We start from the raw sequence: 57,165 nt of genomic DNA, 5'->3' as shown, positions 1-57,165 counted from the left end.
CGAGCAACTGCAGCGGGATGGTGAGCAGGATCGGGTCGAGTTCCGGCTCGTTCTTCGGTACCGTGATCACCGCGGCGGCGCCCGGCGGGATCTCCACGCCCGGGTGGGTGACGACGTACAGCGGGCCCGAGCGGGCCGCGATCTCGTGCAGCGCGCCGATGTTGCGGTCCTGCAGTTCGTCCTGCGGGACGATCGCGACGCTCGGCACGTCCGGCGAGATCAGCGCGAGCGGGCCGTGCTTCAGCTCGGAGGTCTGGTAGGCCTCGGCGTGCCGGTAGGAGATCTCCTTCAGCTTCTGCGCACCCTCGCGGGCGACCGGGTAGCCGCGGGTGCGGCCGACGAAGAAGATGCTCTCGTGCTGGGCGAGCCGGCCGGCGATCTCGGCCAGTTCCTGCTCGGTGTCGACGATCGCCTGGATCTGCTCCGGGATCTTCTTCAGACCGTCGATCAGGCGGCGGCCGTCGGCGGGGGAGACGTCGCGGATCCGGCCCAGGTGGATGCCGAGCATCGCGAACGCGACGGCCATGTTGGTGAGCGCCTTGGTGGACGCCACCGAGACCTCCGGACCGGCGTGCAGGTAGACACCGCCGTCGACCTCGCGGGCGATGCTGGAGCCGACCGCGTTGACCAGGCCGATCACCCTGCCGCCCTTGCGCTTGAGCTCCTGGACAGCCACCAGCGTGTCCAGGGTCTCGCCGGACTGGCTGACCGCGATGTACAGGGTGTCGCGCTCGACCACCGGGTTGCGGTAGCGGAACTCCGACGCGGGCTCGGCGTCGGCGGGGATCCGGGCCACCTCCTCGATGAACTGGGCGCCCATCTGGCCGGCGTAGTACGCCGAACCGCAGCCGAGGATCTTCACCCGCTTGATCTCGCGGGCCTCCCGGGCGTCCATGTTCAGACCACCGAGGTGGACGGTGTGGAAGCGCTCGTCGAGGCGGCCGCGGAGCGCCCGCAGTACGGACTCGGGCTGCTCGTGGATCTCCTTGACCATGAAGTGCTCGTGCGCGCCGCGCTCGTACTCGTCGGCGGTCCACTCGACCGTCTTGGCGGTCTTGGTGGTGGCCCGGGCGTCCTGGGTGAAGGTGCGGTAGCCGTCGGCGCGGACGGTGGCGAGCTCGCCGTCGTCCAGGTAGACGACCTGGCGGGTGTAGCGGATCAGCGCGGCCGCGTCGGAGGCGACGTGCATCTCGCCGTCGCCGATGCCGAGGATCAGCGGGCTGCCGTTGCGGGCGACCACGATCCGGTCCGGGAAGTCCAGGTCGATCACGGCGATGCCGTAGGTGCCCTCGATCCGGCGCAGGCTGGCCAGCACCTTCTCCTCGAGGGTGTCGCCCTCGGCCTGCTCGATCAGGTGGGCGAGCACCTCGGTGTCGGTCTCGGAGCGCAGCTTGACACCGGCCTCCTCCAGCTGGGCCCGCAGCGCGCCGGCGTTGTCGAAGATGCCGTTGTGCACGACCGCGATCCGCTCGTTGCCGCTGGCGTGCGGGTGCGCGTTGTCCTTGCTCGGGCCACCGTGGGTGGCCCACCGGGTGTGCCCGATGCCGAGCTTGCCGCCGAACCGCTTCGGCAGCGACGCCTCCAGGTCGCGGACCCGGCCGGCGTCCTTGTGCACCTTCAGCTCACTGGACCCGACCACGGCGACACCGGCCGAGTCGTATCCCCGGTACTCCAGCCTGGCCAGGCCGTCGACCAGGATGGGCGCGGCCGGCTTGAGGCCGACGTACCCGACGATTCCGCACATGGAGGTTCCTTTCGTGGAGGGTGGTCCGCGTCAGCCGTAGACGATCCGTCGGAGCTGGCGGGCAGACAGTTCGGGGGAGCGGACCGGCCAGTGCTTCAGCTCGGCGCCGACCCGTTCGAAGATCTCGTCGTTGCGGGCGCCGAAGGTCTGCAGTTCGCGGTGCCGGCGCCGGACGTATTCCTCGGTGGTCTCGGTGAAGTAGGCCAGCACGTCGGCGACCACCCGGCGGGCGTCGTCCGGCGTCAGGCCGGTGGTGCGGCTGACCTGCTCGACGAGTTCGTCGCTGGGGTCCGCCGCCTCCGTCATCACCCGACCACTCTGCAGTGGAAGCGGGGTCAATGCCAACATTCTGCCCGAATTCGGGCAAGCTGGTCAGAACAGCCGGAGTACGTCGGATTCCATTCCGCGGAGGGCGTCGTAGTCGACGGTGACGCACTCGAGGCCGCGGTCGGTGGCGAGGAAGTGGGCCTGGGGCTTGATCAACTGGGCGGCGAAGATGCCGCGGACCGGGGCCAGCAGCGGGTCGCGGTTCAGCAGTTCGACGTACCGGGTCAGTTGCTCGACGCCGTCGATCTCGCCGCGGCGCTTGATCTCGACGGCGACGTGCCTGCCGTCGGCGTCGCGGCAGAGCAGGTCGACCGGGCCGATCGCGGTCGGGTACTCGCGCCGGACCAGGGTGAACCCCTCGCCGAACGTGTGCACGTGCTCGGCCAGCAACTCCTGCAGGTGCGCCTCGACGCCGTCCTTGATCAGGCCGGGGTCCAGGCCGAGCTCGTACGACGAGTCGCTGAGCACCTCCTCGAAGGTGATCCGCAGCTCCTCGCCGGCCTTGTTCGTGACGCTCCAGACGTCCTCGCCCTCGGTCAGCTTGCACGGCGGCGACATCCAGTTGAGCGGCTTGTACGACCCGCCGTCGGCGTGGATCAGCACCGACCCGTCCGCCTTCACCATCAACAACCGCGGCGCCATCGGAAGATGGGCAGTCAGCCGTCCGGAGTAGTCCACTGAACAACGAGCAATCACCAGGCGCACGACTAAGCACCGTAGTGCACCGGGGGTCCGGGCATGATGGCGCCCGGCGGCGTGGCGGTGAGAGGCTGGGTGGATGAAGCCGAAGATCAGCCTGCAGGCGCGGACGGAGTACCAGGCGGTGGCCGACGGGCTGGCCGGGGCCGGGGTGGTCGAGGGCAGCATGTTCGGGATGCCGTGCCTGAAGATCGAGAAGAAGATGCTTGCCGGGCTCTATGGCGACGCGATGACGTTCAAGCTGCCGCCGGAGCCGCGCGAGCAGGCGCTGGCGCTCAGCGGCGCGGAGCACTTCGACCCGGGCATGGGTCGGCCGATGAAGGAGTGGGTGGTGATCCCGCTCGAGCACGCCGAGACCTGGCCGGGGTATGCGGAGCAGGCGCTGGAGTACGTCCGGCCATGAACCTGATGTGCCCGGCCCGTCTGGTCCTGCTGCCGCCTGGCTCGCGGGAGCGTTTGGCGGGTGAGCGGGTCGCGCAGGTCTACGCGACCCCGGGCGCTGAAGAGCCGGCCGCGGGGCTGGCGGAGGAGCTCGGGGTCCGGCTGACCGTCGTACCGGAGCTGAGCCACGCCGAGGCGGAGTCGGTCGTGCGCGAGATCGCCGACCAGCATCGTGGCGAGACTGTCGTGGTGGTCGCGCCGGAGCTGGACCTCGGGATCACCCTCCCAGCCGTGATCGAACACGAAGGCGACGGTTGGAGCCTCGAGCCCAGTCCCAACGAGGTGACTCTGGCGTCCTATGAGCAGGCGGCCGAGCGGTTCCGCGACTCACTGCGGCGCACTCCGAACGCCTACATGATCGAGTTGTTCGACCTGATCGACGCCCACCTGCGCGACGGAGGCTCGGTGCTCGAACTGGGCAGCGGGACCGGCGAGGACGCGGTGGAGTTGGAGCGCCGCGGCCACCGCGTACGCCGTACCGACGCCGCCGGATCCTTCGTCGAGATGATCCGCGCCGACGGCCACGACGCCGACCGGCTGAACGCGTTGACCGACGACTTCGGCGGCCCCTACGACCTGGTCTTCGCCGACGCCGTGTTCGTCCACTTCACCCCCGCCCAACTGGCGACCGTACTGCGGAAGTCCCACCAGGCCGCTCAGCTCCTCGCCTTCACCACCCGCGAGGGCGAGGGCGACGAATGGTCGAACCGCCACCTCGACCTCCCACGCCACTTCACCCTCTGGGAGGAGCAGTCCCTCCGCGAACTTCTCGCCGCCTGCGGCTGGACCGTCCTCGCCTGGCAACGCGGCCAGACCCCCATCGGCGGCTGGTTCTACGTCCTGGCCCGCCGCACGTGATCCGTGCCGGCATTGTGCTGCACACCGCACGGGGCCTCGCCGCGATCCAGCGGGTCCGAGACGGCGCGGGAGCTCGGAGTACGGGATGTTCGGCCGAGGGCTGTTGCGCTGGGGCTAGCTGGCGCGGTGGTGGTTGACCGGGTGGTGGAGGCGTGGGAAGCGACGCCGCTGGTGGTGGATGAGGTGTGAGGTTGTTCTCGGTGGTGACACAGCTCATGTGCGGACCAGTGGTGCGACTGGCACACTTCGAGCCATGGCGCGCGAACTGAAGACGGTCGGAGTGGTCGGTCTCGGCACGATGGGTGCCGGTATCGCGGAGGTGTTCGCCCGGCACGGGCTGAGCGTCGTCGGCGTGGAGCGCGACGAGGAGGCGGTCGCGCGCGGCCGCGGGCACATCCAGCACTCGACCGACCGCGCGGTGAAGCGGGGCAAGCTGTCGGTCGAGGACCAGCAGGCCCTGTTCGACCGGGTCACCTTCGCCACCGAGATCGAGTCGCTGGCCGACTGCGACCTGGTGATCGAGGCCGTGATCGAGCGGCTGGAGTTGAAGCGGGAGATCTTCTCCGCGCTGGACAAGGTGGTCCGCGACGACGCGATCCTGGCCACCAACACCTCTTCGCTCTCGGTCACCGAGATCTCCGTCGCCACCCAGCGCCCCCGCCGCGTGGTCGGCATGCACTTCTTCAACCCGGCGCCGGTGCAGGAGTTCGTCGAGGTGATCAAGACCGTCGTCACCGAGCCGGACGTGGTCGAGGACGTGCTCGCGCTGGCCCGCCGGCTGGACAAGGTGCCGGTGGTCGCGGCCGACCGGGCCGGCTTCATCGCCAACGCGCTGCTGTTCGGCTACCTGAACCACGCCGTCTCGATGGTCGAGTCGCACTACGCCACCCGCGAGGACGTGGACGCGGCGATGCGGCTGGGCTGCGGCTACCCGATGGGCCCGCTGGCGCTGCTGGACCTGATCGGCCTCGACACGGCGTACGAGATCCTCGACACGATGTACAAGCAGGGCCGCAACCGGCTGCACGCGCCGTCGCCGATCCTGAAGCAGATGGTCACCGCCGGACTGCTCGGCCGCAAGACCGGCCGCGGCTTCTACACCTACGAGGCGCCGGACTCACCGGTCGTGGTCGACGACGACCTGACGCCCTCGACCTCCGGCGCCGCGGCGGCGATCCGCCCGATCAGCCGCGTCGGCGTCGTCGGCTCGGGAACGATGGCCGTCGGCATCATCGAGGTCTGCGCCAAGGCCGGGTACGACGTGCTGTACGTGGCGCGCGGCACCGAGAAGGTCGACCGGGTCCGGGCGGCGCTCGAACGCTCGCTGGAGAAGGGTGTCCAGCGCGGCAAGCTCTCCTCGGAGGAGCGTGACTCGGCGCTGACCCGGATCACCGGCACCGCCAAGCTCGACGACCTCGCGTCGGCCGACCTGGTGATCGAGGCCGTGGTCGAGGAACTGAGCGTCAAGCAGGCCCTGTTCGAGACGTTCGACGAGATCTGCAAGGCGGGCGCGATCCTGGCGACCACCACCTCCAGTCTGCCGGTGATCGACCTGGCGATGGCGACCAAGCGGCCGGCGGACGTGGTCGGCCTGCACTTCTTCAACCCCGCGCCGGTGATGAAGCTGGTCGAGGTGGTCAGCACGGTCAGCACCTCACCGGAGGTCGCGGACAGCGTCGCAGCGCTGGCAGTTGCCGCTGGCAAGCACCCGGTACGGTGCGGCGACCGGGCCGGATTCATCGTCAACGCGCTGCTCTTCCCCTACCTGAACGACGCGGTCCGGATGCTCGAGGCGCACTACGCCGGGGTGGACGACATCGACGCCGCGATGAAGCTCGGCTGCCGCCTGCCGATGGGCCCGTTCGAGCTCCTCGACGTGGTCGGTCTGGACGTGTCGCTGGCCATCCAGCGCACCCTGTACCTGGAGTTCCGCGAGCCTGGGTTCGCGCCGGCGCCGCTGCTGGAGCACCTGGTCACGGCCGGGTACCTCGGTCGTAAGACCTCCCGGGGCTTCCGCGACTACACCAGCTGAGACCTCGGGTCGCGGTAGCGTTCGCCGAGTAGCGTCATCGCACTCGGAGGGAGCCGTCGATGCCTGACGACGAGGTACGGGACGGTGGAATGCCGGCCGGTGAGGCGCCGAACGCTGGTGAGCCGGGCAAGCACATCACGGAGGCGCTTGGCGGCCGTGCGGGTGGGGCGCTGAGTGATGAGGAGCGGACCGAGCGGGAGCGGGTCCGGAACCTGATCCAGAGCGTGGCGTCCTGCTACAACTCCCTCGTCTCCGCCGAGACAGATCCGGAACGCCGGGCCGAGTTGGCGGCGAAGCTGGCCTTCTACGACGGGCAGTTCCGGCGGCGTGGCACGCTGTCGGCCGAGGAGCGGGACGAAGTGATTCGCACCTACCCGGAGACGCTGCGGCGGTTGCGGGCCGAGATCGGCGAATGACGTCGGCTGATCCGGCGCTGTCGCCGGCCGAGGCCGACGCGGTCGTCGCGCGGCGGCTGGCTCAGATCACTCCGCCCGAACTGCCCGAGCGGGCGGCCGGAGTACGGCCGGTCGTGGTGCTTATCGGTGGGCAACCGGCTGCCGGCAAGACGACCATCCAGGAGCTTGTCCAGGCTGCGCTCGATGCGGATCGCACGGCGTCATATGACTTCGACGACGATCCTCCGGCGCATCCGCGGTACGACGCGATCATGCGCGCCAATGGCATCCGGGGCAACGAGATCGTCGATGAGAGTCTTCCGCCGGATCTGCGCCGCCGCTGCCTGGATCATCTGCGGACGGGAGATACGCGGTACGACGTTGTGGCCAGTGCGCCGATGCAGTCGGAGGACGCGGCGAGGCAGTGGGCCGATGGTTTCCGTGATGCGGGTTATCGGGTCACGGTCGTCTATGTCGCCACGGATGACGCCAACAGTCTGCTCGGGGTGGCGAATCGCTACCAGCAGGCGCGGGATGACACCGGTATCGGCCGATGGGTGAAGCCCGCGCATCACGACCATGCCTATCGCGGCGTACCGGATGCGGCTCATGCGCTGGAGTCCCAGGGGTATGTCGACGACATCTATGTCGTGGACCGGGACGGCCAAGTGCTGTTCGAGAACCACCGCAACGCGGACGGCAGCCTGCAGTACCCGCCGGGTGCGCGGGAGGCGATCGTTGCTGAGCGCAACCGTCCGCCGACGCCTGTCGAACGTGATCGCTTCCTCGCGACAGCCTTGCCCCTACGGCAACGCGACCCGGCACTGCCGCCGCTGGAGGAACCTGTAGACGACGCGATCCGCGACGCGATGCGTCGAGAGGCCCAACGCGGCGGCCCACAGCCCAGCCCCCGCGAGCCTTCCGCGGAGGCAGGACTCGACCAGCGCCTGCTCGACCTCCAACGAATCACCGGCGCCGGCCTCGCCCCCGCCCGCACGATCACCCCGCCGCCCACTGGCTCGTCCCGCCCCGATCCAGCCCGCGGATCCACCGGCCGCTCCCCAGAAACCGGCCCCCGAGACCGCTGAGCAGCCCGGGCGCGCCGGCTGATCGAGCCAGACTTTGCGGATGGTGGCGCTGGGGGGCAGACGAGGCCGCGATTGGCTCAGGGCTCGGCGTTGGCGTAGTCGCCGCAGGGGCCGCCGCCGATGGCTTCGGTGATGACGGTGGTCCGCCGGTCCGGGCGGACCAGTGGGTTGTAGAAGGAGGCGATCTCTGTGCTCTCCTCTGGGATGTAGTGGAAGATCAGCGAGCGGCGGAACCGGTCGGTGCTGGTGTTCGGGCGGGAGCCGTGTACGACGCTGCCGTGGAAGAACAGGACATCACCCGCGCGCATCCTGGTCTGGACCTTGCTCATCCCGTCCGGCACCGGAACCTCGACGTTGGTGAACGACTCGGTCAGGTCGGCAGGCTCGGGGCACACGAGTTCGACCCGGTGGGAGCCGGGGACGACCGCCAGACCGCCATTCTCCGCGTCCACGTCGTCGATCGCGATCCAGGCGGCCAGGCAGGTCTCCGGGTGGGAGCGCAAGAACGTGTTGTCCTGGTGCAGCGCCTGACCGCGCGCACCCGGCGGCTTGAAATAGAACATCGACTGAGCGCCCAGCGCCGGCCCGATCAGGGTGGTGACGACATCGAGGATCCGGCTGTCGAGCATCAACTCCAGAGCCAGCCGCCCGGCCTCCACGTCAGTCCGCCGATGCGGATGGACGAACCGCGGGTACTGCGCCAGCGGGTCCTCGGCCGGTACTCCGTCATCGATCGCCAGGGAGTGATCGGCGGCCACCTGCGCCATGTAGGCGGCCTTGATCTGGTCCACCTCAGCCTGACTGAGCAGCTCCGGCACCTGGACGATCCCGTCCCGCTCGTAAACCTCTGCAACTGTGCTGGTCATGCTTCAAGGATCTGTCGAGCGGCGCTGAGTGTGGATAGTCTATCGAGCTGTGAACCTTCGAGATCCTGCTGCCCCGGACTCCTTCACCCCGACTGTACGGCGGCTGCTGGCCGGCGAGTTCGACGAAGGCCCGGGCTACGCCACCTACCGCCGCCGCGGTACGACCGACTGGCTCCTCTTCCACACCCTCGACGGCGAAGGTCGCCTCGGCACGCAGAACGAGGACCTGATCGCCGAGCCGGGCAGTACGGTCCTGATCCGGCCGGGCACCCGCCAGGACTACGGCACCGCGGCCGAGCGCTGGCACTTCCTGTTCGCGCACTTCCACCCCAGGACGGACTGGTTGCCGCTCCTCGACTGGCCGCCGGTTGCCGAAGGCATCCTCCGGCTGCACCCCAGCCCGACCGCGGCGGACCGGATCGCGCGGGCCCTGTCGGACGCGGTCCGGCACCAGGACAGCGTCCTGCCGCAAGGCGAACTCCTCAGCTTCAACGCCCTCGAAGCGGCCCTGCTGTGGTGCGACACCCAGAACTCCAAAGCCGCCCAGATCGACGACCGCCTGCTCCGCGCCATCGAGCACATCGACCGCAACCTGCGCGGGGACCTTTCCATCGCCACCCTGGCCCGAGTCAGCACCCTCTCGGTCTCCCGCTTCGCGCATCTCTTCCGCACCCAGTTGGGTGTCAGCCCGCAGCAGTTCGTCGAACGCCGCCGCCTCGACGCCGCGTGCCGGCTCCTGGAGCTCACCACCCGACCGATCGCCTCGATAGCCAGCGAGGTCGGATACCCCAACCCGCTCTACTTCTCGACTCGCTTCCGCGCCCACACAAGCCACAGCCCGACGCAGTACCGGTTTAGGCTTCTGTCATGACTGCTCGTTCAGCGTTGGCTTTGATGGCTGTGGTTGCTGTTGTCGGGGTTGTCGGGTGCGCGCCCGAGGACGAGAGCGCCGGTACTGCGGCGTCGCCGTCCTCGGCCGATGCCTGTAGCAAGGACAAACTGGCGTTGAAGACGGCCGGCAAGTTCTCGGTCGGCACCGACAAGCCGGCGTACGAGCCGTGGTTCTCCGGGAACGACCCGACCAACGGCAAGGGATACGAGTCGGCCGTCACCTACGCGGTCGCCGAGAAGCTCGGGTTCGGCAAGGACGAGGTGGCGTGGCAGACGGTGCAGTTCAACACCGCCTTCGCGCCCGGGCCGAAGAAGTTCGACCTGGACGTGAACCAGGTGTCGATCTCGGAGGACCGGCGCAAGGCCGTCGACTTCTCCACCGGGTACTACGACGTCCGGCAGACGGTGATCACCACCGCCGGGAGCAAGATCGCCGCGGTCACGTCCGTCGCCGATCTCGCCGACGCCAAGCTGGGCGCGCAGGTCGGGACGACGAGCTACACCGCGCTGCGGGACGTGATCAAGCCGAAGCAGACGCCGGCGGTGTTCGACACCAACGACCTGGCCGTGCAGGCGCTGAAGAACAAGCAGATCGACGGGATCGTGGTGGATCTGCCGACCGGGTTCTACATGACCGCTGCGCAACTCGACGGCGGGAAGATCGTCGGTCAGTTGCCCGCGACCGGGTCGGCCGAGCAGTTCGGGTTCGTGCTGGAGAAGGGCTCGAAGCTGACGCCGTGCGTGTCGCAGGCGGTCGACGCCCTCCGCGCCGACGGCACGCTGGCCAACCTCCAGAAGCAATACCTCACCGCCGAAGGCGCCCCGGAACTCTCGTGAGCAACGCAGGATCGGGCGGCTCGGCGCCGGACGGCGGGCCGGCGCGGGGTGCGGGGTCGCGCGGTGCTGGGCCGGGCGGCGCGGCGCCGGACCGCGGGCCGACGGAAGGCGCGGGGGCTTGGGTGCCCTCGGGGTTGCAGGTTGAGCGGTTGGCTTACCGGCGGCGGCGGGCTGTCCGCTCAGGTGTGATCGCGGCGATCAGCACCGTCGTGCTGCTTGTCCTGGTCGTCGTCGGCGTCGGGTCGACGCCGGGCTGGCCGCGGGTGCGGGAGACGTTCTTCGACGTGGAACGCGGCTGGGAGGCGCTGCCGGTCGTTGCCCAAGGCCTCTGGCTGAACATCCGGGTGATGCTGATCTGCGCCGTGCTGATCGTCCTCTTCGGCCTCACCCTCGCGATCCTCCGCACCCTCCGCGGCCCGATCTTCTTCCCGCTCCGCGTCTTCGCCGCCGCCTACACCGACATCTTCCGCGGTCTCCCGCTGCTGCTGGTGATCTTCCTCCTCGGCTTCGGCGTACCGGCGCTGCAACTGCGCGGCCTGCCGAACCAGGCGGTGATCTGGGGAGGCGCCGCGCTGGTGCTCACCTACTCGTCGTACGTCGCCGAGGTCTTCCGCGCCGGGATCGAGTCGGTCCACCCGTCCCAGCGAGCCGCCGCCCGCTCCCTCGGCCTGTCGCACCAGCAGACGCTGCGCTTCGTCGTACTGCCTCAGGCCGTCCGGCGCGTGCTCCCGCCGCTGCTGAACGACTTCGTCTCGCTGCAGAAGGACTCGGGGTTGATCGCAGTACTCGGTGTCATCGACGCGATCCGTGCCGCGCAACTGGAGACGGCGGAGGACTTCAACTTCACCCCGTACGTCGTCGCCGGGTTGCTGTTCGTCGCACTGACCATCCCGCTGACGCGCTTGACCGACTGGGTCGCGCGCCGGCAGGGCTGGTACGGCGCTGGGGGAGGTGTGGTGTGAGCCTGCTGTCAATCCGCGACGTACGGAAGTCGTTCGGCGACAACCTCGTCCTCGACGGCTTCAGCCTGGAGGTGGAGCCGGGGGAGTGCGTCGTACTGATCGGTGCCTCCGGCTCCGGCAAGTCCACCCTGCTGCGCTGCGTCAATCTGCTGGAGACGGTCGACGACGGCGTGATCGAACTCGACGGCACCGACATCACCGACCCCCGAATCAACACCGACCAGGTCCGCTCCGGCATCGGCATCGTCTTCCAGGCTTACAACCTCTTCCCGCACCTCTCGGTCCTGGACAACGTCACCCTCGCCCCGATCCGCGTCCATGGCGTACGCCGGGACGTCGCGCGCGCCCGAGCCCTGGAGATGCTGGACCGGGTCGGTTTGGCGGCGAAGGCAACCGCCAAACCAGACGAACTCTCCGGCGGCCAGCAACAACGCGCCGCGATCGCCCGAGCCCTGGTCAACTCACCAAAGCTGATGCTCCTGGACGAGGTCACCTCCGCCCTCGACCCCGAACTGGTCGGCGAGGTCCTGGACCTCCTCACCGACCTCAAGTCCGACGGCATGACCATGCTCATCTGCACCCACGAAATGTCCTTCGCCCGCTCAGTGGCAGACAAGGTGTGCTTCCTGGACCAGGGCCGCCCTCTCGAGATCGGCCCACCGGCCCAGGTCCTGGAGAACCCGGCAGAACCCCGCACCCGCGAGTTCCTCCGCCGAATCCGCCTGTGACGGCCAGCCCGCTCTACAGTGCGTGCGCCAACCAGGGTGTGATCGGATTCAGCAGTTCCCGGTTCTCGCTGATCGAAGGGTCGGGGTTGCCTCAGGCGGGAACGCCGCCCTCGCGGGAGGCGAGGTACTCGGCGACCCTGGCCTGGATCTCCTCCGGGGTGAACTCCCGCTCGGCGAGTTCGTCCATCCAGCCGAGCATCGTCTCGTTCGAGATCGTGAACTCCAGTGGGATGTTGTCCGGGTCCCGGAAGTTCAGGTGATGGCCGAACTCCATCTCCCGGATCGGGGTGTAGACGACTCCCAGCGCCTCGAACCGCTGTTCCCAGGCGATCAGTTCGTCCAGATCCGCGGCCACCAGCCCGACATGGTCCAGCCCGGTGGCCAGTTCGGTGAACGGTGTCCCGTTGCCGCCCTCGTGCCGGACCAGCGCCAGGAAGAACCTGGTACGTCGATGGAACAGTGACCGGGCGGACCCGAAATCCAGCACCGGGATGAAGTCGAGCACGTCGGTGTAGAAGCGCTGACTGCGATCGAGGTCGGTCACCGACAGACTCAGATGGTCGATTCCGGCAAAGGTCGGCATGGTTCCCCCCGTTTCTGGACCCTGATCGGAATGTAGCCCCAGAACCATGCCGGCGACAGAGCAGAAATTCACCCGAGCGGGTTGAACTCCTCGAAATCGGCGTCGCCCATGACCCGCCGTACGCCGATCGGCTGCTCGAGCGGTACTCCACCCGGCCCCGGCACCTGCGAGATCTTGCCCGCGATCTCGATCGCCCGCGCCTCGGACTCCACATCCACCAACTGATATCCGGCCAGCATCTCCTTGGACTCAAGGAACGGCCCGTCGGTCACCACCGGAGCGTTCACCCCGTTCGACGTCACCACCTTGGCTTGCTCCGGCCAGGTGAGCGACTGCTGGTCGACCAGTTCGCCGCTGGCCAGCAGTTCCTCCCGCAGCGCGCCGTAGTAGTCCATGTGCGCCTTGATGTCCTCAGGCGCCCACTCGGTCATCGGTGTGGCGATCACGCCCTCGCTGTAGTCGACGATCAGCAGGAACTTCGTCATCGTTGCCTCTCCTATCCATCGGCTGCGCCCAGCTTGGCGCATTCACTGATGGACGAAGCCGGGCACCCGATCTCTACATCACCCGGAGGAGCCGCTCGTCAGAACGTGACGAGCGGGTCTCCGACGAAGTCGGCGATGAAGTTGACGAAGAAGAACCCGAAGAAGATGAAGTTCAGGACCAGGATGACGTAGTGCCACCAGTGGGGGCGCGCCGGTCTGGGCAGCTTGCTGTTCAGGTACATCAGCAGGAACGGGTAGATCAGTGCGCCCAGGTTGGACATGTTCGCCGACCACTGGACCAGCCCGACCGGCAAGGCCAGGTGGATGATGACCGAGATCGCCACCAGCAGCACGAGCATGAACGGGTAGTAGAACTTCCGTGGATCGCCTTCGATCCGCTGCCGCAGTTTGGAACTGTTCGCGTGCGAGGCGTCCGTGGTGACCCGGACCATCGCCTCGAAGATGCCGAGCTGGGTGCTGAAGAGGATCAGGACCCCCATCAACAAGACGACATAGAACACGAAGCTGCCGTACTCGCCCTTCAGCACGTCGGCGACGAACGTCGGCACGTTGGCCTGGGTGGGGCCTTCGCCACGGATCTCGACGGCTCGCGTCATCAGGATCGTCGGCAGCAGCATGCCGAGCATCGCGCCGACGAAGAAGACGCCCCACATGTCGGTCAGCAGGAGCCGGTACCAGCGCTTCCACAGCCCGCGGTTCTTCTCGTCATCGGGGAAGGTGACGCCACTGGCGAGCACCTGCTTGCGCTCGCCCCGCATGCCGGACAGGTAGCCGGCCCGGTGGCCCATGCCGTAGCCCTTGTCCCGGTAGTGGCCGAGGACGTACCAGTTCAGTCCCGAGGCGAGTGCGGTGAAGCCCGCGAGCGCACCCAGTTGGGTCGCCGAGATCCCGTCCGGTGGTGCGGCCGGGGTGAAGAACCCGCTGATCCCGTCCCACCAGATCCGGCCGGGGACGATGGCGAGGTCGAGTACCAGCAGCAAGAGGAGGATCCCGCTGACCATCATCCAGTTCGCGAGCTCCAGCGCACGGCTGATCCGCCGCGCCGCCGCGGTGATCGCGAACACCACCACCAGCAGCAGGATCGCGTAGATCCTGGCCTCCTCGGCGTTGGCGCTGCCGGCGACCTCGCCGTGGACCAGGGCGTAGACCCCCTGTCCGGCCGAGGCCGCCCAGCCGCCGGCGATGAACGCGAAGATGACGAGGAAGACCGAGGCCGGTACCCAGAAGAACCAGCCCGGCGGGACGCGACCCCACCCGACCACGGGGACCTCGCCGGTGGCCACGACGTACCGCGCGCACTCGACGTTGTAGAACGTCTGCAGCAGCGCGGACACGGTGATGATCCAGCCGACGCCGACGAACCCGTACTGACCCACGCTGAGCGGGCCGAGCAGCCATTCGCCACTGCCGATGGAGATCCCGAGGGCGATCAGGCTCGGACCGATCGCGAACTGGATCAGCTCGCGCGGACCGAGCCGCCTGACCTTGAAGACTTCCTCCGGCGTCGGCAGGTCCTGGACCACCAGGTCGGGACGGCTGACGCCGAGCGGGTAATTGTTCTCCGACTGCACGATATCGGCCATCTGACTCACTCCTCTGGCCGTTTCACTCCTCTGGCCTGCGGACGGGTGTCAACCGCCGTGCACCTGACCTGATGGTCACGCGCAGCGACCGGCTTGGCAAGCCCTCGGGTCAGCGGGACAGAGGCGCGTCAGCGGGAGGAGAGGTAGGTCAGCACCGCCATCACCCGGCGGTTGTCGTCCTCCGACGGTGGCAGGTCGAGCTTGGAGAAGATGTTGTTGGTGTGCTTGCTGACCGCCTTCTCGGTGACGAACAGCGCGCCGGCGATGGCGGCGTTCGAGCGGCCCTCAGCCATCAGACCCAGTACTTCGGACTCGCGCGGCGTCAGCCGGCCGATCGGTTCGTCCCGCGTGTTGCGGGCCAGCAGTTGGCCGATCACGTCCGGGTCCATCGCGGTGCCGCCGGCGGCGACCCGGCGGATCGAGTCGAGAAAGTCGGCGACGTTCGACACCCGGTCCTTGAGCAGGTAGCCGACGGCTCCACCGCCGCCGGTGAGGAGTTCGCGGGCGTAGAGCTGTTCGACGTACTGCGACAGCACCAGGATCGGCAGTCCGGGGACCTGGCGGCGGGCCTCGATCGCCGCCTTCAGGCCCTCGTCGGTGAAGGTGGGAGGCAGCCGGACGTCGACGACGGCCACGTCCGGCCGGTGTTCGACGAGCGCCGGGACCAGCCGGGGACCGTTGTCGACGGCTTCCACGACGTCGAAGTCGTGGGCTTCCAGCAACCGGATCAGGCCGTCCCGGAGGAGGGCGTGATCTTCAGCGATGACGACTCGCAAGGCAACTCCATGATCACGGTGGTCGGTCCGCCGGTCGGGCTGGCCACGGTCAACGTACCGTCGAAGGCGGCCAGCCGCCGTTCGATACCGTACAGACCGCCACCGGGTCGCACCGTCGCCCCACCGACTCCGTCGTCGCCGACGAGGATGTGCAGCCGCTCCTGTTCATGGGTGAGCTGGACCCAGGCCGTGGTCGCCGCCGCGTGCTTGAGCACGTTCGCCAGCGCCTCGGCCACCGCGAAGTACGCCGCCGACTCCACCGGCGCGGGCGGTCGCCCAGGCAGGTCGATCGACACGTCCACCTTGAACGGCAGGCTCATCGCGAGCGCCTTGACCGCACCTTCCAGCCCGCGGTCGGCCAGCACCGGCGGGTGGATCCCGCGGACCAGGTCGCGCAGTTCCGACAGCGCGGTGCTGGCGGACTCGCGAGCCTCGGTGAGCAGCGCCGCGGCCTGGGCCGGGTCGCGGTTGACCATCTCCTCGGCCATCCCGAGGTTCATGCTCAGCGCGGCCAGCCGGGCCTGGGCGCCGTCGTGCAGGTCGCGCTCGATCCGGCGCAGTTCGGCCGCCTGGGTGTCGACGGTCTCGGCGCGGGACTCGGCCAGTTCGCGGACCCGGATCGCCAGCTTGGCGCTCTCGGTCGGGCCGAGCAGCGACTTGGCCAGGTAGGCGTCCGCCCGGAGCAGGCGCTCGCCGGCGCCGTACCAGATCAGCAGCGCGAGCAGCCCGAACGGCATCATCAGGAAGCTCTGCCAGAAGCTCAGTGTGACCAGCCCGCCGAACGGCCGGTCGAACACCCCGGCCGGCGTGACGCCGACCAGCAGCGGGTAGACCAGGTAGAACGCACAGGCCAGGAACAGCACGGCCGACAGCAGCGTCAGGGTGAAGCCGATCACCGCGTTGACGATCAGCCAGACGATGTCCCGCCAGGTGGCCGGATCGGTCAGTGTCGTCCGCAGCCACATCAGGATGCCCGGCATCGGCGGCTTCTTGTACGGCCGCTGGATCGGCTCGCCGATGAAGCGGGACAGGATCGTCCGGTGACAGTTCGCGAACCAGCGGGTGCAGGGGACGAAGACGAGCAGCATCGGGATGCCGACCCAGACCGCGATCAGCGGCACGGACACCACGTTGAGCACGAAGAAGGCGATGCCGAGCTCGGCCAGGATCGCCAGCCCCAGCGCGATGAAGGGCTGGGCAATCCGCGGGAAGCGCAGCGGCGCCCTCACCCCCGGTTGCGTGATCGTCATCCTGTGTCTCCCGTTCGAAGCTGTGGCTGCCAGGCCGGCGACCGGTGCCGGTCCGGCAATCTCCATCATGACGGAGAGTCAGGCCGGGCTCAGTGGTGCTAGGTCCACTGTCCCCGGGGACCCCGCACCCCGCCCTGATCGGGTAGTAGCTCTCATGTTTTTCGGGGCTGTGGGCACGAGGCTGGGATGCACTACGCTGGCCGCGGCTGAACGCCTTGGCCTCCCCACCGCTGATGAGATGAGGACACCGATGGCGTAGCCCATTGCCCTTGCCCCTACCCAGAAACGCCCAGTCGGGAAGGGCAGCGACTTCGCCCCGTTGCTTCGCGAGGTCAAGGAAGCAGGGCTGCTGGAGCGCCGTACTGCGTCCTATGTGATCGCCATCACCCTCAACGTGGTGCTGCTGGCGGCGACCTGGGCCGGCGTGATCCTGCTCGGCAACTCGTGGCTCCAACTGCTGCTGACCATCCCGCTCGCGATCCTCACCACCCGCGCCGCGTTCTTCGGCCACGACGCCGGCCACCAGCAGGTCGGCAGCTCCCGCAAACTCCATGACGTGCTCGGCATGCTGCACGGCAACCTGGTCTGCGGGATGAGCTACGGCTGGTGGAACGACAAGCACAACCGCCACCACGCGAACCCGAACCACACCGACAAGGACCCCGACGTCGGCGAGGGCGTACTCGTCTGGACGCTGGAGCAGGCGGAGGGCCGCACCGGCCTGTACGGCTGGCTCACCCGGCACCAGGCCAAGATCTTCTTCCCGCTGCTCACCCTCGAAGGCCTGAACCTGAAGGTCTCCAGCGTCCTGTTCCTGTCCGGCCGCCGGAGCCGCCGCGAGGCCCGGATCGAGCTCGGCCTGATCGCCGCCCACCTCGTCCTGTACTTCAGCGCCCTGTTCCTGATCATGTCGCCCGGTAAGGCGATCGCCTTCGCCGCGTTGCACCACGCGCTGTTCGGGCTGCACCTCGGCAGCGTCTTCGCTCCCAACCACAAGGGCATGGAGATGCCCGACAACGACACCAACTGGGGACACCTGGAGAAGCAGGTGCTGACGTCCCGCAACGTGAAGGGCGGGCTCGTCACCGACTGGATGATGGGCGGTCTGAACTACCAGATCGAGCACCACCTGTTCCCGAGCATGCCCCGCGCCAATCTCCGCTTCGCGCAGCCGATGGTCCAGGCGTACTGCGAACGGATCGGGATGCCGTACGTGAACACCGGCGTGATCGAGTCGTACCGGATGGGCCTGGGCCACATGCACGAGGTCGGCAGCGAACTCCGCGACCAGCAGAACACAGCCCGGAGTACGGCCTCCAGTTGAGTACGGCCAGCTGACCTCGGCTCTGGCCGAGTGGGGCGACCTGGTGCCGGAGTGGCCTTCGGGGCCCGGATAGGCTGGGTCCGCCATGTCGCCCCGGAAGAGACCTTCGAAGCACACACGGCCGGTCAGCGACCGGCCGTTGCTCGGTGGTCACCAGTCCCGGGAGTCCCGCTCGGACGGCGACTGGATCGTGCGCCAGGTGAGCGGGTCCGCGGCGGGCAAGTCCTACCGCTGTCCCGGCTGCGACCAGCAGATCCTCCCGGCGACGCCGCACCTGGTCGTCTGGCCGGAGAACCCGAGCCTGCTCGCGGCGATCGGTGGCGGCCAGTCCCTGGACGAACGGCGCCACTGGCACACCGCCTGCTGGCAGCGCCGCCGCTGAGTCCACTGTGCTGAATCTCTAGGGGTTGTCGATGAAGCTTCCGGTCACGTCGTACGGCGAGAGTGGTACGCCGGTGGTGGTGATGCACGGGTTGTTCGGCTCCAGCCGGAACTGGATGACCGCGGCCCGCCGGCTCGCCTCGGACCACCGGGTCTTCGCGTTCGACCTGCGCAACCACGGCACCTCGCCGCACACCGAGACGATGAGCTACCCCGAGATGGCGGACGACGTCGCCGAGACGATCACCGCCCTCGGTGTCGGGCCGGTCGCGCTCGTCGGTCACTCGATGGGCGGCAAGACGGCCATGCTGACCGCGCTCCGGCACCCCGAGGTGGTCGAGCGGCTGATCGTCGTCGATGCGGCACCGGTCGGCTACCCGCCCGCCTTCGTCGAGTACGCCCAGGCGATGCGCACTGCCGATCTGTCCGCGGTGCAGCGGCGTGCTGACGTCGACGCCCAGTTGGTCAAAGCCGTGCCGACTCCCGGAACCCGCGCGTTCCTACTGCAGAACCTGATCCTCGACGACCAGGGCGCCCGCTGGCGGCCCAACCTCCCGGTCATCGAGGCCGCGCTGCCCGCCATCTCGGGCTGGCCGGACGACGCGACCGGCTCGTACGCCGGCCCGACGCTCTTCGTCTACGGCGGCAAGTCCGACTATGTCCAGCAGGACCACCGGGCCACCATCGAGGGCTACTTCCCGCAGGCGCGGTACGCCGAGATTCCCGAGGCCGGCCACTGGGTTCATGCCGAACGCCTCGACGACTTCCTCGCCGCCCTCACGCCCTTCCTGGCCTAGGCGGCACTGTCAGTTGGCGCGCCGGCCCCGGGTCTTCTTGTACTTCCGGCCCGACCACCACAGCCGGAGTGCGCCGGGCTCGTCCCGCGCGTCCGGCGGCACGATGAACTTCGGCCGGTTGAACAGCGTGACGCTGAGGTCGACGAGCAACATCAGCACGAACGCCGTCCCGAAGTACACGGTGAGCCGGCTGGCGAACCGGCTCCCGTCCCCGGTCAGGTACTGCTCGAAGAATCCGGCGATCAGTCCCAGTTCGAGCATCAGGCAGGCCAGCACCGCGGCCGGGATGGAGCGCACGAAGCCCGCCCGGAAGGCCTCGCCGAACGGCCACCACTTAGCGGTCGCCTCGTCCTTCTGGATGTCGGCCTTGGAACGCCACAGCTTGGGCATCAGGTAGAGCGCACCCAGGACCAGGAGGCCGAGCAGGACGATCACGACGAGCAGTCCGACGTCGACGGTGCCGTTGTCCATCCCCAGCCTCCTGGTCCGGTGTTCAGCTGCCACTACCTTGGGTGATCGGTCTCAGTCGAACAACCCTCCGATCGCATCTCCCGCGCCCTCGAGCAGGTCGCCGCCGACATCCTGCACCGTGTCGGACACCGATTCGACGGCATCACCGAACCCTGTGTCGAGCAACTTGCCGGCGCCGAACGCCCCGATCCCGGCACCGACCACGCCGCCGATGAACGCTCCTGCCGCCGTACCCGCACCGGGGATGATCGAACCGATGCCGGCTCCGACCAGGGCCCCGGCCTTCGCGCCGGCCAACGCACCGCCGACCTCGATCCCGGTCTTCACCCCGGCGGACACGGCCCGGTCGCCCTCGGCCAGGTGCTTGCCGAAGCTCAGAGCCGCTCCGGCCACGCCGAGCGCCCGGCCGGCCCAGGCGGCCTTCGGCGTCCGGGCCCACCGGCCCAGATCGCGCATCATGTCGTTGTGGCTGAGGGAGGAGTTGTACTTTCCGCCCAGCGAGCGCATCCACGACCACTTGTGGTTCATCCAGCGCCCGGCCCGGCTGCCCCAGCCGCCGACCTCGTCCGGCCCGGCCATCGCCGGCCCGAGCACGTAGTCGGACAGGTTCGTGTACTTCTCCCACTCACCCGCGGGGTACTCGGGCCGCTGCTTCTCCGTCGGCACATCGCTGTCGGCCGGGCTGATGGTCGGCGTGTCGCTCGTCGGGGTGGGCGTGGTCGAGCCGCCTCCGCCGCCGTCGGCCATCAGCATGTGTCCGTCGACCTCGACGAAGCTGACCGGGTTGCCTGCCGCCAGGCCGTATCGGTTGCCGCTCAGCGGGTCGAGGGTCAGCTTCAGATCGCCCAGGGCGTTGGCGAACATGTCGGTCTGCAGGAAGCGGCCGGTGTCCACGCCGTACCGGCGGGCGCCCATGTCGAGGCTGGTGGCCGCCTTGGTGGCTGTCGCCGAGCCGGAGTCCAGCCGTTTGCCCGTGTACCGGTACGGGTTGAGCGGCGCCTTGTCGTTCAGGTCTCCGGTGGTCAGCCCCTGCGCGTCGTCGTCGGTCGAGTCCTGGCCGCCGTAGGCGTCGTAGCCGTACGACGCCTTGACCTGCCCGGCGTCGCCGATCAGCTGGCTGACCGAGCCGTGGACGTCGTGGGAGTAGGTGAACGTGTCTGTCTGGGTGGAGCCGTTCACCGTGTCGGTCATCGAGATCCGGTGGCCGAAGGCGTCGTAGGAGAACGTCTTCGTCTTCGGATTCGTGCCGCCGGTCTGCTTCTCCTCGGTGACGTTGTTGGTCAGGCCCTCGAAGGAGAAGTCCGTGGTCCGGGAGTTGGCGGCGTCGCCGGTGTGGGCTTCCTTCTCCCGGGTGATCCGGTCGAGGGCGTCGTAGGTGTACTCGGCCGAGTCGGTCACCGAGCCGCCGCCGTACTGGCGCTGGCTGCTCAGCCGGTTCAGCGGGTCGTAGCTGTAATCGGTGATCATCGACGCGCCGCCGTTGGGGCAACTCGCCTGGGGGCCGAGGGTGACGCAGTCCATGTTCCCGTAGTCGTCGTAGCGGTAGTCCGCCGTCTGCGGGCTGCCGCCGACCTGCAACTTCTTGATCTGGTTGGATTCGTAGTACTTGCTGACCGTGTCGCCGTCGTCGGACTCGGTCGTCACGTTGCCACCGCGAATGGTGGTGTCGGTGACGAGCATGGCCGGCTGGTCGAGCGTGTACCGCGCGACGTTGCCTTCCTTCTTCTGGTGCTTGACCACCTTGCCGCGGGGGTCGTAGTCCCAGTCCTGCAGGCACGGGGTGGTGCCGACGCAGGTGGTGACGCCGGTCTTGCCCTCGGCCCGTTCCAGGATGAAGCGGTCGGTGGTGCGGTTGCCGTTCTCGTACCGGGTGCCTTCGAAGTATCCGACGTCGTGCGACTCGGTCACCCGGCTCGAACCGTCGTCCTGGTAGGCCCGGGTCTGGAGATCGGCCAGCTTGCCGTTGTCGAAGTGCTTCCAGGTGGTGCGCTGCCGCTGCTTCCAGGTGGACACGTCGGCGGTGCAGCCGGTCTTGGCGCGGAAGATGTCGCGCTGCTTCTCCCAGCCGGTGAACCAGTAGTCGTTGACGATGCGCTGGTCGTCCTTGCAGTTGTCGTCGGTGCCGAGATCACGCTGGTCGGTGAGCCAGTCGGCGCCGTCGTAGCTCAGCACGTGCCGGCGGGGCCGCTTGGTCTCGGCTCCGGTGGAGGTGGACTCCTCACCGTTCTCCAGCCGCTCGGACACGTTGCCGTTCAGGTCGTAGCTGTACTGGCTGAACTTCCAGCTGGTCGCGTTTTCCTTGCGGTGCTTGACCTTCTCCGGCTGGTCGAACCCGGTCCAGGTCGCCACCGTCTCGATCGGCAGGTCGTTGGCGTCCGTCACGCCGGAGGCGTCGACCGCCCGCAGGACGTTGTTGCCGGCGTCGTAGCTGTAGGTGCTGTCGTTGCCGTCACGGTCCGTCCGGGTCTTCAGCGTGCCGTCGAGGAAGTAGTCCCAGCGCATCTCCCGCTCGGGATCGGGAGTGCCCGGCTGGCTCTTCTTCTCCGGTGTCTTGAGCTGCTGCCAGCCCTGGGCGAAGTAGTCGAAGACCTCCAGCGGGTCGGTCGGCTTCTTGGTCGATCGGATCCAGCCCGGGTCGAAGTACGTCATCTTGGTCTTCGCCGTGTCGCCGACGGATGCGGGATCGGCGGCGGTGACCGGGAACGACGTCCAGGCCAGGTTGCCGTTGGCGTCGTAGGACCGGTGTAGGTACTGCTTCTCCGGTTCCGCGGTGCTGACCGGCTGGGTGGTCCGGATCAGCCGGTCCACCGGGTCGTAGTTGTTGACCGTCACGTACTCGGTGAAGGTGGCCTCCGTGTACGTCGCCGGCCGTCCGGCCGCGTCGAAGGCCCGCGGCGGCACGGTCTTGGTCTTGTTCCGGTTGGCGTCGTAGAAGATCAGCGAGGTGACCGTCTTGCCGTTGGCGGCGTCCAGGTTCTGGTCCGCCCGCACCGGCAGGTCCCGGACGTCGTAGCCGGTGACCGTCTTGTTCACTCGGCCGCTCTCGATGTCGGCCTCGCGCACGGTGACGTTGCCGTGCAGGTCGTACGCCGTGAGGTTCGCGTGACCCAGCGGATCGGTCTGGGAGGTGGGCCGGTGGGCGGCGTCATAGGCGTAGCGGGTGGTGAACGCCTGGGTGGCGGCTGCCGGGCAGGTCAGGCTGGTCAGGTTCGCCCGCGGCGAGGTGACCGAGCGCAGGTCGCCGGCCAGGTCGTAACACAGCCAGGTCGCCCGTGGCGCGTCCGCCGTCTTGCCGGTCTCCGTCTGCTTGATCACCCGATCCAGCACGTCATAGGCGTACTGCGTGCTGTGGTCGAGCGGGTCGGTTGCCTCCGCGGTCAGCACTCCCTTGGGCTTGGTCTGCTCGATCAGCCGGCCCGCGTCGTCGTACCGGTACTCCGAGCGCTCGCCCAGCGGGTCGACGCTCTTGTCCGGGTTCGCCTGCGTCAGCAGCCGGTCCATCGCGTCGTACGAGCCGGTCCGGGATTCCGCGTTCTCGTCGTCGTCGGTGAAGCCGCCGAAGTGCGGTTCGACCTGGCGGGTGATGTTGTCGTTCGGGTCGAAGGTGGCCGAGGACCAGATCAACCGGCCGCGGTCCAGCGTGGTGGACTTCGGCGCGCTCTGCCGGCCCATCCGGTGGAAGGCGTCGTAGTCGAAGTACGTCCGGTAGGCCCGGTCGTCGGTGCCGGTCGCGCTTTGGTGGTTCGGGTCCTGGACCCACCGCAACTGCCCATCGGCGTCATAGCCGAGGGTGGTGATCCGCAGGCCTGCCTCGTCGATCCTGGTTGGCTGGCCGGACGGGTCGTAGCCGTAATTGACCGGTCCACCGCGCGGCCGGTCTACCCGCGCCACCGTGCCGGGCGCGGACGAGCCGGCCAGGTTCCAGGTGTAGCGCGTCTCGAAGCCCGCCGGGTCACGCATCACGGCCGGGTTGCCGGCGGCGTCGTTCGTCCAGGTGGTCTGGTGGGTGCTGCCCTTGGCCGGCAGGTGCTTGGTCAGCAGACCCCAGTGCCCGGCCGCGTCTCTCGTGTCGAGCTTTCGGTACTCGTACTCGAGCGTGGTCACCGCGCCGACCTGGTCGCGCTTGGTCCGCAGGTAGCCGTTCGCGTCGTAGGTGAAGGCCTCGTAGGCGCCGGTCGGTTCGGTCACCTGCGCGACCTTGTGGTCCGTCGTCCAACTGAGCGAGGTGGCCTCCTCGTTCGGGTTGGTGATCTTGGTCGGCCGCCCCAGCGTGTCGTAGGTGTAGTCGGTGTCCCGGGCCAGCGGTGCGTTCACCGTGGTCACCCGGCTGGTGAGGTTGTAGGCGAAGGTCGTGGTCTTGCCTGACCGGTTCGTCCGGCTCTTGAGCTTCCACCGCAGCAGCGCGCCTTCCGACGGGCCGTAGTACGCGAAGGTCGTCTCCGCGCCCCGCGGGTCGCGGATGCTGAACAGCCGGGTGGACTGGCTGGGCGTGTGCGGATCCGGGTTCACCCGGGCGGCCGGGTCGGCGATGGCCGGGCCGGTGCCGTTGGGCACGGTGTAGGTGAACACCACCGACCGGTCGGCCAGCGGGGCCCCGTTGGCCTGGGTGCCACCGCGCTGCACGATCCGCAGCAGGTTGCCGTCGTCGTAGTACTCGAAGTCCAGCGCGGACCGGGAGTGGTCGTAGATCCGCTGGATCTTGCCGCGGACGTGCGCCTTCTTGGCCTCGGCCTTGCTGAAGTAGTCGATCTCGAAGAAACGGCCGGCCGCGTCGTGCACCTTCACGATCCGGCGCTTCGGGCCGCCCGGGTCCTCACCCGGTGCGGTGTCCTGCAACTCGAACCGCAACTGGTTGCCGTTCCGGTCGGTGACGTAGGTCGGATAGCCGTCGGTGTCGAACCAGAAGGTGACGTTGTCCGGCCGGGTCAGCGCCCAGTGCTTGACCGGGTCGGTGGTGGACCGCAGGTACAGGTTGACCCCCGCGGGTTCGGTCCAGGTCGTCGTGCCGTCGGGGTTGGTGGTGCCGGTGAACTGGTGCGTGGTGCCGTCCCCGTCGGTCAGTACGACGTACTTGCGGGACTTGCCGGTCACCTCGTCGGCCTTGTTCGGGTGGATGTCCAGGCCGTAGCCCCAGCGGGTCAGGCCGGAGATGGACAACGAGACGTTGTTGCCGGCGGGCGACTCGGAGTGGTCCTCCAGCGAGTTGTAGGTCAGGTCCAGCATGGTGGCCAGCCCTCGGCCCGGCGCGTAGAACGGGGACCACCGCCAGAGCATGTTGCCGTTGGCCACATTCGTCATCACGTTGAGGCCGGCGCCGCCCGGTTCACCCTCGTACTGCCAGTACTTCTCCAGCCCGAGCGCGCCTTCGAGCCGCTTCTCCACGATCACCGGGTTGTCGACCGGCTTGTTGCCGCGGCCGGCGTACCACTTGTTCAGCGTGGTGGCGTTGCGGTCGTAGATGTCGAACCGCAGCCGGACCTGGGTCAGGTCGATGCCGAGCGGTACCGCCGGTGGCTCCACCGTCACCGGGATGCGCTTGCTCTGTCCGGGTTGCACGGTCTGCGGGAAGTAGTCGGTGCCCGGCCCTTCGAACAGGACCACACCGTCGTTGGTGTACCAGCGGTACCAGAGCGCGAGGTCCGTGGTGCCGGTGTTCCGCCACGTCACGGTGCTGTTGTTGGTGACGGTGACATCGGCTTGGAACGCGTTGGCCGACACCATGTCCGGCGGCGGCGGGACCTCGTCGATGATGTCCGCGCCGTTGGCCGACTCGGTCTGCACGGTGCCCTGGTAAGCCAGGGTGCTGTCCACCGGAGCGCTGGCGAGGTCCTTGGTGCCGCTGGTCCCGGTGCCCGGATCCACCGACGCGGCCAACTCGTTGGACAGCAGCGTCGGCGGAATGGCGAACGCGTCGTCGCCGTTGCCCAGCACGTTCAGGTCGTACGCCGCCTGGTACGCCGTACCGGCGGTGTTCGCCACGGTGACGCCGACCGCGGTCGACTCCCGCACCCGGCCGCCCGCGTCGTACGCACGGATCTTGAGGGAGTGCGAGCCGTCGTACGCCGGGGTCAGCGTGTCCAGCGTGTTCCAACTCGCCGACCAGGGGGCGACGGTGTCGGTGGAGAAGACCTGGTCGTCGAACAGGAACTCCACCTTCGTCACGCCGACGTCATCGGTGGCCGAAGCGCCCACGGTGACCGTGCCGCTGACCGTGGCGCCGGTTCCGGGGGAGGTCACCGTCGCAGCCGATGGCGACGCCGAGTTGTCGACCAGGATGCTGCTGCCGGCCGAGGTGGTCACGTTGCCGGCGTCGTCGGTCGCCCGGACGCTGACGGTGTGGTTGCCGGCCGCTGCCGTGGTCGAGTTCCAGGTGACCGTCCAGGGGGCGGCCGTGTCGGTCGCGACCACGGCACCGTCGACGAGGAACTCCACCTTGTCGACCCTGCGGTCGTCTCCGGCCGCGGCGCTGAGGACCGCCGCGGTGCCCGCGACCAGTTGGCCGGCAGCCGGCTCGGACACCACCGCACGCGGGGCCCGGGCGGTGGTGCCGTCGGTGTAGCTCACCAGCAGCCTGGGCCGCTCGGCCGCGACGGAGTGGTCCTCGCTGCGGTAGTCGAAGTACGCCTGGACTGTGGGGAGGGTCTCGGAGGCGGTCTTCAGCATGAGCCCGTGGTTCGGCGTACCGGAGACCCACTTCTGCACCAGCGACGTGACCGCGATGTTGTCCGCGCCGGTGGCCGAGCGGGACTTGGCCGCCACGGATCCGCCGATGGCGGTGTCGTAGGCGCTGCCGCCGGCGGCCCACTTCACGCCGCTCTGCGTCTCGTTCCAGGTCACGCCGGTGCCGTTGCACTGGCCCGTGCCGGTGCCTTCGGTCCAGGGCTGCTTGAGCCGATGGACGTTCACCTGGCCGACGGTGGAGGTGGTGGCGGCGTACGTGAGCGCCAGCGTCGCGCTGCTGACGGTCGCTGTCGGCGGGATGTCGCGGAGGTCGAAGCGGAGTACCGGCCGGTGAACCACGCCGTTGGTGGCAGGGCCCGTCCGCAGCCAGGTCGCGCTGCCGTAGTTGTAGTCGTTGTAGCAGGCCGCCGGTGTGGTGGTGTCCTGCGCGACGTACGAGGCTTCCCCCGACAGGGTCTTGTCGGTACGGCCGGCGACGGGCAGGGTCACGCGCTGCTCGCCGGACGCCAGCGAGCCCACCACGACCTTGTACGAGAAGGCTGTGGCGGGTTTGGCGGTGGTGTCGCGGTACCGGGTGGTGCCGAGGTCGCCGATCGTCGTGAGCAGGGTCGCCGCCGACGGGGCGAAACCTGCCGTTGCCGACCGGTGCACCTGGTACCCGGTGAAGGGCGCGCTGGTGTCGGCGACGTACCGGCTCCAGGCCAGTTCCGCGCCGTCGCTGTGCCGGGTCGCGGGCGCTTCCAGCGCGACGGCGACCGCGGCGTACGCCGCCTGAGGCGCGGGCAGGACGGGCCACCCGTCACCGCCCACTGTGCTGAGCAGCAGTGCCCCCACCACTACTCCCACCGACATCCGGAACCATCGCACGGCGGTCATACCCCACCCCTTTCACCGCTGACCAGATAGAGGCACACGCTGGTAGAGGCGGCCGCGCCGGGGAAGCGGTCGATACCGGCACCGAGCGACTGGCAGGCGCCGGAACCCGACAAGTCGCCGACGCCGCCCGACGGGTTCGCGACACTGTCCGCACCGGAACCGACACGCAGAGGGTGGATTGTGATCCAGCCGAGACATAGCGTGTGCTGAGCAAGGTGGGGAAGAGAATTGTCGACCTGGCGCTGGGGGTACCGAGGTGCGCCGATCTCAGAGTGAAGGCTCGTGGAAGAACCACAACCGAATCCGGTTGATCGTGCTGCACGAGAAACCGGAAGCCGCCCTCGGGCTGATCGAGACGCTCGGGTTCGTCGATCTGCTGCCGCTGCTGGCCGTGACGCCGGAGCACGCGGACCGGCTCGCCGACTGCGACGTCGAGGGAATTCTGCGGATCCAGGCGGGCGCCGCCGAGCTCAGCCTGGAGGACGCCGGGCACCCGGTACTGCGACGCTGGACGCTGCTGGGGCAGTCGGACATTCAGGTGGCGCTGACTGTGCGCGACTTGATGATCAAAGCCGGGCGAAGCCGGTCACTGGTGTGGGGTCCGCTGGAGATCCATCCCCGGCTCTTCCGGGCTTTCTGGATGGGGGCGCCGCTTCAGTTGTCTCCGTTGCAGCTGCGGCTGATGACGCTGCTGGTCGCCGCGGAGGGGGAGGTGGTGACGCGGCAGCAGATCGCGGCTCGGGTGTTCGGTGACAGCTTCGATCGGTCGGGGGATCGGCTGGACGCGCACGTCCGCCGGCTGCGGCAACTGCTCGAGGACGATCCCGCTCACCCGCGGTTCCTGCTCACCGTCCGGGGCGAAGGCCTACGCCTCGGCGATGTGAGCCCCAGCGAGGTGAGCCAGGTCAGCCCCGGCCGGGTCAGCCTCGGGGACGTGACCGAGCGGCCCGGCCGAGGCTGACCCGCGGGTTCAGGAGGCGTCGGCCTTGCGGACCCAGACTTCGCGGATGATCAGCAGGATCGCGGCGGCGGTCGGGATCGCCAGCAGTGCGCCGACCACTCCGAGCAGGGCGCCGCCCAGCAGCGCGGCGATCACCGTCACCGCGCCGGGGATGTCGACCGCGCGGCGCATGATCCGCGGCGCCACCACGTAGTTCTCGACCTGCTGGTAGACGATGCCGTAGGCCAGGCAGGCGACACCGGTCCACAGCCCGTCGGTGAAGCCGATCAGCGCGACCAGTGCGACGCCGATCAGACCACCGACCATCGGGATGAACGCGGTGAACATGACCACGATCGCGAGTGCGACCGCGTAGTCCCGCAGGCCGACGATCTCCAGGAAGATGAACATGAAGACACCGGCACACGCGGCCACCAGGAACTGGCCGCTGACGTAGCCGCCGACCCGGCCGAGCACCTCGTCACCGAGGATCGAGACCCGCGGCCGGCGGCTGGCCGGCACCAGGCTGTACGCCGCCCGCTTCACCGACGGCAGCGAGGCCAGGAAGTACAGGGTCAGGATCAGGATGGTGAACGCGGAGAACAGCGCGTTGGCGACCACCTTGCCGACGCCGAGTACGCCGCCGAACGCCTTCTGCGCCAGCGCCGGGTCCTGGACGTAGTCCTGGGCCTTCGTGATGAAGTCGTAGTTCTCGTTCAGTTCGTTCAGCGTCCGCGACCTCTTCAGCAGGTTGAGGTACTCGGGCGCGTTCGTGATCAGGCTGTTGATCTGCTCGGTGACCACCGGCACGATCGCGAAACCGACGCCGGCGACCGCCAGGATCATCAGCAGGAAGACCACGCCGACCGCCAGCCCGCGGCCCAGGCCGCGACGCATGAACCACTCGACCAGCGGGTTCAGGCCGACCGCGATGAACATCGAGACGACCAGCAGGATCAGTACCGACTTGGCCTGGCCGAGCGCGTTCCACAGTCCCCAGGCGACCAGCACGCCGAGCGCGGCGAAGAACCCGAAGATGAACGGGTTCGACCGCCGCAACGGCGGACCGGCCTCGCCCATGCCGACCGACGGATGACGTTCCTCGATCAGCATCTCGCTGACCAGGTCGCCGTCCTGGGCGTCGTGGTGGGCGTCGTGGTGATGGTGGACCTCCGCCTGCTCCGCGGAGTGGTCAGCCTTCTCGGCGGAGTCGTCGGCCTTGTCGGCGTGGCCTTTCGCCTGCTTGGCGGCGGCCTGGGCGTGCGCGGACGAGCCTTCCGCGTGGTCGGCCGACCGCTCGGCCTGTTCGGCCGCTGTCCCCGCGTCGTCCGCCGCGGCTTCCGCTTCGGCGGCCGCCGCCTTCGCCTCTCGGGCGACCTGCTCCAGTTCGGTCAGCTCCGGGGACTTCCCTGTGGAATTGTTGTCGCCAGAAGGCGTCACATCTCATCCTTCGCGGCCTTGGCGCCGGTCTTGCCGCTCTCGTCGGCCGTGGCGCCGGCCGTGATGCCGGACTTGGTGCCGGCCGTGGTGCCGGACTTGGTGTCGGACTTGGTGTCGAGGTCGCCGGACTTGGTCCCGAACGTGCTCTCGGCCTCGTCCTTGGCCGGCTTCTTGGTGTCGTCGCCGGTCTCGGCCTTGGCGTCCACGGTCTTCGGGTCCTCGTCGACCTTGATCTTGGTGGTCTCGGCGTCGCTCAGGTCAGGCAGCCGGAACTCGTCGATCCTGGTCTGGTCCCGCGGCTCGTCCGCCTTCAGTTCCTCGATGCTGGACGCGTCCACCCGCAGCGCGGTGTCGAGCCGGGTCTCGTCGACCCGCGCACCGCCGGCGGTGGACCCCACGAACGGGCTGTTACCGACGAACGGGTTGCCGCCCTGCTTGAGCTCAGCCTCGTCCGGCTCCACCTCGGCGGTCGCGCTGTACGACGTCGGAGTGGCCGGGCTCTCGCTGAAAGGGCTGGCCTCGGCGCTGTACGAACTGGTCGCCGGCCCATCGCCGAACGTGGAGCTGGAGCCGGCCGACTCCCCGAAGGAAGAGCTGGCCGACGGCGTACCGGTCGAGCTGTCGCCGTACGAGGAGCTGGCCGACGGCGTGTTGGTGGGGGAGTCGCCGTAGGAGGAGCTCGGGGTGGACGGCGTACCGGAGTACGGGCTGGCCGGCGGGGCGCTGGGGGCGCCGGCGAAGGGGTTGGTGTACGGGGTGGCCGTCTCGGAGTCGAGCTCGGCGGCCTGGCGGGCGATGTTGCTGGCGATGTCGTTCAGGCCGGCGATCTGGGCCAGGATCCCGTCGCGGCGCTTGGCGAGCCGCTCGGTCTCGCGGGCGATGATCGTGCGGGACCGCTCGGCCTCGTCGGCGGCGCTGGCCAGCTCGGACTCGGACCGGGTCCGCGCCGTGGTCAGCAACTGCTCGGCCTCGCGGCGGGCGCGGGACAGGGTGCGCTCGGCGGACTCGTCCGCCTGCTGCCGGATCTTCGCCGCCTGCGCGGTCGCCTCGGCCACCCGGCGCTCGGACTGCTCCGCGGCCTCGCGCATCTGGGTGGTCAGGTTCTCGGTGTCGCTGGCGATCTTGGAGTGCTTGTCGGCCAGTTCCTTGGCCTGCTGCTCCCGCTCGTCGGCCAGCCGGGCCCGCAGCGCCGCGGACTCACGCTGGATCGCGGTGCGGATCTTCTCCGCCTCGTGCAGCGCGCCGTTCTTCATCGTGCTGGCCTCGGACTCCGCGGTCAGCGTCAGCGTCTCCGCCTTGCGACGGGCAGCCGCGAGCACCTCCGACGCCTCGGTGTCGGCAGTACGGCGGATCTCCTCCGCGTCGCCTTCAGCCGTCCGGCGCATGCTGTCGGCCTCGTTCAGCGCGACCGTGCGGATGTCCTGGGCCTCACGCTCACCGGTCGCCCGGGCCGCGGCGGCTTCCTTGGCGGCGGTCGACCGCAGCTCCTCGGCCTCGCGCCGGGCCTCTTCGAGCGCCTCGGACGCCTGGTCCTGAGCCAGCCGCAGGATCTGCGCGGCCCGGTCACCGAGTCCCGCGTACGAGGGATTGGCACTGGCCTCGAGCTGCCGCTTGGCCTCCTCGAGCTGCCGCTGGAGCGGCGCGGAGTTCGACTGAGCGTCCTCCAGCCGGGTACGAGCGTCGGCCAGTTGCATCTCCAGCGCGCGGACGTAGTCATCCACCGCTTGTTTGTCGTACCCGCGCCGGCTGACGGGGAATCCCCCCGCGGCGGTCGCCGTACGATCGAAAAACGGCAGGCTCGACTCGTCAGCCATCCCAAAAAGTCCCTTCTGGCGGCTTGGTTAATCCCTCACCCTAAAGCCTGTCAGAGTCCGCCTACACCACGCCAACCGGGTCACGGCCCAATGACCGACAGCGACCCCCGCCAGAGGGCCCTTCGCCAGAAAGGATCAGCCGTCAGCGGTCCCGGAAGCGGTTGATCTGGGTGAGGTGTTGTTCCCTGAGCTCCGTGTTCTTCACGCCAAGGCCTTCCGCCGGCGCGAGCGTCAGCACCCCGACCTTGCCCTGGTGCAGGTTCCGGTGCACGTCGTACGCCGCCTGCGCCGTTTCCTCCAGTGGGTACGCCCGGCTCAGCGTCGGGTGCACCATCCCCTTCGCGATCAGCCGGTTCGCCTCCCATGCCTCCCGGTAGTTCGCGAAGTGCGACCCGATGATCCGCTTCAGGTTCATCCACAGATACCGGTTGTCGTACTCGTGCAGGAACCCGGACGTCGACGCGCACGTCACGATCGTCCCGCCACGCCGCGCCACATACACAGAGGCCCCGAACGTCTCCCGCCCCGGGTGCTCGAACACGATGTCCGGGTCGTCGCCGCCGGTCAGCTCGCGGATCTTGGCGCCGAACCGCTTCCACTCCTTCTGGTCCTGGGTGTGCTCGTCGGACCAGAACTTGTACCCCTCGGCGGACCGGTCGATGATCAGCTCCGCGCCCATCGCCCGGCAGATCTCCGCCTTCTCCGGCGACGACACCACGCAGACCGGGATCGCCCCGCCGTTCAACGCGAACTGGGTCGCGTAGGAACCGAGCCCACCCGACGCACCCCAGACCAGTACGACGTCGCCCTGCTTCATGTTCGCGCCGTTCGACGACACCAACTGCCGGTACGCCGTCGAGTTCACCAGTCCCGGGCTCGCCGCCTCTTCCCAGGTCAGGTGGGCGGGCTTCGGCATCAACTGGTTCGACTTCACCAGCGCGAGCTCGGCGAGTCCGCCGAAGTTGGTCTCGAATCCCCAGATCCGCTGCTCGCTGTCGAGCATCGTGTCGTTGTGCCCGTCGGGGGACTCCAGTTCGACCGAGAGGCAGTGCGCGACCACCTCGTCGCCGGGCTTCCAGGCGTTCACGCCCGGCCCGGTACGCAGTACGACGCCGGCCAGGTCCGAGCCGACCACGTGGTACGGCAGGTCGTGGCGGGCGGTCAGCGGCGACAGTTTCCCGTACCGCTTGAGGAAGCTGAAGGTGGAGACCGGCTCGAAGATCGAGGTCCAGACGGTGTTGTAGTTGATCGCACTCGCCATCACCGCGACCAGCGCCTCGCCCGGGCCGAGCTCGGGGGTGGGGACGTCGTCCAGGTGCAGGCTCTTGCGCGGGTCCTTCTCCTTGGTGGGCAGGCCCTCGAACATGCCGGCCTCGTCCGCGTGCACGGTGATGCCGCGGTAGTGCTCCGGTACTTCGAGCCGGCCGAACTCCTCAGCGGGCGTGTCGCCGGCCAGGATCGCGTCGAGGATCTGCTTCACGTCGTACCTCCAGGTAGGTGGAGCCGTGTGAAAGCGGAATCTACCGACGAGTATGCCCCGGTTTGAAGAGTTCTGTGATGGAGGTCGCAGCCGTTGAGACGACCGTCACTTTCTCAGTCCACTGCCGTCAGTGGTCTTATCCGGCCGAGTGCTTTCGATGTCAACCGAGCCGGCAGTGCAACCGGACCTGCGTACCGTCGGCGCCGGACCTGATCTGGACCAGGTCGCAGAGTTGGTTCGCCAGCCAGACGCCACGCCCGCCGAGTCCGTCGATCGGGGGCAGGACGCGGCCGACCAGCAGGTCGTCGATCAGCCCGCGGTCCGCGATGTCGCAGATCAGGGTGCAGTCGGCGGTCCACAGCGACAAGGTGCCGCGCCCGCCGCCGAACCGGATGCTGTTCGTGCAGATCTCGTGCAGGGCGAGCGCGAGATCGTCCACCTGGTCGCGCGACATGCCCTTGGCTCGCGCCCAGTCGGCAGCCCACCGCCGTACTGCGGGGAGCTCGGCGAGCACGAACTCCTGCTGCTCGGCGCACTTCGGTACGGCGGGCAGGCGCGTCGCGAACGTCTTCTGGGCGACCTCGGCCCAGCCGGTGCTCGGTGGGCCGGCAGCGGATTCGATGACGAGCGGGTGGGTCTCGGTCGGGTCGAGGCCGGGGGAGAGCACGGAGGCGGAGTACGGGCAGCGGAGCTTGAACGGCCCGGAGTGCTCGAACGCCACGTTGAGGAGGGCCTCGTGGAGCTTGGCTTCCTCGAACTCGGCCGGGTTGCGGCCCTGGAAGGCCGGCTCGCCGAGGCCGCGGGCGGCGCGTCCGGGGTTGCGGGCGAGGAAATCCGCCCAGAGCGGGATGATCCGCGCGGGGTTGCGCCCGGCCTCGGTGATGTCGACGAAGGTGACCTGGTCCGCCGCGGACCCCAGGTCCTCACGAAGCAAGGCGATCCTGGACTCGGGCAACGCCGCGAGCACCACTTCCCCCGCCTTCAGCCCGTCCCCGACGAACGGCCCCGTGTGCCGCACGAATTCCTCGTCATCGATGTAGACGAAGGCGTCGTGCTGGAACCCGGTGGGGAGTCCGTCCACTGCGTCAGCGGCGCTGTCGATCAGCACCTCAACAGAGTAGTCCCGAAGCGCCCGTCTGGCGCGCCGAGAAACACCCTGTACGAAGCGTCCCCGCCCGGTCACACAGAGGTCTACGGCACAACCGCCGCCGGGGTCAGCCGGCTGGTTCGACGAGTTCTACGAGGACGCCGCCGGCCGAGCGGGGATGGATGAAATTGACTCGCGAGTTGGCGGTGCCTCGGCGCGGGGCGTCGTAGAGCAGCCGGGCGCCACGTTCGCGGAGGGTCGCCGACACGGCGTCGAGGTCGCGGACCCGGTAGGCGATCTGCTGGATGCCAGGACCGCGCTGGGTCAGGAAGCGAGCGATCGGGGAGTCGTCCGACAACGGCGCGAGCAGTTGGATCGACGAGCCGCTGTCGCCGACCTTCAGCATCGCCTCGCGGACGCCTTGTTCCTCGTTGACTTCCTCGTGCGCGACCGTCATGCCGAACGTGTCGGCGTAGTACTGGACCGCCGCGTCGAAGTCCGCGACAGCGATTCCGACGTGGTCGATCGCCTCGAACAGGGTCTTGGTGGCGGTCAGGTGCTCCATATCGTCAGAGTGGCCCAGTCCGCGGCAGGAATCCAATGACTGTGGTCGATGCGACACCGATCGGCCCGCTCCGTGTGACCGGATCGACACAGGCGTACCAGTGCCGTCGCAGGTATCGTTCAGGGTATGTCTGACGCCACTCGTAGCTCGCAGAAACAGACCGTCATAGTCGCCGGTGCGCGGACCCCGATCGGGCGGCTGCTGGGTGGCCTGAAGGGCTTCACCGGCGCCGAGCTCGGCGGGTTCGCGATCAAGGGCGCACTGGAGAAGGCCGGCGTCGCCCCGGACCAGGTGGAGTACGTGATCATGGGCCAGGTGCTGCAGGCCGGCGCGGGCCAGATCGCCGCCCGCCAGGCCGCCACCAAGGGCGGCATCCCGCTGAACATCCCCGCGATCACCATCAACAAGGTGTGCCTGTCCGGCCTGAACGCGATCGCGCTGGCCGACCAGTTGATCCGCGCCGGTGAGTACGACGTGGTGGTGGCCGGCGGGATGGAGTCGATGACGAACGCGCCGCACCTGCTGCCGAAGTCGCGCGAGGGATACAAGTACGGCGACACCGCGCTGGTCGACTCGATGGCCTTCGACGGGCTGTGGGACGCCTTCACCGATCAGGCGATGGGCGCGCTCACGGACCAGGCCAACAACGAGGGCCTGAAGCTGACCCGCGAGGAGCAGGACCAGTTCAGCGTTCGCTCGCACCAGTTGGCCGCCGAGAGCTGGAAGAACGGCGTGTTCGTCGACGAGGTGGTGCCGGTGGAGGTGCCGCAGCGCAAGGGTGACCCGCTGGTGGTCGACGCGGACGAAGGCATTCGGGGCGACACCTCGCTGGAGTCGCTCGGCCGGCTGCGTCCGGCCTTCGGCAAGGAGGGCACGATCACCGCGGGCTCGGCGTCGCAGATCTCTGACGGCGGTTGTGCCGTGGTCGTGATGAGCAAGGCGAAGGCCGAGGAGCTCGGGCTGACCTGGCTGGCCGAGATCGGCGCGCACGGTTCGGTCGCCGGACCGGACTCGTCGCTGCAGAGCCAGCCGGCCAACGCGATCGTGAAGGCCTGCTCGAAGGAGGGCATCGAGCCCGCCGCGCTCGACCTGATCGAGATCAACGAGGCGTTCGCGGCGGTCGGCATCGCCAGCGCGCGGGAGCTGAACGTCGACCTCGACAAGGTGAACGTGAACGGCGGCGCGATCGCCCTCGGCCACCCGATCGGCATGTCCGGAGCTCGCCTGGTGCTGCACCTGGCCCTCGAGCTCCAGCGCCGAGGCGGCGGCACCGGCGCCGCAGCCCTCTGCGGTGGCGGCGGCCAGGGCGACGCCCTGATCGTCCGAGTCCCCCAAACCAACTGACCCACCCCGGGCTCCCGCTGATTCACCGGGCTGGGCAATAGCTTGGTGAACCAGAAGCTGTACACCCCAGAGTTGGCTGAAGCGCTGCTCGTGAGATGACTGTGAGCCGATGTCTCGACGGACTGCCCCGGTGGCCGAGCTGGTGGAACGAGCCCGGAACGGGGACTCGCGGGCGGTGGCGCGGTTGATCTCGCTGGTCGAGGACGAGTCGCCGCTGCTGCGTGAGGTGATGGCCGCACTGGCGCCGCACGCGGGGCAGGCGCACATCGTGGGGATCACCGGATCCCCGGGCGTCGGCAAGTCCACCTCCACCTCGGCGCTCGTTTCGGCGTACCGGGCGGTGGGGAAGCGGGTCGGAGTACTGGCGGTGGATCCGTCGTCGCCGTTCTCCGGGGGTGCGCTGCTCGGGGACCGGGTCCGGATGCAGGACCACGCGACGGACTCGGGCGTGTTCATCCGGTCGATGGCGTCCCGGGGGCACCTGGGCGGGCTGGCCTGGACCACGCCACAGGCTCTGCGCGTGCTCGACGCGGCCGGGTTCGACGTCGTACTGGTCGAGACGGTCGGCGTCGGGCAGTCCGAGGTGGAGATCGCCGGGATGGCCGACACGACGCTGATCCTGCTCGCGCCCGGGATGGGCGACGGCATCCAGGCGGCGAAGGCCGGAATCCTCGAGGTCGGCGACATCTACGTGGTGAACAAGGCCGATCGCGACGGCGTCCAGAACGTCACCCGCGACCTGCGCGCGATGCTGGCTTTGGCCGAACGAGCCCCCGACGCGTGGGTACCGCCGATCCTCAAGACGGTTGCGTCCCGCAACGAAGGTGTCGACGAGGTGGTCGGCGCGATCGAGGACCGGCTGGCCTGGATGACCGGCAACGGCGTCCTGGCCGATCGCCGCCGCAGCCGCGCCCGGGACGAGATCGAGGCGATCGCGATGACCGCGCTGCGGTCCCGGTTCGCCCACCTGCACGGTGACGCCCGGCTCGACGTACTGGCCGCGAAGGTCGCAGACGGTGACACCGATCCGTACGCCGCGGCCGACGAACTGATCGCCGCGCTCTGACGACCGGTTCGCCTTCAGCTGATTTTTTCGGCACTGCGACGAGCATTGTCCATCTGTCGCAGCGCCGACAGAATGGCGTGGCCGAGTCCGAAAACGGGCAAGCAGGAAAGGATTTCCGGGCATTTCGGCGATGTTCGTCTCATGGCGGCGCGCCGGTGGCTGCCGTGCCCCCCGATCCGTTACAGAATGGATCTTGTAGCTGGTGAGCATTGTGCGGTGGGCTGTGTTCAGTCAGTGACAATTGGTGACTATCCGTGATACAACACAGTCGACCGAGTTGGTTGCGAACGAGGAGTGGTGACATGCCGAAGAAGCTGCTGATCTGGCTGGTCATCGCCTTTGCGGCGTTCTATCTGTTCACTCAGCCAGAGGGCGCCGCGGATGCCGTGGGAGGTGCGTTCTCGGCCGTCGGCGATGCGTTCGGGAGCGTGATCACCTTCCTGTCCGCGCTGTTCAACTGATCCTTCAGCCAAGTGTCCCGTTGCGAGCATTCGTGCGGGACACTTGGCTGTACAGGAAGAGTGGCCCGTCCGCTGTCGCGGGGACGGAACAGATGGCACAGTCGCGGGGCTGACAGGGGAGTGAGCGGATGGCCGGAATAGGCCTCTTCAGGATCTTCGATCCGAAGGTCAGGCGCCATCTGATCTCGGACGAGGGCGAGGTCGTCATCGACGAGGTGCGGCACCACTGGGTGGTGTTCGCGGTGCCGATGCTGGAAGTCGCGCTGGCGACGGCGCTGCTGGTGGCGATGCTCTGGATGCCGATGAAGGGCGCCGGCGTCGTGCTGGTGATCGTGCTGGTCCTGCTGGGGCACGCGTTCTGGCGGTTCCTGACCGAGCACCGGGACCGCTTCGTGGTCACGAACATGCGAGTGATGCGGATCCGGGGCGTCTTCTCCCAGACCGTGGCGACCACCCCGATCGCCCGGATCCTCGACATCACCCTGCAGAAACCGATCGTCGGACGCTTCTTCGGCTACGGCCACTTCGTCTTCGAGTCCGCCGCGCAGGACCAGGGTTTCCGCGAGATCAGGTTCGTCAGCCGTCCCGACGACCGTGACCTGACGATCCAGCGAGTCATCCAGCGCACCGGTCTGCGAGCCTCCGCCAGCGTCGATGTCGTGCAGGGAGACGACGACGATTCCGACGACGACGGCACCGGCCCGATCGGCATGAACTCGGCCGCGGAGGTCACCACGACCACCACCACCGCGCCGGCCCACCATCACCCCGCCGGCACCCGGGTGAGCGGCGGCGCGAAGTCGATCTTCAACAGCGAACGCGCCAACTGGACCGACGACCCCGACCACGACTAGCCGAGTCACGACCAGAGCCCGTACTGCGAACGCCCGCCCGCGCCTGGACCTCACTTGGTCCGCGCGGGCGGGCGTAGTACGTAGTCCTAGTTCAGGCACTCCGCAACGCGGGCGCGGAACGCCAGTACGGCGTCGTCGTCGCCGGCGGACTGCGCCATGTCGAGATCGCCGCGCCCCCACAACCACAGGAAGATCTCGGGTGCGTCGCCGAAGACCTCGGCATCCACGTCGCCCTCGGAACCAGGGGTGACCGTCGCGCTCTTCGCGTCCAGCCGGATCGTCCACGAGCGGCCCTCGGAGGTGATCCGGATGGTGGCGTCGACCGGATGCTCGGTGTCGCCTTCCTCCCACCACGGCCCGCCGAGCATCAGGACGAGGACTTCGTCGATGCCGTCGAGCGCGAGGTCCTGGTCGACCGGAGTGACCACGTCGTGGCCGAGTTCGGCGTCGATCCGATGGATCACCGTCTCCAGCGCCATCCGCCGGTACCAGAAGGCGGAGGTCTTGTCGTCGGGCGAGAACGTCCAGGTCGCCAGGTCGGTCCCGGCCGTCTCCAGGGCGGTGACGATGGCGGCGCGCGCCTCGTCGTACAACTCCAGCGTGTCCCGCTCGTCGAGATTCGGCGGCCACGGCTCGGGGCGGACGCCCGACCGCAGGGCCTCGATCTTGTGGAGGTACACGAGTGCGACATGGCGCAGTACGGACTCGACGGTCCAGCCGGGACAGCTCGGCACCTCGGCGTCCAGACCAAGTCGGCCGACCTCGGCAAGCCGGGCGGAGTCAGCCTGCAAGCAGGCCAGATAGAAGGCAGCACGTTCGGGCGGCAAACTCATGCGAGCGAGCATGGCACCTCCAGCCGTCACTTTCACCCACCGAACCACGCGGTCCGGCGGCGAGTGTCAGGACTTGCCCTGCCCGAACGAGTTGACCCACTGCTCGGTCTCGGCGCTGCTGATCTCGACCACCCGTTCGGCGAGCAGTTGCGGGCGGTCCTCGGCGTCGGCATAACGCCCCGCCTGCTGGGCGAAGAGCCATGCCTCGTTGCGGAGTTCCTCCGCCGTCCGGCGGTACATCGGGTAGCTGTCCTGCAGCCCGAGCAGCGTACGGACGCCTTCCGCCAGGGCGATCAGGCCGCCCAGGCCCGGCGCGAACCAGGTCGGCGCGTCGAAGGCGACGGACAACGCGATCGCCAGCGCGGCGAGGAGTTGGAGAACGCCGATCCCGCGATAGGCCCACCGGGCGTAGCGGGCCTGCGAGCTGTACCAGGCGAACCGGATGGCGACCAGTTGTTCGGCGGGGGAGTCGCCGGACAGCTTCGGGAAGTCGTCGTGCTCCGCCATCGTGTGGTCCCTCTCGCCTCGGCTGCCGTCGCAGCAGACTAGCGGTGGTTGCCGGGGCAGTGAATCAGCCGGGATCGGGTGGCGGGAGCGGTTAACCTTCCGGCTATGGCGAGGAAGAAACCGTTGCCGTTCGATCCGATCGACGAGGCGTCGCGGCAGTGGGGCCGGCGGTGGGGTGCCGTCGAGCAGATGCGGGCGGTCACGTCGTTGATGCGCGCCCAGCAGATCGTCATCGGGGAACTCGACGAGATCCTCAAGCAGCACGGGCTGACGTTCGCGCGGTTCGAGGCGCTGGTGCTGCTGACCTTCTCCCGGCGCGGGTCGCTGCCGCTGGGCAAGATGGGCGAGCGGCTGCAGGTGCATCCGACCTCCGTCACGTCGATCGTTCGCCGGCTCGAGGCGGCGGGCCTGGTCACCCGGACGCCGCATCCGGACGACGGCCGCGCGGTGCTGTGTGAGATCACGGCCGAGGGGCGGGAGTTGGTCGAGCGGGCGACCGCTGATCTGGTCGCGGCCGACTTCGCTCTCCGGGGGCTGACCGACGAGCAGTTGAAGATGCTCTGGTCGGTGCTCCTTCCGCTGCGCCAGACCGCCGGCGACTTCGGCTGACCTCCCACCAAAGGGCCTGACCTGCCCGCGAAGTGGTATTTACTAGGACGTCCTAGTAGTTTGGGTGGTGGTCAACCCCGAGGAGGACGTGATGGACGCCGAGCAGATCGCTGCCGGGCAGCAGCGCTGGCAGCAGCGGTACGACGCTTCGCGCCGGCGGGAGGCGGACTTCACCACCCTGTCCGGGACCGAGGTCGAGCCGGTCTACGGCCCGCCGGAAGGGTTCGAAGACCCCCGGATGGAGCGGATCGGCTGGCCGGGGGAGTTCCCGTTCACCCGCGGGCTCTACGCGACCGGGTACCGCGGCCGGACCTGGACGATCCGTCAGTTCGCCGGGTTCGGCAACGCCGAGGACACCAACGAGCGGTACAAGATGATCCTCAACTCCGGCGGTGGCGGCCTGTCCGTCGCGTTCGACATGCCGACGTTGATGGGCCGCGACTCCGACGACCCGAAGTCCCTCGGCGAGGTCGGCCACTGTGGCGTCGCGATCGACTCGGCCGCGGACATGGACCGCCTGTTCAAGGACATCCCGCTGCAGGACGTCACCACCTCGATGACGATCTCCGGGCCCGCCGTGCCGGCCTTCGTGATGTACCTGGTCGCCGCGGAGCGCCAGGGCGCCGACATCACCAAGCTCAACGGCACGCTGCAGACGGACATCTTCAAGGAGTACATCGCGCAGAAGGAGTGGCTGTTCCCGCCGGAACCGCACCTGCGCCTGATCGGCGACCTGATGGAGTACTGCGCCGCCAACATCCCGGCGTACAAGCCGCTCTCGGTCTCCGGCTATCACATCCGCGAGGCGGGGTCCACGGCCGCGCAGGAGTTGGCGTACACGCTCGCCGACGGCTTCGGGTATGTCGAACTCGGCCTGTCCCGCGGCCTCGACATCGACAAGTTCGCGCCCGGCCTGTCGTTCTTCTTCGACAGCCATCTGGACTTCTTCGAGGAGATCGCGAAGTTCCGCGCCGGCCGCCGGATCTGGGCGCGCTGGCTGCGCGACGAGTACGGCGCCAAGACCGACAAGGCCCAGTGGCTCCGCTTCCACACCCAGACCGCGGGCGTCTCGCTGACCGCCCAGCAGCCACACCTCAACGTCGTCCGGACCGCGGTGGAGGCGCTCGCCGCGATCCTCGGCGGCACCAACTCGCTGCACACCAACGCCCTCGACGAGACGCTCGCGCTGCCGACCGAGGAGTCGGCCGAGATCGCGCTGCGGACCCAGTCGGTGCTGATGGAGGAGATCGGCGTCACCAACGTCGCCGACCCGCTCGGCGGCTCCTGGTACGTCGAGGCGCTGACGGACAAGATCGAGGCGGAAGCCGAGGAGATCTTCGCCCGGATCAAGGAGATGAGCCCGGACGCCACGATGACGGCCGGCATCCTGCGCGGGATCGAGGACGGCTGGTTCATGGCCGAGATCGCCGACGCCGCCTTCGAGTACCAGCAGAAGCTGGAGAAGGGCGAGAAGAAGATCGTCGGCGTGAACACCCAGACCGACACCGTTTCCGGCGCGCTGGAGATTCTCCGGGTCAGCCACGAGGTGGAGATCGACCAGTGCCGGGTGCTCGCGGCACGCAAGACCCAACGCGACGAGGACCTGGTGCGTCGTACGCTAACGGCGCTGGTCGAGGCATCCAGAGGGACCGGCAGTCTGATCGAACCCATGCTGGAGGCGGCGCGTGCGGAGGCCACGATGGGGGAAATCTGTCACGTTCTTCGGGACGAGTGGGGCGAATACCGAGAGCCCGCCCGCTTCTGAGGAGCTGACAGACCCCGGCGGTGAGGCCGAACAGAACGGCAGATCCGGTGACGGGCCGGGCAGGCCGCCGGGGCGGCGCCGGGGCCGGGCCAAGGACGCCGGCGCGCAGCCGCCGCCGGACGGGCGCAGCGTGGTTGTCTGCGGGTCGGACCGGACGATGCTGCGAGTGGTCACCGAGCTGGTCAGCTCGGGCGAGCAGGTCACCGCCATCGTCAACCCGGCGTCGCGGCACTTCGAGCGGATCGGTGAGCTCGGCGCCCACGTGATGGGTGTCCGGGTGGTCAGCGAGTCGCTGCTGCGCAGGGCTGGAATCGATGCCGACGCGGACTCGCTGTCGAGTGCGCGGGCCCTGGTCCTGCTCGACGCCGACGACGTCCGCAACGTGCACACCGCGCTGACCGCGCGGGAGATGGACCCGGACCTGCGGATCGTCATCCAGATGGTCAACCCGCGGCTGGGCAAGCAGTTGCACAGCCTGCTCGGCGACTGCGTGGTGATCGCCGGCCCGTCGCTGGCCGCGCCCGCGTTCGTCTCCGACGCGCTGGAGGACGACGAGCTGACCTGGGTCGACCTGGGTGGCCGCCGGATGGTGGCCGGACCGGCCGACCTGATCCGCGATCCCCATCTGACCGTACTGGCCGACACGACCTCGTCGGCGACGCCCGTACTGCTGCCGACCGACAGCCACGATCCGGCCGGCGACATCGTGCTCGGCACCGGCGTACGCAACGTCTGGCGGACCAGGGATGTCCGCCGGGCCGGCTGGGTGATGGCGCTGCGGGACGTCTTCGACCGGCGGGTCCGGGTGATCGCGACGGTGATGACCGGCCTGGTCCTGGCCGGGACCGCGCTGACCCATTACGTCGGCAACATCGACTGGCTGCGGGCGCTCTACCTGGCCGCGGGGGCGGTGACGTCGGCCGGCATCGAGGACGACGAGTTCTCCGGGGCCGCGCCGCTGGCCAAGGTGGGCGGCGTCGTGGCCCAGTTGACCGGGATCGTGCTGATGGCGCTGCTCACCGCGGTGATCGTCGACTCGCTGATCGGGGCCCGGCTGTCGCGGGTGATCGGTGGGGTCCGTGGCCGGCCGAGGAACCACGTGGTGGTCTGCGGCCTGGGCACGGTCGGTGCCCGGGTGCTGGAGATCCTGGCCGAGCGCGGCGTCGCGGTGGTCGGGGTGGAGCACGACGACGACGCCCCCGGAGTACAGACCGCGCACCGGTTGCGGATCCCGGTGATCATCGGGGACAGCAGCAACGAGGAGACGCTGCGGTCGGCGGGAGTGCAGCGCTGCCAGGCCGTACTGGCGATCACCGACGGCGACATCACCAACCTGGAGTCCGCGATGGTGGTCCGCGAGCTGAACCCGGACGCCCGGATCACGATGCGGATGTTCGACCACGACCTGGCCCAGCGGGTGGAGCGGCAGCTCGGTCTCGGGCACAGCCGGTCGGTGTCGATGCTGGTGGCCCCGGCGGTCGCAGCGGCGGTGGCGAACCGGCGCAGCCAGACGACCGTGCCGGCCGGACGGCGGGTCCTGCTGCTCACCGAGGTCGCCGTCGAGCGGAACTCGGTGGCCGTCGGCAAGCGGCTCGGCGAGCTGGACGAGACGGGTGGACTGCGCGTCCTCGCGCGGCAGGAGGGCACCTCCTGGGACTGGACGCCGGCCTTCGACAAGGCCGTCGAGCCGGGCACCCGGGTCGCGGTCGCGGGCACCCGGAGCGGGCTGGCCAGACTGCTACTGGCGACCCGCGCTCCACACCGTTCGGGTGCGTCGGAGAGGATGGACCCATGAACGTAAGCAGTGAGCACGGAATGCGAGGACAGCGGTGAGCCAGCCGAACTTCTCCCGACCGGGAGCGATCGACCTTTCGTCCCTGCGCAAGCCGCCCGCGCCGCCGCGGCCCGGCGGCCCGGCCGGCCCCGGTGGTCCGGGCGGCCCCGGTGGACCGGGTGCCGCGTCCGCCGGTGGTTCGTACGTGCTGAACGTGTCCGAGCCGACCTTCCAGGCCGACGTGATCGAGCGGTCGATCCAGCACCCGGTGATCGTCGAGTTCTGGTCGCCCCGCTCGGAGGCGTCGACCGCGCTCAGCCCGATCCTGGTCAAGCTGTCGAACGAGTACGCCGGCAAGTTCCTGCTGACCCGGATCGACATCGACGCGAACCCGCAGCTGGCCCAGGCGGTCGGCGTCCAGACGGTGCCGCTGGTGATCGCCGTACTGCGCGGTCAGGTGGTCCCGCTGTTCCAGGGGCCCCTCTCCGAGGACGAGGCCCGCCAGTACGTCGAGCAACTGCTCACCGTGGCGGTCGCGAACGGCATCACCGGCAAGACCGACCCGGTCGGCCCGGCGGGTCCCGTCGAGGAGGCCGCCGAGCCCGAGCCGGACCCGCGGTACGAGGCGGCCGAGAACGCGGTCGGCGCGGGTGACCTGGACGGCGCGATCGCGGCGTACGAGGCTCTCCTGAAGGAGACCCCGAACGACGCGGAGGCCAAGTCCGGCCTGGCCCGGGTTCAGCTGGTGAAGCGGACCCGGGACGTGCCGGCCGAGGTGCGGACGCGCGCGGCCGAGGACCCGGCCGACATCGAGGCGCAGATGCTGGTCGCCGACGTGGACCTGATGGGCGGCCACGTCGACGACGCGTTCGCGCGGCTGATCAAGACGATCCAGGTGACCGCGGGCGACGATCGCGACGCCGTCCGTCTGCACCTGCTCGAGCTGTTCGAGGTGGTGGGTGCGGACGACGAGCGCGTCGTCAAGGCCCGGCGCCGGCTGATGGCCGCGCTGTTCTGATCAGCCGGGTCTAGTGCACCTGGAACTCCCAGAGTGAATACCCGTACTGCGTAGCGCGCTGGATGCCAGGCATTCGGACATAGCGGGTGGTGGTCGGGGCGAAGTCAACCGTCTCGACGCCGCCCGCTCCTGCTGTGGTCGAGCGGACGTCGCGCCAGGACGTCCCGTCGTCGGACACCTGAAGCGCGTACGACCTCGCGTACGCCGCCTCCCACAGCATCGTCACGCCACGCACCGAGGTCGGCGCGCCCAGATCGACCTGGAACCACTGGTCGTCCGTGCGCTCCGAACCCCACCGGGTCGACACGTTGCCGTCGACGGCGAGACCGGGAGTCGATCCGGCGCTCGTCGACGCCGTCGCGGGCTTGCCCAGGGCAAGGTTCGGCCGGGGTTGCGGCTCGGGGTCCTGCTGCGGGCTGATCGTGACGTCGCTGTAGTTGGCGCGGTCCAGGATGTTCATCGCCGCCAGTGTGGTCGCCGGCGTCGTAGAGCCGGGCATGGTGACCCGGTCGAAGTGCACGTCGCTGATGGACGACGCCGGGCTGAATCCCTTCAGCACGCCGAAGGTGGTGCCCTTGTCCCGGACCGTGATGTTGCGAACGGCAACATCGCGGACCGGGCCCGGAGCCGAGGCCCGGATCCTCGACGATGAAACGCAGCCAGGTCCGGTCGTCGACCAGTTTGACGCCGATCCGCTCGATGTCGATCGACTCGAACCGCACGTCCGAGACCGGCGCCGAGCCGTACCGATGGTGGATGCCCAGGCCGATCGCCGCGTCGTACACGACGCCGTTGCGGAAGACGATGTTGCTCTGCGGCTGCAGCGTGCCCTGGCCGATCTTGAAGCCGTAGCAACGGGTCCAGGAGATCAGGTCGTCGAACAGGACGTTGTCGACGGGCTCCGGGGAGCCGGGCCAGGGCAGGGCGATGTCGGTGTCCTCGCGCCAGGCCTTGGTCGTCCACGGGTCGTCGAGGCTGATCCCGATGCCGTGCCGGACGGTGACGTTCTGGGACTCGTTCACGTCGATGCCCTCGTTCTCGCCCATGTCGAGCCGGTTGAACACCTTGACGTTGGTGAAGGTCAGGTCCGACGAGCGGGCGGTGACGATCGCCCAGGCGCCGGACTCGCGCACGATCAGCCCGTCGAAGCGGAAGTTCGTGGTCGCGATCGGGACCAGGATGTTGGCGGCGAAGTTGTACCGGCGGATCGCCTCGGCACCGTTGCTGTCCAGCGTGCCGCGGCCGAAGACGCGGATGTTGGTGGAGCCGAACGCGGTCGAGATCCACCAGGTGATGTCGCGGTTCTGCGAGTCCTTGTGCCAGTGCTTGGTGTAGTCCGCCGGGTTGCCGGTGAACCGGAACACCGCGCCGGGCGCGAGGTAGAGCGACACGTTGCTCTTCAGCACCACGTTGCCGACCTGATAGACGCCGGCCGGCACGTAGACGGTGCCGCCACCGGCCGCGTTGGCCGCATCGACCGCGCTCTGTACTACGCTCGTAGACAAGGCCGAACCGGTCGGATCGGCACCGCCCGCCACCACGTTGTGGATCCGTGGTCCGGATGAGGCCGGCCGATCCGTCTCGGCGGGATCCGCGGCGATCACCAGGTCCGCGCGGCCGTCGAGCTTCACGATCAGGTACTCGTCGTTCGGGACGGTGAACGTCAGCGTCGATCCGCTCACCGTGCCCTGCAGGCCGAGCTTGCGGGGCGAGATCGTGGACGCGCCGATGTTCGTGTTGTTCAGCTTGCGCACCGAGATCGTGGCCGAGCCGGCGCCCATCGAGAAGTGCGCGTAGTCGTAGCTCGGGTAGTCGACGACATCGATCTTCTGCCCGTTGACGGTCAGTTCGTAGTCGGGGGAGCGCTGGTAGATCGACGGTTGGGTGTACGCGTCGATCCGGGCCGGTGCCGCATGGGCGGTTGTGGTCGGCAACAAGCCTCCAAGGGCCAGTAAGCCCAGTATCAGGGCAGCACGAACTAAGCCTTGCAACATGGCGGTTCCTCCAGAGGGCGGTTAGCGGATGCCTTCAGAACGCAGCAGGGTGGCGAGTTGCTGGACGTGGTGGCGGATGATCCCGGCGACCCGGGCCACCTCCTCGTCGGTGCAGCGGGCGATCGGGATGGAACAACTGATCGCGTCGGTGGCCGGGATGCGGTACGGCACGGAGACGCCGATGCAGCCCAGGCCGAGGGTGTTCTGTTCACGCTCGAGCGAGTAGCCCCGCCGGCGGGTGGCCTCCAGTTCTTCGGCCAGTTCCGCGTGCGTGCTGACCGTGTTGGCGGTGAGGCCGGGCAGCGGGTCGGACGGCAGTTCGAGCGAGACTTCGGTGGCGGTGAGTTCGGCGAGCAACGCTTTGCCGAGGGAGGTCGCGTGGGCGGGCAACTGGCGACCGACCCGGCTGGTCGCGCGGGCGGGAGCGATCGACTCCCGGGTGGCCAGATAGATCACGCTCGCGCCTTCGAGGCGGGCGTAGTGGCTGGTGTACCCGGTGTCCTCACGGATCGCCTCCAGCGTGCGGATCGCGTGCGGCAGCGCCGGATCGCGATCCAGGTACGCCGTACCGACGAGGAGCGCGCGGGACCCTATTCCGACCATCGCGCCCTCGTTGGTGGACTCGATCCAGCCGGTCGCGATCATCGTGTGCAGCAGTTGGTGCAGGCTGGAGCGCGGGTACCCGGTGCGCTTGTGCAACTCGGTCACCGACATCGGCCCGCGGGCGTCGCCGAGCACCTCGAGGATGCGCAGGGTCCGCTCGGCCGACTTGACCAGCCGCATCTCATCCGTGTTCACCAGGTGCCTCCCAGCGGGTGCGCGTCGTCGACGAAGACGCCGGCCAACAGGGCCGAAGGATCGTCCCGTCCGTCGGTTTCGGGGCCGAGGTGGTTCTCGGCGTCGTCGAGCGGGTGGAACCCGATCGCCTTGCCCGCGTCGAGCGAGAACCACCCGCGGGTGTTGTCGGACACGGCCCAGACGAGGTGATGCCCGGGCTGGTCGAGTACGGCGACCGCCTCCATCAGGCGGACCAGATCACCCGGCGACACCCAGGTCGACAAAGTCCGCCCGCCTCCTCCGATGGTCTCGCCCACCGTGCAGATCCTGGCAGACACCACCGTCAGGCCGAACCGATCGGCGTACACGCTGCCGAGGGCTTCGAGGGCCACCTTGCCGACGCCGTAGTACGTGTCGGGTCTGGGGTGGAGTACGGGCGCGGAGGCCGCGTCGCGGGCGGCGACGTACCCGACGGCGTGCAGCGAACTGCCGAGCAGGACGCGTCGTACTCCGGCGCGGTACGCGGCCTCGAGTACGACGTACCCGCCTTGGATGTTCGTTTCGAGGATCTGCTCCCACGGGCGTTCCGAGGAGTGGCCGCCGAGGTGGATCACCAGGTCGGCGCGATCGAAGGCGGCCGTCATCGCGCCGAGGTCGGTGATCGACGCCTGGACGAACTCCTCACCCTCGCCGAGGTCCTCGATCGGGGCGATGTCGATCAGCCTCAGCACCCGGCCCGGCCGTCGCAGCAGGGGCCGGACCAGTGTTCCGACCAGCCCGGCCGCTCCGGTGATCACGATCAGCACGTGGTGACTCCCGTCGACGTTGACAGATACGTGAACAAGCTAATACGTTTCAAACCGTTCCGCCAGTATGAACCGCATTCACATATGTGAATCGAAGAGATGAGGACTGACCATGAGGATTTCCCGGGCGAAGAGGACGGCCGCCGTCTTGTCCGCGATGGTCCTGGTCGGCTCGCTGAGCGCCTGCGGGGGCGACGATTCAGCAGGCGATGCCAGTCAACCGCTGGAGTTCTGGACCCGGAGCGGGCCGGAGGGCGCCACGACGTACAAGGCGATCCTGGCCGCGTTCACGCAGAAGACCGGGATCCAGGTCGACTACCAGGGGGTGCTCGAGTTCGACACCCAGCTGCAGACCAAGGCGTCGTCGAAGAAGCTGCCGGACCTGTGGATCAACGACGCCAGCCTGCTCGGCACGTACCAGCGGCAGGGCTACACGACGCCGATCGAGCCGGGCCAGATCGAGGGTGGCGACGCGATCGAGACCGCGACCTGGGAACAGAACAAGGGCGTCGACGGCAAGCTCTACGGCGTCCCGTACAGCCGGCAGGCCTTCGGCACCCTGGTGAGGGTCGACTGGCGCAAGAAGCTCGGCCTGCCGCAGCCGAAGACCTGGGACGACCTGACCGCGCTGGCCACCGCCTTCGCGACCAAGGACCCGGACGGCAACGGCAAGAAGGACACCTACGGCATGGTGGCGCCGGGCTCCAGCAAGAACGGCTACATCGGCTGGTGGGGCGTGAGCTACATCTGGCAGGCCGGCGGCGACATCATCGCCCCGGCGGGCGACGGCAAGTACAAGTCGGTGATCAACTCCGCGCAGACCAAGACGGCGCTGGAGTTCATCCGCAAGCAGTTCTGTACGCCGGGCAACGTGGTGCCGGGATCGCTCAACCTGACCACCAGCGAGGCGCCGTTCTTCCAGGAGGGCAAGGCAGGCATCTACCTGACCGGCCCGTACGCGTTCGGCGGCTACGACAAGCAGCTGGGCAAGGAGAAGTACGAGGTGGTCCCGATGCCGAAGGGCCCGGTCGGTACGACGACGCTCGGCGACGGCGAGAACATCTACTTCGGGGCCGGCTCGAAGAAGTCCGAGGACGCGAGGAAGCTGGCCGCGTTCCTGGTCAGCCCGGAGGCGCAGGAGATCGGGATGAAGGCCGAGGAGTCGCAGTACCCGACGGTCCGGCTGCCGGTGAACAAGAACGTCGACATGACCAAGGTGCGCAACGACCCGCGCTGGGACGTGGTGCAGCAGCAGTACCAGACCGACACCAAGACCTTCGTCTGGTCGATCAAGTTCCAGCCCATCCGGCAGGCGATGGGTGAAGCGGTGAACGCGATGATGTCGAGCTGCTCGAGCGATCTGGAGGCCGGGCTGACGAAGCTCGACCAGGCGATCAACGACGAGCTCAAGGCGCAGGACGTTCTCGGGTGACGACTGTCTCGGTGGAGCGGCGTCGGGCGCGGCCAATGGTCGCCGCCCGGCGCGGTCTGCTCGGCGGACCCGCTTGGTTGCCGTGGGCCCTGTTGCTGCCCGCTTTGGTGTTCGCGCTGATGTTCAAGTTCATCCCGATGGTCGAGGGCCTGCGGATGAGCCTGTTCAAGGTGCAGCCGTTTCTCGGTGACCAGTGGGTCGGTTTGGAGAACTACCGGACCGTCCTGACCGACTCGCGGTTCCGGGGGGCGCTCGGGCACACGTTGCTGCTGGGGATCGGTCAGACCGTCGGTGCGCTGGTGCTGGGCTTCCTGCTGGCGTTGCTGCTCGAGGGGCAGTCGCGGTCCCTGTGGGTACTGCGAACCGCGATCTTCCTGCCGGTGGTCACCGCCGTCGCGGTGATCGGCGAGGTCTGGCGGATCCTGTACTTCCCGACCGAGACCGGCTTCGTGAACGAGATCGCCGGGTGGTTCGGGCTCGGGCCGTTCGGCTTCCTGAACGATCCAGGTCAGGCGCTGGTGTCGGTGATGGTCGTCGGGATCTGGACCGCGGCGCCGTACAACATGGTGATCATCCTGGCTGGTCTGGCCGGGATTGACCGGACCTTGTACGAGGCCGCTGCGGTTGACGGAGTCAGCCGGTGGCAGCGGATCCGGTACATCGTCGTACCGGGGTTGCGTCCGGCGATCTCGGTGCTGCTGACGCTGGCGGCGATCCGGAGCCTGCGGATCTTCACCGAGGTGTTCGTCCTCACCGGCGGCGGCCCGGCCGGCTCGACCGAGGTCTGGATGACGAGGGTCTACTCGCTCGGCTTCCAGCGCAACGACCTGGGTGTGGCCTCTGCTGCCTCCACTTTGTTGCTGCTCGTCACCATTCTGCTGACCCTCGGGATGCGGCTCTTGACTCGACAGAAGGAGCCGGGTGCTCCTCGTCGGCCGCTCGCACGTCGTCTCCGGCACGCCCGACCAACGAGGAGCACTGGATGAGCATGTCCTCGCAGTTCGACACCGCTTTGGGCTGGTCGCCGCGGCTGAGCTTCTCGAAGGTACTGCGCGTCGTGCTGTGCCTGATCGTGTTGTTCGTCTTCGCGGCGCCGTTCGTCACGATCATCTCGGGCGCCTTCAACAAGACCACCGACTCGACCCAGGTCAGCCTCTACCCGCACGACCCGACGCTGCTCGGCTTCGAGATCGCGGGGGAGAAGGGGATCTGGGGGTACTTCCTCAACTCGCTGGTGATCGTCGGCGGCGGACTGCTGCTGCAACTGGCGGTGTCGATCCTGGCGGCGTACGCGCTGGCCCGGCGGAAGTTCCGCGGTCACACCGTGGTGATGCTGCTCTTCCTGCTCACGATGATGCTGCCCGAGGAGGTGATCGCGATCCCGCTGTCGCAGGTGCTCGCGGACCTGCCGTTCCTCGGGATCAGCCTGAAGGGGTCGGTGTTCGGCGTCATCCTGCCGGTGGCGTTGTGGGGGTTCACGATCTTGATCATGACCGAGTTCATGAAGGAGATCCCGCGCGAGATCGAGGAGGCGGCCCGGCTCGACGGCGTCGGCGAACTGCGGATGCTGTGGGTGATCGTGCTGCCGCTGTCGAAGCCGGTGCTCGGCGTCGCGACGATCTTCGGCTTCATGATGATCTGGGACCAGTACCTGCTGCCGCTGATCGCCGCCGACGACCCGTCCGACTACACCCTGACCGTGGCGCTGTCCGTACTGCGCTCCGACGGCACCGTGGGCCCGGGAGTCCTGCTGGCCGGCGCGCTGATCGCGCTGATGCCGAGCTTGATCGTCTATCTGCTGATGCAACGGTCGCTGATCCGCGGTATCACCGCCGGCGCGACGAAGGGCTGAATTCGTGAAGATCACCGACCTCATCATCACTCCGCTCGCGTTCGCGGACCCGCCGCTGCTCAACTCCACCGGCGTGCACGAACCGCTCGCGCTGCGTACGGTCGTCCAGTTGGTCGTCGACGGCGGCGTAGTCGGCCTCGGCGAGGGCTCGGGCGAGCTTGATGTGCTCGATCGGCTGGCGAAGGTCCGTACTGCGGTCGTCGGCCGGAGCGTTTTCGAGACGGGGCTGATCGAGTCGATCGTGTTCTCGGTCCTCGGCGCGGACGTCACGCCGGTGCAGAAACGAAGCGTCTTCTCGATCCTGGAAGTCGCCTGCCTGGACGCCCAGGGCAAGCTGTTGGGCGTCCCGGTCGTCGACTTGCTGGGCGGAGCCGTCCGCTCCTGGGTCCCGTACAGCGCCTACCTGTTCTACAAGTGGGCCGGCCATCCGGCTGTCGCTGGTGGAGATGGAGTGGGTCGCCCGACCGGACCCCCGGCCGGCTTCGGCGGGGTCGCGGGAGTTGCCGGTTCCGGCGGGGGCGCGGGGGCTGCCGGCTTCGCCGGGACGCCGGGAGCTTCGGGGGCAGGTGTGGCCGACGAGTGGGGCGCTGCGCTCGATCCCGCTGGGTTGGTTGCTCAGGCGCAGCGGATGATCGAGCTGTACGGGTTCGGATCGCTCAAGCTCAAAGGTGGGGTGTTTCCTCCGGAGGAGGAGATCGCCGCGATCCGGGCGCTGGCAGAGGCCTTCCCAGGGATGCCGTTGCGGATCGATCCGAACGGCGCCTGGTCGGTTCCCACCGCCAAGCGGGTCGCCGCCGAGCTGGACGGCGTGCTCGAGTATCTGGAGGATCCAACCCTGACCACCGCCGCCATGGCCGAGGTCGCAGCGGTCGCGACGATGCCCTTGGCAACCAACATGTGCGTGATCAGCCCGGAGACCGTGCCGGAAGCGGTCCGCCTCGATGCCGTCCAGATCGTCCTGTCGGACCACCACTACTGGGGCGGCCTCCGGCACACCCGCGAGCTCGGCGCGATCTGCGACACCTTCGGCCTCGGGATGTCGATGCACTCCAACTCCCACCTCGGCATCTCCCTCGCCGCGATGACCCACGTCGCCGCCGCCACCCCCAACCTGGCCTACGCCTGCGACACCCACTACCCCTGGAACCGCGCCGACGACGTGGTGACGCAGCCGCTCGAATTCGTCGGCGGCTCGCTCCGGGTTCCGGCCGGACCAGGCCTAGGGGCCGAGCTGGACGAGGCGAAGCTGGCGGAGCTGAACCGCCGGTACGTCGACTCCGGGCGGACCACCCGCGCCGATACGGCGTACATGCGGCTGGTCGAGCCGGAGTACGACCCGACATTGCCGAGATTCTGATGACGGCTGTCTACGTCTATCCGTGGGACGTGAACGGGGATCCGGCGGCGCCCGAGTTGCTGGCGTCGCTGGGCGCGTCTTCGATCGTGATGGCGGCTGCCTATCACTCGGTCCGAGCGGCCACGCCCCGGCATCCCAAGCACCGGGTGGTCGACGCGACGAGTGCCCTGTACGTGCCGGTGCGACGCGAGGCGTGGGGTGCGCTGATGCCGCCGAGTGCTGCGGCTTGGGCGGGGGAGGACTCCTTCAATCGCGCGGCGGCTCAACTCTCGCTCCCGGTCGCGGCGTGGGTCGTGTTGACGCACAGCTCAGCGGTCGGCCGGCTCGACCCTTCGGTCTGTGTCCGGAACGCCTTCGGCGACGTCTACGACTATGCGCTGTGCCCGTCGTCGGACGATGTGCTGTCCTATGCGCAGGTGCTGGTGGGCGAGATCGCTCGGCAGACCGGGGTCGAGGCGATGGTGCTGGAAGCATGTGGTCCGCTGGGTCTGGGCCACCAGTCAACCCATGAGAAGACCGCGGGCGCCGACTGGTCCGCGATCGATGAGGCTTTGCTGTCGATTTGCTTCTGCGCCGCCTGTACTGCGTCGTACGCCGCCGCTGGGCTCGACGTTCCGCAGTTGGCTGAGCGGGTTCGACTCGGGCTCGGGCTGGGTGTCGCCTCGATCGACGAGGTACTCGGGCCGGAGGCGAAGGTGGTGCTCGACGTCCGGCGCCAAGCGGCTCGCGCGCTGCGGGATGCGGTGGTCGCCGAGGCGCGGGCGGCCGGAGTACGGGAGATCTCGATGCATGCGGCAACCGATCCGTGGGCGACCGGTCCTGCGGCCGCTGTCGATTCGGTTGCTGACGGCATCGACTACTACATCGCGCCGGCCTGGGAGCTGACTGGCGCCGTCGCAGTCGAGCGGGTCCAGGACCTGCGCCGACTGGGTGCCGAGCGGATCGGCGCATACGTGACCGCGTTGCCGCCGGTGCCCGCGGATGCCGACTCGTTGACCAGGCATTGGCAGGCGCTGCTGGACGCCGGAGCGACCGATCTGCACATCTACCACGCGGGGCTGGCGTCCGATCGACGTCTCGCCGCACTGCGCACGGCAATCGCCGAGGTGCATCCGAATCGAGGGAGCCGTGATGATTCAGCTGACTGACGAGCTGGCAGACCGACCGGTAGTCGCCGTACTGCGGGCCGCCGGGGCTGAGCGGTTCCTGCAGGTGTCCAGGGTCCTGGCCGAGGCCGGTTTCGGCGCCGTCGAGTTCACCCTCACGACCCCGGGTGCGGTGGAGGCGATCGCGGCGGCGCGTTCCGAACGGCCGTCGCTGCTGGTGGGCGCGGGGACCGTGCGAACCATCGAGCAGGTTCACCAGGCGATCGACGCCGGCGCGGCCTTCCTGGTCAGCCAGGTGACCGCCCCGGCGCTGGTCGAGGCCGCGGCCGAACGTGGCGTGCCGTTCATCCCGGGCGCCTTGACGCCGAACGAGATCGTGGCCGCGTGGAGCCTCGGAGTACAGGCGGTGAAGGTGTCGCCGGTCGGACCGGTCGGCGGCGTCGACTACATCGCCGAACTGGTCGGGCCGCTGCCCGCCATCCCGCTGATGCCGACCGGTCTGGTCCGGGTGCACGAGGCCGGGGACTACCTGGCCGCCGGTGCGGCGGTGGTCGGGCTCAGCCGGGATCTGACCCGCGACGCGCTGCTGCCGGGCGGCGATCTGGAAGGCTTGGCCGAGCGAGCCGTGCGGGTGATCCGCTCGGTGGACGACTACCGACAACTGATCAGGAGCGAGCAGTGACCACCCGTATCGCCTTCATCGGCCTCGGCATCATGGGCTTGCCGATGGCAACCAACCTGGTCCGCGCCGGCTACGACGTACACGCCTACAACCGCAGTGAGCGGTCCTTCGAGGGCACGCTGGCGGGCTCGATCGCCGAAGCGGTGACCGACGCCGACGTGATCGTGACGATGCTGCCGGACTCACCCGATGTGTCGGCCGTCGTGCTCGGTGCCGACGGGGTGCTTGCGTCCGCTGCGGAGGGGGCGTTGCTGATCGACATGAGTTCGATCACACCCGCGACGGCGCGAGAGGTCGCCGCGGCGGCGGCCGACGCCGGAGTACGGGCTCTGGACGCGCCGGTGAGTGGTGGGGAGCAGGGCGCGATCGACGGTTCGCTGTCGATCATGGTCGGCGGATCTGCTGAGGACTTCGAGGCAGCTCGCCCGGTGCTGGAGGTGCTCGGCGCGACCGTCGTGCACGTCGGACCGGCTGGTTCGGGTCAGACGGTGAAGGCAGCGAACCAGCTGATCGTGGCGGGCACGATCGGCCTGGTGGCCGAGGCGCTGACCTTCTTGGACGCGCACTCGGTCGACCTCGAACCGGCGGTCGCAGTCCTAGCCGGCGGCCTAGCAGGCAACCGGATCCTCGACCGCAAGGCCGCCGGCATGATCGCCCACTCCTTCGACCCCGGCTTCCGTATCGACCTACACCACAAGGACCTCGGAATCGTGGTCGACTCGGCCCGCGACGCCGGGGTAGCGATCCCGCTAGGCGCCGTAGCAGCCCAACTAATGTCAGCCGCCCGAGCCCAAGGCCACGGTTCCCTCGACCACTCAGCCCTGCTCCTGGTGATCGAGTCCCTCAGCCGCCGCCCCGCCTGAGCAACCGCCCTCGCCTCAACTACTCAAAGTGTTTTGCGCATCCGAGCGACCTTGACCTCGACACCGTCGCCGAACTCCGTAGCGATCCGTTCAACCACCTCATAGCCGAGCCTGACCCGAAGCGCCTCGCTCGCCGGCGTACACATCGCCTCGAACGTAGAGAAGCCCGCATTCGTCGCCACCGTCTCCGTCACCCGGGCGAGCAAGGTGGCGAATCCACGCCGACTCCACCGCGGATCGACGTACGTCGCCCGCATGGTCGCCGTGGAAGCGTCCACGACCGGGACGGCGCCTGTGCTGACCTCGAGCGGCGAGAACTCACCCCGATCACTCCACCCACTACCACCCACGACGGTCCCGCCGACCTCGATCACGTAGTACCGCCCGGCCTCGATCACCTCACGCTCGACCTCATGCACCTTCGCGGCCCGCGCGGCCGCCAGCTGAGCGGGCTCGTAGGACCCGTTGAGCAGTTCGCAGACGGCCCGCTCAGCGATGTCATGCAGTACGTCGAGATCGTCGACCGTCGCAGGCCGAATCAACAGTTCTTCCACGCCCTCCCTACGCAGCCGCAGCGGGGACCGGTTCCCGCACTAATCTCGACGATCACCGCGGCGCTCGCCCCCGCCCGCAGTACCCGGCCAACTAAGGGCAATCGAAACCTTGCTCCGTGTGAACTATTGACACCTCTATGATTCTGTTCTGAGAATCATTCACATGAGTGTCGTGGAGTCCCCACCGCCGAGCCTCGAAGCGCGGATCCACGGACTGCTGCCGGCCCTGAGCCCGGCGCAGGTCCGGGTCGCCACCGAGGTCCTGCGTGATCCAGCACTCGTCGCGTCCTCGACCATCGGCGAACTAGCCGCACGCTGCGGCACCTCCCTGCCCAGCGTGACTCGCTTCTGCCTAGCGCTCGGCCTCAGCGGCTACGCCGAGCTCCGACTAGCGCTGGCTGCCGAGTCCGGCCGCAGCAGCACCAGCTGGGAGCGGGGCACCGGCTCCGAGGTAGGCCCAGACGACAGCCTCGGCGACGTACTCCGCACCCTCCTGCGAGCCGACGCGCGCGCCCTCGAGGACACAGTCGCCGAGCTGGACGTCAACGCCCTAGGCGAAGCCGTCCGCGCAATCTCCGACGCCCGCCGAATCGACCTGTACTCCGTAGGCGGCTCCGCGTGCGTTGCCGAAGATCTACGGCTCCGGCTGCATCGGATCGGTCGTGGTGCGAGCAGTTGGAGCGATGTCCACAACGCGCTCACCAGTTCGGCGTTGCTCGGCGCGGGTGACGTTGCCCTGGGCATCTCGCACAGCGGCGAGACCATCGAAGTACTCGAGCCGCTGCAACGAGCCGGCCGCCAGGGCGCCAAGACCGTTGCCATCACCAACTACCCGAGATCACCCCTCGCCCGCGTGGCCGACGTAGTACTGGTCACCGCCGCCCACGACGTCACCTTCCGCACCGGCGGCCTCTCCGGCCGCCACGCCCAGATGATCGTCCTCGACGCCCTCTACATAGGCGTAGCCCAACGCGACTACGCCTTGGCAGAACAAGCCTTCGACGCCACCGCCGACGCAGTCTCCACCCACCGCACCCGCCAACGCCCCACCTAACCCCCACCCCTGCCGCCCCCGAGCCAAACCACTCA

The 57,165-nt window shown here is 68.7% G+C and carries 51 protein-coding genes and 1 pseudogene (1 of these 52 only partly in view); 29 read left to right on the top strand and 23 right to left on the bottom strand.

The window, feature by feature from the left end:
- From glmS to nucS, 3 genes are all read right to left on the bottom strand, one after another.
- A protein-coding gene (gene glmS, locus ABD255_RS28195; protein WP_344219236.1) for a glutamine--fructose-6-phosphate transaminase (isomerizing) crosses the window boundary here: on the bottom strand, nt 1-1,744 show its 5' portion. 77 nt of this gene lie to the left of the window's left edge; the window shows 1,744 of its 1,821 coding nt (coding positions 1-1,744); it begins with the start codon at nt 1,742-1,744; its stop codon lies off the left edge, out of view.
- Between the two features lie 30 nt (nt 1,745-1,774).
- On the bottom strand, nt 1,775-2,050 hold the full coding sequence (locus ABD255_RS28190; protein ID WP_344219234.1) for an HU family DNA-binding protein: 276 nt from the start codon (nt 2,048-2,050) through the stop codon (nt 1,775-1,777).
- A 66-nt stretch (nt 2,051-2,116) separates the two neighbouring features.
- Nucleotides 2,117-2,776 (bottom strand): endonuclease NucS, encoded by a 660-nt coding sequence (gene nucS / locus ABD255_RS28185; protein WP_344219232.1) that lies wholly within the window; start codon nt 2,774-2,776, stop codon nt 2,117-2,119.
- 73 nt (nt 2,777-2,849) lie between these two features.
- On the opposite strand from nucS, the gene ABD255_RS28180 reads away from it, so the two are divergent.
- From ABD255_RS28180 to ABD255_RS28160, 5 genes are all read left to right on the top strand, one after another.
- Nucleotides 2,850-3,173 (top strand): hypothetical protein, encoded by a 324-nt coding sequence (locus ABD255_RS28180; protein WP_344219230.1) that lies wholly within the window; start codon nt 2,850-2,852, stop codon nt 3,171-3,173.
- Nucleotides 3,170-4,069: a methyltransferase domain-containing protein gene (locus ABD255_RS28175; RefSeq protein WP_344219228.1), complete on the top strand. Its 900-nt coding sequence runs from the start codon at nt 3,170-3,172 to the stop codon at nt 4,067-4,069. The genes ABD255_RS28180 and ABD255_RS28175 overlap by 4 nt, the downstream gene beginning before the upstream one ends.
- A gap of 253 nt (nt 4,070-4,322) precedes the next feature.
- Nucleotides 4,323-6,101 (top strand): 3-hydroxyacyl-CoA dehydrogenase family protein, encoded by a 1,779-nt coding sequence (locus tag ABD255_RS28170; RefSeq protein ID WP_344219226.1) that lies wholly within the window; start codon nt 4,323-4,325, stop codon nt 6,099-6,101.
- A gap of 59 nt (nt 6,102-6,160) precedes the next feature.
- A complete protein-coding gene (locus ABD255_RS28165; RefSeq protein WP_344219224.1) occupies nt 6,161-6,517 on the top strand; it encodes a hypothetical protein in 357 nt (118 codons plus the stop codon).
- Nucleotides 6,514-7,584, top strand: coding sequence for a zeta toxin family protein (locus ABD255_RS28160; protein ID WP_344219222.1), 1,071 nt, complete (start codon nt 6,514-6,516; stop codon nt 7,582-7,584). Before ABD255_RS28165 ends, ABD255_RS28160 begins: the two co-directional genes overlap by 4 nt.
- Before the next feature lie 77 nt (nt 7,585-7,661).
- Here ABD255_RS28160 and ABD255_RS28155 read toward each other — a convergent pair whose 3' ends face one another.
- The gene (locus tag ABD255_RS28155) at nt 7,662-8,450 is read right to left on the bottom strand and encodes a phytanoyl-CoA dioxygenase family protein (protein ID WP_344219220.1); all 789 of its coding nucleotides are present in this window, start codon (nt 8,448-8,450) and stop codon (nt 7,662-7,664) included.
- A 49-nt stretch (nt 8,451-8,499) separates the two neighbouring features.
- On the opposite strand from ABD255_RS28155, the gene ABD255_RS28150 reads away from it, so the two are divergent.
- From ABD255_RS28150 to ABD255_RS28135, 4 genes are read left to right on the top strand one after another with little or no spacing between them, the layout of a single operon-like run.
- A complete protein-coding gene (locus ABD255_RS28150; RefSeq protein WP_344219218.1) occupies nt 8,500-9,321 on the top strand; it encodes a helix-turn-helix domain-containing protein in 822 nt (273 codons plus the stop codon).
- Nucleotides 9,318-10,178, top strand: a complete 861-nt coding sequence (locus ABD255_RS28145; RefSeq protein ID WP_344219216.1) for an ABC transporter substrate-binding protein — start codon at nt 9,318-9,320, stop codon at nt 10,176-10,178. The genes ABD255_RS28150 and ABD255_RS28145 overlap by 4 nt, the downstream gene beginning before the upstream one ends.
- Nucleotides 10,175-11,140 carry an amino acid ABC transporter permease gene (locus tag ABD255_RS28140; protein ID WP_344219214.1) on the top strand — a complete coding sequence of 322 codons (966 nt, stop codon included), beginning with the start codon at nt 10,175-10,177 and terminating at the stop codon, nt 11,138-11,140. Before ABD255_RS28145 ends, ABD255_RS28140 begins: the two co-directional genes overlap by 4 nt.
- Nucleotides 11,137-11,868, top strand: a complete 732-nt coding sequence (locus tag ABD255_RS28135) for an amino acid ABC transporter ATP-binding protein (protein WP_344219213.1) — start codon at nt 11,137-11,139, stop codon at nt 11,866-11,868. The genes ABD255_RS28140 and ABD255_RS28135 overlap by 4 nt, the downstream gene beginning before the upstream one ends.
- 91 nt (nt 11,869-11,959) lie before the next feature.
- Here ABD255_RS28135 and ABD255_RS28130 read toward each other — a convergent pair whose 3' ends face one another.
- The 5 genes from ABD255_RS28130 to ABD255_RS28110 form a co-directional block, all read right to left on the bottom strand.
- On the bottom strand, nt 11,960-12,451 hold the full coding sequence (locus ABD255_RS28130) for a VOC family protein (protein ID WP_344219211.1): 492 nt from the start codon (nt 12,449-12,451) through the stop codon (nt 11,960-11,962).
- A 68-nt stretch (nt 12,452-12,519) separates the two neighbouring features.
- Complete coding sequence (locus ABD255_RS28125; RefSeq protein ID WP_344219209.1) at nt 12,520-12,936, bottom strand: YciI family protein; 417 nt, start codon at nt 12,934-12,936, stop codon at nt 12,520-12,522.
- Nucleotides 12,937-13,034: 98 nt separating this feature from the next.
- The gene (locus ABD255_RS28120) at nt 13,035-14,540 is read right to left on the bottom strand and encodes an Nramp family divalent metal transporter (protein ID WP_344219207.1); all 1,506 of its coding nucleotides are present in this window, start codon (nt 14,538-14,540) and stop codon (nt 13,035-13,037) included.
- A 128-nt stretch (nt 14,541-14,668) separates the two neighbouring features.
- Complete coding sequence (locus ABD255_RS28115) at nt 14,669-15,316, bottom strand: response regulator (RefSeq protein ID WP_344219205.1); 648 nt, start codon at nt 15,314-15,316, stop codon at nt 14,669-14,671.
- Nucleotides 15,268-16,566, bottom strand: coding sequence for a sensor histidine kinase (locus ABD255_RS28110; protein WP_344219203.1), 1,299 nt, complete (start codon nt 16,564-16,566; stop codon nt 15,268-15,270). Before ABD255_RS28110 ends, ABD255_RS28115 begins: the two co-directional genes overlap by 49 nt.
- 319 nt (nt 16,567-16,885) lie before the next feature.
- On the opposite strand from ABD255_RS28110, the gene ABD255_RS28105 reads away from it, so the two are divergent.
- The 3 genes from ABD255_RS28105 (at nt 16,886) to ABD255_RS28095 (ending at nt 19,068) form a co-directional block, all read left to right on the top strand.
- A complete protein-coding gene (locus ABD255_RS28105; protein WP_344219201.1) occupies nt 16,886-17,890 on the top strand; it encodes a fatty acid desaturase family protein in 1,005 nt (334 codons plus the stop codon).
- Nucleotides 17,891-17,975: 85 nt separating this feature from the next.
- On the top strand, nt 17,976-18,272 hold the full coding sequence (locus ABD255_RS28100; protein WP_344219199.1) for a hypothetical protein: 297 nt from the start codon (nt 17,976-17,978) through the stop codon (nt 18,270-18,272).
- Nucleotides 18,273-18,303: 31 nt separating this feature from the next.
- Nucleotides 18,304-19,068: an alpha/beta fold hydrolase gene (locus ABD255_RS28095; RefSeq protein WP_344219197.1), complete on the top strand. Its 765-nt coding sequence runs from the start codon at nt 18,304-18,306 to the stop codon at nt 19,066-19,068.
- 9 nt (nt 19,069-19,077) lie between these two features.
- Here the strand turns inward: ABD255_RS28095 and ABD255_RS28090 are convergent, their stop codons facing one another.
- Together ABD255_RS28090 and ABD255_RS28085 are read right to left on the bottom strand one after the other, a co-directional pair.
- Complete coding sequence (locus ABD255_RS28090; protein WP_344219195.1) at nt 19,078-19,539, bottom strand: hypothetical protein; 462 nt, start codon at nt 19,537-19,539, stop codon at nt 19,078-19,080.
- A gap of 51 nt (nt 19,540-19,590) precedes the next feature.
- Nucleotides 19,591-27,096, bottom strand: a complete 7,506-nt coding sequence (locus tag ABD255_RS28085; protein WP_344219193.1) for an Ig-like domain-containing protein — start codon at nt 27,094-27,096, stop codon at nt 19,591-19,593.
- A 256-nt stretch (nt 27,097-27,352) separates the two neighbouring features.
- Between ABD255_RS28085 and ABD255_RS28080 the strand changes: the two genes are divergently transcribed.
- Complete coding sequence (locus ABD255_RS28080) at nt 27,353-28,057, top strand: winged helix-turn-helix domain-containing protein (RefSeq protein WP_344219191.1); 705 nt, start codon at nt 27,353-27,355, stop codon at nt 28,055-28,057.
- A gap of 9 nt (nt 28,058-28,066) precedes the next feature.
- Here the strand turns inward: ABD255_RS28080 and ABD255_RS28075 are convergent, their stop codons facing one another.
- The 5 genes from ABD255_RS28075 to mce form a co-directional block, all read right to left on the bottom strand.
- Nucleotides 28,067-29,476: an AI-2E family transporter gene (locus ABD255_RS28075; protein WP_344219189.1), complete on the bottom strand. Its 1,410-nt coding sequence runs from the start codon at nt 29,474-29,476 to the stop codon at nt 28,067-28,069.
- On the bottom strand, nt 29,473-31,290 hold the full coding sequence (locus ABD255_RS28070; RefSeq protein WP_344219187.1) for a coiled-coil domain-containing protein: 1,818 nt from the start codon (nt 31,288-31,290) through the stop codon (nt 29,473-29,475). Before ABD255_RS28070 ends, ABD255_RS28075 begins: the two co-directional genes overlap by 4 nt.
- A 142-nt stretch (nt 31,291-31,432) precedes the next feature.
- A complete protein-coding gene (ccrA, locus tag ABD255_RS28065; RefSeq protein WP_344219185.1) occupies nt 31,433-32,770 on the bottom strand; it encodes a crotonyl-CoA carboxylase/reductase in 1,338 nt (445 codons plus the stop codon).
- A 160-nt stretch (nt 32,771-32,930) separates the two neighbouring features.
- Nucleotides 32,931-33,878 carry an anti-sigma factor RsbA family regulatory protein gene (locus ABD255_RS28060; protein WP_344219183.1) on the bottom strand — a complete coding sequence of 316 codons (948 nt, stop codon included), beginning with the start codon at nt 33,876-33,878 and terminating at the stop codon, nt 32,931-32,933.
- A gap of 106 nt (nt 33,879-33,984) precedes the next feature.
- A complete protein-coding gene (gene mce, locus ABD255_RS28055) occupies nt 33,985-34,422 on the bottom strand; it encodes a methylmalonyl-CoA epimerase (RefSeq protein WP_344219181.1) in 438 nt (145 codons plus the stop codon).
- Between the two features lie 126 nt (nt 34,423-34,548).
- Here mce and ABD255_RS28050 point away from each other — a divergent pair, with 126 nt between their 5' ends.
- The 4 genes from ABD255_RS28050 (at nt 34,549) to ABD255_RS28035 (ending at nt 38,147) form a co-directional block, all read left to right on the top strand.
- Nucleotides 34,549-35,766, top strand: coding sequence for an acetyl-CoA C-acetyltransferase (locus ABD255_RS28050; RefSeq protein WP_344219179.1), 1,218 nt, complete (start codon nt 34,549-34,551; stop codon nt 35,764-35,766).
- A 109-nt stretch (nt 35,767-35,875) separates the two neighbouring features.
- Nucleotides 35,876-36,832, top strand: coding sequence for a methylmalonyl Co-A mutase-associated GTPase MeaB (gene meaB, locus ABD255_RS28045; protein ID WP_344219177.1), 957 nt, complete (start codon nt 35,876-35,878; stop codon nt 36,830-36,832).
- 302 nt (nt 36,833-37,134) lie between these two features.
- Nucleotides 37,135-37,293: a hypothetical protein gene (locus ABD255_RS28040; RefSeq protein WP_184796222.1), complete on the top strand. Its 159-nt coding sequence runs from the start codon at nt 37,135-37,137 to the stop codon at nt 37,291-37,293.
- A gap of 128 nt (nt 37,294-37,421) precedes the next feature.
- Nucleotides 37,422-38,147, top strand: a complete 726-nt coding sequence (locus ABD255_RS28035) for a PH domain-containing protein (RefSeq protein WP_344219175.1) — start codon at nt 37,422-37,424, stop codon at nt 38,145-38,147.
- Between the two features lie 86 nt (nt 38,148-38,233).
- Here ABD255_RS28035 and ABD255_RS28030 read toward each other — a convergent pair whose 3' ends face one another.
- Both ABD255_RS28030 and ABD255_RS28025 read right to left on the bottom strand, forming a co-directional pair.
- On the bottom strand, nt 38,234-38,980 hold the full coding sequence (locus ABD255_RS28030; protein WP_344219173.1) for a maleylpyruvate isomerase family mycothiol-dependent enzyme: 747 nt from the start codon (nt 38,978-38,980) through the stop codon (nt 38,234-38,236).
- A gap of 66 nt (nt 38,981-39,046) precedes the next feature.
- Complete coding sequence (locus tag ABD255_RS28025) at nt 39,047-39,487, bottom strand: DUF4231 domain-containing protein (RefSeq protein ID WP_344219171.1); 441 nt, start codon at nt 39,485-39,487, stop codon at nt 39,047-39,049.
- A 105-nt stretch (nt 39,488-39,592) separates the two neighbouring features.
- Here ABD255_RS28025 and ABD255_RS28020 point away from each other — a divergent pair, with 105 nt between their 5' ends.
- The 4 genes from ABD255_RS28020 (at nt 39,593) to ABD255_RS28005 (ending at nt 44,653) form a co-directional block, all read left to right on the top strand.
- The gene (locus tag ABD255_RS28020) at nt 39,593-40,096 is read left to right on the top strand and encodes a MarR family winged helix-turn-helix transcriptional regulator (protein WP_344219169.1); all 504 of its coding nucleotides are present in this window, start codon (nt 39,593-39,595) and stop codon (nt 40,094-40,096) included.
- Between the two features lie 91 nt (nt 40,097-40,187).
- Entirely contained in the window at nt 40,188-41,861 is a 1,674-nt protein-coding gene (gene icmA, locus ABD255_RS28015) for a coenzyme B12-dependent isobutyryl-CoA mutase large subunit (RefSeq protein WP_344219240.1), read from the top strand.
- Nucleotides 41,782-43,656, top strand: a complete 1,875-nt coding sequence (locus ABD255_RS28010; protein ID WP_344219168.1) for an NAD-binding protein — start codon at nt 41,782-41,784, stop codon at nt 43,654-43,656. The genes icmA and ABD255_RS28010 overlap by 80 nt, the downstream gene beginning before the upstream one ends.
- A 34-nt stretch (nt 43,657-43,690) precedes the next feature.
- Complete coding sequence (locus tag ABD255_RS28005; protein WP_344219166.1) at nt 43,691-44,653, top strand: tetratricopeptide repeat protein; 963 nt, start codon at nt 43,691-43,693, stop codon at nt 44,651-44,653.
- A gap of 10 nt (nt 44,654-44,663) precedes the next feature.
- On the opposite strand, the gene ABD255_RS28000 is transcribed toward ABD255_RS28005, so the two are convergent.
- The 4 genes and pseudogenes from ABD255_RS28000 to ABD255_RS27985 all read right to left on the bottom strand — a co-directional run bounded on the left by ABD255_RS28000 (nt 44,664) and on the right by ABD255_RS27985 (nt 48,230).
- Nucleotides 44,664-45,113 carry a discoidin domain-containing protein gene (locus tag ABD255_RS28000; RefSeq protein ID WP_344219238.1) on the bottom strand — a complete coding sequence of 150 codons (450 nt, stop codon included), beginning with the start codon at nt 45,111-45,113 and terminating at the stop codon, nt 44,664-44,666.
- A 289-nt stretch (nt 45,114-45,402) separates the two neighbouring features.
- Nucleotides 45,403-46,434: pseudogene (locus ABD255_RS27995) on the bottom strand (glycosyl hydrolase family 28-related protein); the annotation flags it as partial.
- Nucleotides 46,435-46,668: 234 nt separating this feature from the next.
- Nucleotides 46,669-47,445, bottom strand: a complete 777-nt coding sequence (locus ABD255_RS27990) for an IclR family transcriptional regulator (RefSeq protein WP_344219164.1) — start codon at nt 47,443-47,445, stop codon at nt 46,669-46,671.
- Nucleotides 47,442-48,230 (bottom strand): NAD-dependent epimerase/dehydratase family protein, encoded by a 789-nt coding sequence (locus tag ABD255_RS27985; RefSeq protein WP_344219162.1) that lies wholly within the window; start codon nt 48,228-48,230, stop codon nt 47,442-47,444. Before ABD255_RS27985 ends, ABD255_RS27990 begins: the two co-directional genes overlap by 4 nt.
- A 112-nt stretch (nt 48,231-48,342) precedes the next feature.
- On the opposite strand from ABD255_RS27985, the gene ABD255_RS27980 reads away from it, so the two are divergent.
- The 7 genes from ABD255_RS27980 to ABD255_RS27950 are packed head-to-tail and all read left to right on the top strand — an operon-like array spanning nt 48,343 to nt 55,522.
- The gene (locus tag ABD255_RS27980; protein WP_344219160.1) at nt 48,343-49,662 is read left to right on the top strand and encodes a sugar ABC transporter substrate-binding protein; all 1,320 of its coding nucleotides are present in this window, start codon (nt 48,343-48,345) and stop codon (nt 49,660-49,662) included.
- Nucleotides 49,659-50,648: a carbohydrate ABC transporter permease gene (locus ABD255_RS27975; protein WP_344219158.1), complete on the top strand. Its 990-nt coding sequence runs from the start codon at nt 49,659-49,661 to the stop codon at nt 50,646-50,648. The genes ABD255_RS27980 and ABD255_RS27975 overlap by 4 nt, the downstream gene beginning before the upstream one ends.
- Nucleotides 50,645-51,514 (top strand): carbohydrate ABC transporter permease, encoded by an 870-nt coding sequence (locus ABD255_RS27970; RefSeq protein WP_344219156.1) that lies wholly within the window; start codon nt 50,645-50,647, stop codon nt 51,512-51,514. The genes ABD255_RS27975 and ABD255_RS27970 overlap by 4 nt, the downstream gene beginning before the upstream one ends.
- A gap of 4 nt (nt 51,515-51,518) precedes the next feature.
- Entirely contained in the window at nt 51,519-52,871 is a 1,353-nt protein-coding gene (locus tag ABD255_RS27965; protein WP_344219154.1) for an enolase C-terminal domain-like protein, read from the top strand.
- A complete protein-coding gene (locus ABD255_RS27960) occupies nt 52,871-54,019 on the top strand; it encodes a hypothetical protein (protein WP_344219152.1) in 1,149 nt (382 codons plus the stop codon). The genes ABD255_RS27965 and ABD255_RS27960 overlap by 1 nt, the downstream gene beginning before the upstream one ends.
- On the top strand, nt 54,003-54,659 hold the full coding sequence (locus ABD255_RS27955; RefSeq protein WP_344219150.1) for a bifunctional 4-hydroxy-2-oxoglutarate aldolase/2-dehydro-3-deoxy-phosphogluconate aldolase: 657 nt from the start codon (nt 54,003-54,005) through the stop codon (nt 54,657-54,659). Before ABD255_RS27960 ends, ABD255_RS27955 begins: the two co-directional genes overlap by 17 nt.
- Entirely contained in the window at nt 54,656-55,522 is an 867-nt protein-coding gene (locus ABD255_RS27950; protein ID WP_344219148.1) for a 2-hydroxy-3-oxopropionate reductase, read from the top strand. Before ABD255_RS27955 ends, ABD255_RS27950 begins: the two co-directional genes overlap by 4 nt.
- Nucleotides 55,523-55,545: 23 nt before the next feature.
- On the opposite strand, the gene ABD255_RS27945 is transcribed toward ABD255_RS27950, so the two are convergent.
- The gene (locus ABD255_RS27945) at nt 55,546-56,076 is read right to left on the bottom strand and encodes a GNAT family N-acetyltransferase (RefSeq protein WP_344219146.1); all 531 of its coding nucleotides are present in this window, start codon (nt 56,074-56,076) and stop codon (nt 55,546-55,548) included.
- 163 nt (nt 56,077-56,239) lie between these two features.
- On the opposite strand from ABD255_RS27945, the gene ABD255_RS27940 reads away from it, so the two are divergent.
- Nucleotides 56,240-57,130, top strand: a complete 891-nt coding sequence (locus ABD255_RS27940) for a MurR/RpiR family transcriptional regulator (RefSeq protein ID WP_344219144.1) — start codon at nt 56,240-56,242, stop codon at nt 57,128-57,130.
- Nucleotides 57,131-57,165 lie beyond the last annotated feature (35 nt).

The organism is Kribbella sancticallisti, from assembly GCF_039530625.1.
Classification (GTDB): domain Bacteria; phylum Actinomycetota; class Actinomycetes; order Propionibacteriales; family Kribbellaceae; genus Kribbella; species Kribbella sancticallisti.
This window is presented reverse-complemented; position numbering and strand designations above follow the sequence as displayed.

Bases quoted from the DNA above. Each gene is read 5' to 3' on its own strand.
- ABD255_RS28145 (WP_344219216.1), top strand. From the start codon at position 9,318: ATGACTGCTCGTTCAGCGTTGGCTTTGATGGCTGTGGTTGCTGTTGTC.
- ABD255_RS27940 (WP_344219144.1), top strand. From the start codon at position 56,240: ATGAGTGTCGTGGAGTCCCCACCGCCGAGCCTCGAAGCGCGGATCCAC.
- ABD255_RS28030 (WP_344219173.1), bottom strand. From the start codon at position 38,980: ATGAGTTTGCCGCCCGAACGTGCTGCCTTCTATCTGGCCTGCTTGCAG.
- ABD255_RS28035 (WP_344219175.1), top strand. From the start codon at position 37,422: ATGGCCGGAATAGGCCTCTTCAGGATCTTCGATCCGAAGGTCAGGCGC.
- ABD255_RS28160 (WP_344219222.1), top strand. From the start codon at position 6,514: ATGACGTCGGCTGATCCGGCGCTGTCGCCGGCCGAGGCCGACGCGGTC.
- mce (WP_344219181.1), bottom strand. From the start codon at position 34,422: ATGGAGCACCTGACCGCCACCAAGACCCTGTTCGAGGCGATCGACCAC.
- ABD255_RS27980 (WP_344219160.1), top strand. From the start codon at position 48,343: ATGAGGATTTCCCGGGCGAAGAGGACGGCCGCCGTCTTGTCCGCGATG.
- ABD255_RS28165 (WP_344219224.1), top strand. From the start codon at position 6,161: ATGCCTGACGACGAGGTACGGGACGGTGGAATGCCGGCCGGTGAGGCG.
- ABD255_RS27955 (WP_344219150.1), top strand. From the start codon at position 54,003: ATGATTCAGCTGACTGACGAGCTGGCAGACCGACCGGTAGTCGCCGTA.
- ABD255_RS28000 (WP_344219238.1), bottom strand. From the start codon at position 45,113: ATGAACATCCTGGACCGCGCCAACTACAGCGACGTCACGATCAGCCCG.
- ABD255_RS28100 (WP_344219199.1), top strand. From the start codon at position 17,976: ATGTCGCCCCGGAAGAGACCTTCGAAGCACACACGGCCGGTCAGCGAC.
- ABD255_RS28070 (WP_344219187.1), bottom strand. From the start codon at position 31,290: ATGGCTGACGAGTCGAGCCTGCCGTTTTTCGATCGTACGGCGACCGCC.
- ABD255_RS28120 (WP_344219207.1), bottom strand. From the start codon at position 14,540: ATGGCCGATATCGTGCAGTCGGAGAACAATTACCCGCTCGGCGTCAGC.
- ABD255_RS27970 (WP_344219156.1), top strand. From the start codon at position 50,645: ATGAGCATGTCCTCGCAGTTCGACACCGCTTTGGGCTGGTCGCCGCGG.
- ABD255_RS28170 (WP_344219226.1), top strand. From the start codon at position 4,323: ATGGCGCGCGAACTGAAGACGGTCGGAGTGGTCGGTCTCGGCACGATG.
- ABD255_RS28130 (WP_344219211.1), bottom strand. From the start codon at position 12,451: ATGCCGACCTTTGCCGGAATCGACCATCTGAGTCTGTCGGTGACCGAC.
- ABD255_RS28025 (WP_344219171.1), bottom strand. From the start codon at position 39,487: ATGGCGGAGCACGACGACTTCCCGAAGCTGTCCGGCGACTCCCCCGCC.
- ABD255_RS28040 (WP_184796222.1), top strand. From the start codon at position 37,135: ATGCCGAAGAAGCTGCTGATCTGGCTGGTCATCGCCTTTGCGGCGTTC.
- ABD255_RS28110 (WP_344219203.1), bottom strand. From the start codon at position 16,566: ATGACGATCACGCAACCGGGGGTGAGGGCGCCGCTGCGCTTCCCGCGG.
- ABD255_RS28020 (WP_344219169.1), top strand. From the start codon at position 39,593: ATGGCGAGGAAGAAACCGTTGCCGTTCGATCCGATCGACGAGGCGTCG.
- ABD255_RS28125 (WP_344219209.1), bottom strand. From the start codon at position 12,936: ATGACGAAGTTCCTGCTGATCGTCGACTACAGCGAGGGCGTGATCGCC.
- ABD255_RS28190 (WP_344219234.1), bottom strand. From the start codon at position 2,050: ATGACGGAGGCGGCGGACCCCAGCGACGAACTCGTCGAGCAGGTCAGC.
- ABD255_RS28180 (WP_344219230.1), top strand. From the start codon at position 2,850: ATGAAGCCGAAGATCAGCCTGCAGGCGCGGACGGAGTACCAGGCGGTG.
- ABD255_RS28050 (WP_344219179.1), top strand. From the start codon at position 34,549: ATGTCTGACGCCACTCGTAGCTCGCAGAAACAGACCGTCATAGTCGCC.
- meaB (WP_344219177.1), top strand. From the start codon at position 35,876: ATGTCTCGACGGACTGCCCCGGTGGCCGAGCTGGTGGAACGAGCCCGG.
- ABD255_RS28155 (WP_344219220.1), bottom strand. From the start codon at position 8,450: ATGACCAGCACAGTTGCAGAGGTTTACGAGCGGGACGGGATCGTCCAG.
- ABD255_RS28090 (WP_344219195.1), bottom strand. From the start codon at position 19,539: ATGGACAACGGCACCGTCGACGTCGGACTGCTCGTCGTGATCGTCCTG.
- ABD255_RS28095 (WP_344219197.1), top strand. From the start codon at position 18,304: ATGAAGCTTCCGGTCACGTCGTACGGCGAGAGTGGTACGCCGGTGGTG.
- ABD255_RS27960 (WP_344219152.1), top strand. From the start codon at position 52,871: ATGACGGCTGTCTACGTCTATCCGTGGGACGTGAACGGGGATCCGGCG.
- ABD255_RS28085 (WP_344219193.1), bottom strand. From the start codon at position 27,096: ATGACCGCCGTGCGATGGTTCCGGATGTCGGTGGGAGTAGTGGTGGGG.
- icmA (WP_344219240.1), top strand. From the start codon at position 40,188: ATGGACGCCGAGCAGATCGCTGCCGGGCAGCAGCGCTGGCAGCAGCGG.
- ABD255_RS28175 (WP_344219228.1), top strand. From the start codon at position 3,170: ATGAACCTGATGTGCCCGGCCCGTCTGGTCCTGCTGCCGCCTGGCTCG.